Here is a 57671-nt window from a genome sequence, read left to right on the forward strand (position 1 = left end):
AAATTCCTACATTTTGATGTTGGAACTTTTATGCACTTTCATATTAACATTTACAAATTAATTTCAATCTTAAAAAATTGAGTTAGCTAATATATAGAGTGAAGCCAATTAACGGAAAGCCTAAACTAAATACGGAAAAATAAAAAAAACTAAATTGAAAATCGTAAAGTTCATTGATGCTAACACCACCACTCAAAGAGGATAAATTTTTAAATCACCCCCACGTCCTACTCATTTAAAATACATTTGAATCGTATGATGTTGGATAGTGTTAAACTGTTTATTAGAATTACACTCATAATAAATACCTTAAAGTAATGCAAATGTGTTTGTTTGAAATTGTTTTATCGATTAATAAATAAGTGTTTGTTAAGATTATAGATTTCAAACAAACAAAATGGTATACTGTATACATCAAGTAAGTTATACCAAAGGAGTTGTCATAGATATGAATATAGGATATGTAAGGGTAAGCACCGTTGAACAGAATGATGCTAGACAAGTTGAAGCATTGGCTAAACACAATATTGAAAAGTGGTTCAAGGAAAAGGTATCAGCTAAAGATACAAACAGACCTCAGTTACAAGCTATGTTAGACTTCGCTAGAGAAGGAGATACAATATACATACATGATTTTAGTAGACTTGCTAGAAGTACAAAAGACTTGTTAGAACTGATAGAGGTACTTCAAGCCAAGGGTATTAACCTAGTTAGCAACAAAGAGAACATTGACACCTCTACACCAACTGGTAAGTTGATGCTTACTATGATAGGTGCTATAAATGAATTTGAACGTACGAACCTTTTAGAACGACAAAGGGAAGGCATAGCATTAGCTAAGGCTGACGGTAAGTATAAGGGTAGAAAGGAAATAGGTTATCCTTCTAACTGGGAAGAGGTTTATAACCAAATGAAACAAAGAAAAATTACTGGTAACAAAGCTATGGAATTACTGGGACTTAAACGAAATACATTCTATAAATTGGTGAAGGACTATGAACAGTAGGTTTGTAGTTCTTTTATATTTTGTAGTTGTCCCATTCCGTTTAATCAGCTTGTTATCAAATCATAAGGGTTATATAAATCCCCTTAAAAGATGATAAAAAGGTGGAATGTAAAAATGAGTAAAGGTATTTTAGAAATGAACAATGGAAGCAACAACAATAATGGTGGGGAAAAGAAAGAAACTGCTTTAAGATTCTTAAAAGAGGGAGAAAGCCTTATAGTAGGAATCCCTTCAATAAAGGAGTTCTACTTAAAGCAAATCGTTAGTGTGTATGATTCAGTAATCAACTCCCCTGTAATACTTCCAACAGTTGTAGAAAAAGGTGAGAAAACACTTTATGATGCAGTGGTTAAAGAATTATGGAATGACTATGACAAAGAAAAAGGCAGTAAGGATGAAGAGAACAAGAAGGTTCTTAACAAAATCAATGCTTTAAAAAGACAAGACTATGTGTTCTTTGGAATGAAGGATATTAACACTGGTGAGGACATCATCCTATCAATGGGAATCAACTTAGAAGAGGGTAGAAGGAACAAAGCAGGGAACAACTTTTATCAAGCTATTACTAAGATGGAAAAGCATTTAAAGAAGTTCCCATTAGAGATAACTAAAGGTTCAATGGGGTCATGGACAATACTTCCGTACATGGAAGATTTAACGGATAAACAAGAAGTAAATTTTAAAGCTGCAACAGAGATCAGAGAAGAAGTTTATACATCAGTATTCTTCAAATCAAATGAAGAGAAACAAGCTTCCGATATAAGAAAGTTTGGAAAGAAATTTGGATTCAATGTTGAAAGAGTAGGTATTTCAGCAGACGAACTTTCTAGCGAGGAGATTAATACAAGTGTAGAGAAGTATTGCTTCTAATTAGGAAAAGGGGAGAATAGTCCAAATACCAAGTTAACGGAACACGAAGATCTACACACATTTTAATAATGTTTATGTCGAGGATCTAGTTCAATTGTTAGGATATATTAACATAAGGTTATAGCTGAGAATAGTGTTGAAATATATCCTACTCATATACAAAATTAACCCAATGTTATACAATTAAATTAGGTTGTAATTGTAAAATATGATTACTAATTAATTATAGATATTTGGAGTAATTTATGTTGGATGAAATTAAGTGGCTAGAACCTTGGGATTCACTTTGCACAAAATCAGACTCTTTTGAAAAGGAACTTTACCACGAAGTTGGAATACTTCATATATTGTATGGTAGAAAAGTTTCAGCAATAGGAAGAAGATATGACTGTGATGATTTTTTATTTAGAGTGTATGATTCGGAGTTTGAATATGTAGTAGTACACTTAACCTATTCTAATTCTGTAATGGAAAAGATTAATCCGAAATATCCTAGAACAACCGTATTTAAAGATTTGGATACTTGGATTAATGAATGTATGATACCAGCACATTCAGAGTATATGATTGATGAAGAAGAATAGTTAAAAATAATGGTCAATATTCTGATATTATTAATTTGGTGAGTAAATTTCTTTTGCTACGTCTCAACAGTAAAAAATATGAAATAAAGATAAGTGGTGGTTAATTGTGTTAGAGTTTATAGCTAAAATATATCTGTTTAAAGAAAATGGTGGTGTCATGATAGGAGACGGGTGGTCTGGTATGATGCCTTCATTTAATATGGATGGGGACTTAATAATGTCACGGATTATAGCATATGAACCTTTAACAATAGAACAATGGCATGAAGTTTTGATTCAGTTGCCATATGGTAATGAGTTTGAAGAAATAAAACAAAGACTTAAGAATAACTATGAGTTTAAACTTAATGTTGGTGGCAAGGTACTTGGAAAAGGTATAATAACGTATATTGATTAGTTAACAATATACGGAATTAAAAATAATTTAGTTATATTAAGAAGTCTATTGTATCTTATTCTTTATTTATGATAAAATTATTGTAGTTACAAGGTAATCAAAACCTACTATAGCAAATACATATAAACCACCTTACTGCTAACTTACTGCAAATTCAAGGGTTAAGGGCAGTGAGAGAGTTAGTATAAACTATTTATGATATAACTTCTAAACCACCAGCAACTATTGAGTGGGAATAGAAAAATCCTTTAGAAATCAATAAAAATGCTAATTATAAGTGTCTACGATATTTCTTAGTTTATAAGAATGTCGTAGACACTTTTTTGTAAGAAGGTTCTTGAAATGACTTTTTTTCGCTACCAAACATAAATTAAATAGTAATTAGCTCAAAGCTATTTATTAGTGGAATATTTTCATAGTAAATATTAATTTTGTACTATATAAAGAATTCTGATAATGATGTAAAATATTACGATAAATGTTATATGAATTGAATAACAATAACCTAATATATTCTCTCTTTTTACTCTTTATTTGAATAGCATTCGTAACGTTGTTGAGATTAAGATACATAAGACTTATAGAAAGTGAATGGCTAAATAAAGAGTAAAACTGTATGTTGGAACGTAGTGAGTTTGCAGTTTTAGCAGTGGAATATGACAAAATCATTTTAATTCTTTGTGCAAGCTCATCTAAGTATCGGATCACTGACTATTTAATTTCAGCACAGTGCTTTAACAGTGCAAAATATTAAGAAAAAGTTTAGTAGTAATATGCCTCAAGTTTCTTCTAATTGCTGGAAGGTTGAAGGACTTTTCCATAGCATATATAATAAGTAATATATATGAAAATTTACATAAGGTTTAATGTACAAAACGCTATACAAATATTGTTCAGAATGGCGGTTTGTAGTTCAGTAAAGTTCTCAAGTATGGTGTATATTGGGTAAGTAAAAGTATTGTGCATAAAAAAGGGGGAGACTTATGAAGAGGTTCAATGAAAAGGTTTTTATAGGTTTTATAGGGCTTGTATTGGCAGTTGCTTTTTTTGTGGTATGTAATACTGTTGGTAAAAAGACGGATAAAGTAATTAGCAAGGACTCAGATGGACAAGGGTGGAAAGCAGATACAACACCTATAACATTTGATTGGTATATTGACTTTTCGTGGTTTACAACTAAATGGGGAACTAACCCTGTATCAAAATATGTTACAAAGAAAACTGGGGTTAATTTAAATTTTATGATTCCAAGCGGGGATGAGACAGAAAAATTAAATGCTATGATTGACACTGGAAAGCTGCCAGACTTTATTACTTTAAGTGCTGGGGATGATGGATATAAGAGAGTTATACAGAGTGGATTAGCTTTACCCCTTGATAAATTGGCAGATAAATATGATATGTACTTTACAAAGGTGGCAGATAAAGAAAAGCTTGACTGGTATAAGCAAGATGACGGGCATGTATATTGTTATCCTAATTTTTCTAGTACTGTAACTGATGAAAGTTGGAGAGAGGAAAAGCCCTCTAATCAGACTTTTTTAGTTAGAAAAGATATTTACGAAGCTATTGGAAAACCTGATATGAGAACCCCTGAAGGTTTCTTAAATGCACTTGAAAAAGCTAAGAAACTATTTCCCATGGTAAATGGACAGGAATTAATTCCAATAGGCTTTCATGAGTTTACTGATTATGGCAACCTTTCACTAGGAACCATTTTGCTCAATTTTTTAGCAATACCTTGGGAGAAGGATGGAAAGATATATGATAGGGAGATGGATCCAGAATATATTAGATGGTTAAAAACTTTAAGAGAAGCTAATGAAAGAGGATTATTATCGAAAGATATATTTATAGATAAGAGAGCACAAATGGAAGAAAACGTTACGGAAGGAAGATATTTTGCTCTATTATATCAAAGCTCTGATATGGCTGCACAGCAGTTAAAACTATATTCTAAAAATAAAAATCAAATATATATGGCGGTGGATGGTCCTGCCAACTCTAAACTTGAACAACCTAAATTGTCTGGAGATAGTATTTCAGGTTGGACAGTTACATTGATTTCAAAGACCTGTAAGGATCCACAGAGAGCTATACGTTTTTTAAGTTACTTGATCAGTGAAGAAGGAAATAGGGACTTATACCTAGGTGTTAAAGGTCTTACATGGGATGAAGTGAATGGAAAGGAACAGTTTAAGCCTGAGGTTTTAGACTTACTAAATAAGGATAGAATAGCATTTGACAACAAGTATGGTGCAGCTAATACTTATTGGATGCTGGCGGATGATAACTTACAAGAAAAATGGACACCGCCTAATGCTGAGCCAATTAAGGAAATAAGTGATTGGGCAAGTGGAAAAACCTATAATTACTCCTTATTCGATGATATTAGTCCATATGGAAGTACTGAGGAAGGAATGAATTTATACAGAATTAATAGTAAGTGGCAAAGCACATTAAAGGACTTGCTTATTGCTGGGAGCGATAGTGAGTTTGATAGTATATTAAAGGAATTTAATACATATAGAAGTGAGAATGGATGGGACAAGATACAAGAATATAAGCAGAGAAGATATGAAGAAAACAAGAAAAAATTAAATTTAGTGAAATGATCGTAGCATTACTAACTTTAATTATTGGCTATGTTTAATAATATTGTTGAAATTAAGTGGTTATGAAGGAGATGCTATATTAATTCTTTGAGTAAGCTCATCTAAGCATCGGATGACTGACTGGGTAATTTCAAACAGTGCTTTAACAGAGCCTAATTATTATTTTATACATGCTGCAAATAGTCAAAAGCTTGGCTTTTAAAACAGATATAAATTAAATATACGTAGAAGAACTATATAAGTAGGAGCAAGATAAATGATAGATAAAGGGATAGTATTTTTGAAAAAAAAGGTTGTAAGCGTATTTACTAATAGTACTCTAATGAAGCGGTTAATCATAACATATATACTTATAATTGGAGTGCCTATAATAATTTTTTCTTTTTATACATTTGCCTCACTTTCTAAAAATGCTAAACAGGATACTATAAATAGAGCTAATTATGATCTCAATAATGAATATGATAGCGTTGAAAAAAATGTTTATATAATGAGAAACATAGTTAATTCTATGGAGGTAAATAGTGAAGTACTTGAATATCTGCAGTCTGATAATATGCAAAATGTGAGAAATTTAATAGATTTCAAGGATAGAACCTATAGACAGGTAATAAGCCTGCAAAATAGTAATCCTACAATAAAACAAATCAATATATTCACCGATAACTCAAAGACAAGTGAGTTGTGGCCTACGTTTTATAGAGTTGATAGGATTAGCCATAATGATTGGTATAGAAAGACTCTTGAAAAAAATGGCTCTGAATATTGGAATATCAATCATTATGATAATGATATAAAAATTAATTCTGCATATAATGATGAGTCAAAGGATCTTGTGGTATCTCTAAATAAGGATGTTGAGTATCAACATAATAAGTATTTAGGAATTAGCAGAGTAACAATGCGGTCTAAGGACTTTTTTCCAAAGATGTTTCAAGAAAATATCATGAAAAGTGGGCAGATATTTTTTATAAATAAAGATAATATGGACATAAAAACAGATGATAATAGTTTATTATTAAAAAACACTAGCTTTGATATGAAAAAGTTTAAGGAAGCTATAAAAGATAAGTTAGTATATGAAAAGGGACAAATAACCTATAGCCAAGGAAAAGAGGATTATATTGTATTGTACAAAGAGTCTCCAATACCAGATAATTACTTATTAAGCGTAATATCCACCAACAATATCTTACAGGGGGTGAAGGACTCTAGACTTGTACTGATTTGGGGATCTTCATTTTTGCTTATAATATTATCTGTTGTTATTCATTACTCAACCAAGAAAATTCTTAAGAGGCTGTACAAAATTATTAATGCAGTTAAGCAAGTGAGAAGTGGAGATTTGATGCCGAGTATTGAAGTATATGGTACTGATGAAGTAGGTGTGCTTGCCCATAACTTTAGACAAATGATGAAGACCATAGATTTGCTTATTAAAGAGAGTATAAATAAAGAGGTAATGACTAAGGAAGCAGAGTTAAAGGCATTAAAAACTCAAATAGACTCTCACTTTCTGTATAATACCCTTGAGAATATAAGAATGATGGCTTTAGTTGAAGAAAATTATATTGTATCTGATTGTTTGGCTTCTTTAGGAGATATGATGAGATATAACATGAAATGGAACAATGAATTTGTGCCCTTAAGTGAAGAAATAAAGCACATTAAGAATTACATAGCTTTAATGACTTTAAGATATGACTTTGAGATAGTTTTAGAGGTCGATATAGGTGAGGAATTTCTTAATAGGGAGATATTAAAGTTAACTATTCAGCCATTAGTGGAAAATGCAGTTAAACATGGTCTTGCTGAAAAACTAAGAGATGAGAATGGAATTATATATATATCTGTTCATACTGATGAAGACTATCTATATTTAAGTGTCATGGACGAAGGAAAAGGAATGGATACAAAACAAGTACAAGCACTACAAGAACATATAGATGGAACTGTGAATAAAAACTTTGGAGTTGGACTTAAGAATGTTAATGATAGAATAAAACTTTTTTATGGGAGTCAGTATGGTATTGTTATAGAAGCTCAAAAGTATAACTATACAAGAATGATCCTAAAGCTTCCTAATCAGCAAAAATAGGAGGCTAATTTATGAGAACTAGGGTATAAGATAAAATTTTAATATAGGATTTTAGGGGGGGATAAGCATTAAATAAAACTTTAGAAAACATTATGAAAGCATATACTATTATTACAATATATAGTGCAATAGTTTTAAGAGTTGATTCTTTTGAAGTACTATTCAATAAGTGAATTTGATAAAACTATTGGTAAAACAACTAAAGCATTTAGAAGCTGGGATAAAATAGGAACATTAAAACCTATTAGAGCATAGCAAAATGGATAAGATATTATTCACAAGAACAACTTAATCATTTTTTAGCGTCAAAGCAAGAAAATAACTTAAACAAAAAAATAATTGGATACTGTAGAGTTAGTTCCCACAAGCAAAAAGATGACCTTGAAAGACAAATTGAAAATGTTAAAACGTATATGTATGCCAAATGTCATCAACTTGAAGTTATTATTTATATAGTAATTGGAGTTAACTACAATAAAAAGGGATTGAATCAATTAATAGATATGATAACTAATTCAGAAGTTAAAAAGATAATGATTCTATATAAATATAGATTGTTGAGATTTGTATTTGAAGTTATAGAAAATCTATATAATAAATATGGAATAACTATTGAAATCATAGACAATACTGAAAAGACAGAGGAACAGGAATTAGTTGAAGATTTAATTCAAATTATTTCAGTTTTTAGTTGTAGATTGCAAGGTAAAAGAGCTAATAAAGCGAAGGAAATGATTAAGGAGTTGTTGGAGAATGATACTGGCCAAGAAAGTTAGAATTATTCCAAGTATAGAGCAGGAACAAAAGCTATGGCAATCTGTTGGAACTGCACGATTTATTTATAATTGGACACTTGCAAGACAAGAAGAAAATTATAAGAATGGTAGGAAATTTATATCTGATAATGAGTTAAGGAAAGAAATAACTCAATTAAAGATAACAGAAGAGTTCAGATGGCTTAATGAGGTATCTAACAATGTGGCAAAACAATCTGTAAAAGACGCTTGTGAAGCTTTTAAAAGATTTTTTAAAGGATTAGCAGATAGACCAAGGTTCAAAAGCAAAAAAAAGTCTAAACCATCATTCTATAATGACAATATAAAGTTGAAAATTAAATCTAATATGATTTTAATTGAAAAAGTAGGCTGGATTAAAACAGCGGAACAAATACCAATGGGTGTTAAATACACAAATCCAAGAGTAAGTTTTGATGGTAAGTATTGGTTTATAGCCGTAGGCATAGAAAAAGAAAAACCAGTGGTGGAGTTAACTGATGAATCAATCGGTATAGATGTTGGAGTGAAAGATTTAGCTACATGCTCCAATGGTATGACTTTCAAAAATATTAATAAAACCAAAAGAGTTAAAAAGTTGGAAAAGAAATTATGTAGGTTGCAACGTAAAGTATCTAGAAAATATGAATTAAATAAAGAAGGGAGGGAGTTTGCCAAAACCAGCAACATTATAAAGATCGAAAAGCAGATTAAATTACTTCATAGAAAATTAGCAAACATAAGAAGTAATCATAGTCACCAAGCAACGAGTAAGATAGTGAAAACCAAGCCGTCAAGAGTTGTTATGGAAACACTTAATATCAAGGGTATGATGAAGAATAGACACTTATCAAAAGCAATAGCAAAACAATGTTTGCATGAGTTTAAAAGACAACTTCAATATAAATGTGAGTTCAATGGAATTGAATTTGTTGAAGCTGATAAATGGTATCCATCGTCAAAGACCTGTAGTGAGTGTGGTCATGTAAAACCAAAGATTTCATTATCTGAAAGGACATATATCTGTGAAGAATGTGGCTGCGTTGTAGATAGAGATTATAATGCAAGTTTAAATTTATCACGATATAAATTAGTAGTTTAACCACTTAAAAGATACTACTAATATGTACCATGCGTTGTATGGGAATTTACGCCCTTGGAGTGTTATATCAAACGAAAGTAGTATATTCTTTTGAAATATAAAATCGGACACGTTGAACAGGGAATTAAACAAGCTTTATAAGGTTTTGGCAACGGGATAAATGTGTATTCAGTTATGATTGTAGACGATGAACCAATTATCCGAATGGGATTGAAAAAAATAATAGCTTGGGAGGAATATGGGTTTAAGATTGTTTGTGAGGCACGAGATGGGGAAGAGGCATTGAAACTACTTGATGAACATAGTATAGATTTCATTGTATCAGATATTAAGATGCACAAAATAAATGGAATCGAACTACTAAGGACTATAAGAGATAAGAAATTAGATACTTTCGTATTACTGTTAAGTGGATATGATGAATTTTCCTATGCACAGGAGGGTATAAGACTTGGAGCCTTTGATTATATATTAAAACCAATAGATTCGGAAAAACTTAAGAACATACTGATTAAAGTGTATGAAAAACTTAAAATGAAAGAAAAGAAGGAGCAGGAATACAGCATAAACAAAATTATGTCAGGAGAGAAAATACTCTACGATTTGTTAAGAGGAAAAAACTTGATTATGATTGATGATTATATTACACAGTATAATCTACCGTTAATCAAAGGTAAAATTCAGGTGGCAATATTTGAAATAAATGACATTGTTGTTGGCAAAGATGACATAGATGATGATGCTCAGTGGAATAACTTAGAAGATAGATTTAGGAATATAATAGAAGAAGAGCTTAAGAAAAGTGATATAGATCATTTTCATGTTTTAGACGAAGACTTAGGAAAAAAGATTATTATAGTACAGACTGAAAGAGATATTGAACTACAAGCGTTTAATGAAAAATTTATATTCTGTCTAAAAGATATATTTAGAAGAGTAAATGAGGAATTACAAACTAAGATAAATGTAGGTATTGGCAATTCCTATAATCAGATATACAGTATTTACAAAAGCTATTTAAATGCAAAAGAAGCACTAAGATATAAATATGTATTAGGTACAAATAGGATGATACATATAAGTGAGTTGCAGGAAAAAAGGCAGGAGAATTTTGTTTACCCAGTAGAAAAAGAAAAGGCACTTATTGACTCAATAATTTTAGGTAAAGAAGATTCGCTAAATATGCTTAGGGAGTTAACTGAAGAAATAGCTCAAATATTAAACTTTGATATGTTCAAGATTAATATTGCTTTCACGCAGGTCATATATGATATTTATAATACTGTACTGAAAAAATATAGTTTCTTAGAGGATGTTTATGATTTAAGTCAAATGATAAAGGTTGGATTTATGGGTGTTGACACCTTTGAGGATATTGAAAAGCAGCTCACAGATAATATTATGGGGCTTATAGGGGCTATAAAGGAATACAACCTAAATCAGAATGATAATATAGTTCAAAAGGCTTGTGAATATGTACTAAGTAATATAGATAAGGATATAAAATTAACATCAATGGCTTCTTACTTAAATATAAGCAAGAACTATCTATGTTCCATATTCAAACAGCAAACAGGAGAAAACTTTTTGGAGTATGTAACTAAGGCTAAGATGGAGAGAGCGAAGATATTATTAAAGAAGCATGACTATAAAGTCTATGAAGTCAGTGAGGTTTTAGGCTATAGGGAAACTGCTTATTTTAGTAAACTCTTTAAAAAGCATACGGGATACAATCCAGCGGAATATAAAAAGTGTATTTTGTGATGGAAAAAATAATATGCAGTTTAGTGAAATTAAGTGGTCAGTCATCCGATGCTTAGATGATCTTGCGCAAAGAATTAATATGATTTTTTTCATATTAATTCTAATAGCTCTCTCATATAGCATCTTCTTCATGACCAATTAATTTCAAAATATTATTATATATAGGGAACCCTTATGAAAACTTAAATTATACTTGTTATAAAATGCCGGTTTATTGGGATTATTGGGCATGTATAAATTATAATATATGAAGGTTATAGAAGAGCTAGTTAGCATAAAAAGTAAATAGTTAAAGTATATTGCCTGCCAGAGTTTCCTTATAAATATTAGCAAAGGCAGATGCTCAAAAAAATCACTGAAGAATTGCTTCAGTGATTTTTTTGTCTAGGAATAAATAAGTTTTTAGGTAATAAACTTGATAATTATTTTCATGTAAATGTTTAAATTCAGTAATTTTTTAGTACTCAATCGTAATTTCGTACCATTTTAGTAAAATGCCATTTAATATATCATAAATATTGTAAAAACAAATCAGGGGGGGAAATAAAATGAAAAAAAAATTGCTTTCAGCAGTACTAGTGGGGATGTTTTCTATAGGTTTAATAGGATGCGGATCTGGTTCTGCTGATACTTCAAAAACTGCTGATGCAGGAAGTGCATCAAAGGACAAGGTTAATTTAAACGTTTGGATAATGCCTAATAGTGGAACTCCAGATAAGGACTTCATGGAGATTATTAAGCCTTTCCTAGACAAGAATCCAAACATAAAGGTTACACCTACTGTATTAGACTGGGGTTCAGCTTGGACTAAAATCACTGCAGCATCAACTAGCGGACAAGCACCTGATATTACTCAGCTAGGTAATACATGGGTTTCAGCTGTAAGTGCAATGGGAGCATTAGAGGATTTAACTCCATATTATAAGGATTTTGGAGGGGACGATGCTTTTGTAAAGGCTACTCTAACTACAACTGGTATAGAAGGTAAGAAAGAAAGATATGCAATTCCATGGTTTATAGATACTAGAGCTATTTATTATAGAAAAGACGCTTGCGAAAAAGCAGGAGTAGATCCTAAAAAGGATTTTGATACATGGGACAGCTTTAAGGCTGCATTAAAGAAATTAAACGGAGTGGAAATCAACGGAAAGAAGATGGCTGCTCTTGGAATGCCAGGTAAAAACGACTGGAATGTTGTTCACAACTTCTCATGGTGGATATGGGGAGCAGGTGGAGAATACATTAAAGACGGTAAGGCAGTTATAAATTCTCCTGAAGCAGTAGAAGGAATTAATTACTATGCAAGTTTAGCTGCAGATGGTTTAATGCCTAAGGCAGCTTTAGAAAAGAATTCATCTGAAGTTGAAGCGTTGTTCAATAGTGGTGAATATGCAACTATTTTCTCAGGTGCTTACCTTGCACAAACAATAAAAAATGAATTTGCAAAGGATAGCACTAAATCTTTAGATCCTAGCAAAGTTGGAGTTGCTATAATTCCAAAAGGACCAAAAGATAGATATGCATTCTTCGGTGGAAGTGATTTGTCAATATTTAAATCTTCAAAGAATAAACCAGAAGCTGCTAAGCTTTTAGCTTATCTTGCATCAGCTGATGCACAGGTAGCATATGCTAAGAAACACGGTAACTTGCCAGCTAATGCTAAATCATTTGATGACAAATTTGTAACTGATGATCCTATGTTATCTGTATTCAAGCAACAATTACAATATGGTAAATCATATCCTTCAATCCCAGGTTGGGCTCCATCAGAGTCATTATTACAAAAAGGATTATCCAATGTATGGGACAATGTAATGGGTGTTAATGGAGCATATGATCCTGCTAAGAATAAGAAAGAGCTAGATGCAACAGTTAATGATGTTAATGCAGTTCTTAGTCAGCAACAATAATAGTTAAGTTAAATTATACAGGGGTTAACCCTGTATAATTTATATCGTATATATATAAGCGGTTATAGGAGGAAACATATGGAGATAGAAAAAAGTCCCAATACAGTGACAACAGCTAGACCCAGCATTATACAAAAAATACGAAAAAATAAATTTGCATATTTACTTATAACACCAGCAGTAATCGCTATGATAATAGTACAGCTTATACCTATGATGCAAGGGTTATATTTTTCAGTGCTTAAGCTTAACCAGTTTACATTGAAACAATTTTTAAACGCACCTTTTGCTGGCTTTGATAATTTTAATAAGGTTCTGTTTGATACCTCTAGTAACATGCGTTCAGGATTCTTAGAAGCCCTTAGAAATACAGGTATATATGGATTTTTTTGCAGTGTATTAGTTATAGTTTTAGGCTTGGCATCAGCCATGGTAGTTAATAGAGAATTTAAGTTTAGAGGAATAGCTAGAACTTTATTATTAACTCCTTGGGTTGTACCTTCTTATGTAGTTGGTATGTTATGGGGATTTATGTGGCAGCAAGACACAGGAATTATCAATAGAATACTAGTGGATTGGCTACATATTCTTCCAACTAAACCTTTTTGGCTTACTGGACACAATGTACTTGCAGCAATAATAATACCTACAATATGGAGAAATGTTCCGCTTGTAATGATAATGCTTTTAGCAGGGCTTCAAAATATATCTGATGACTTTTATGAGGCAGCAGAAATAGATGGAGCGAATGGAATACAAAAGTTTAGAAATATTACATTACCATTACTTAAACCGGTAATTGGTATTCAAATGTTATTTGGGCTAATTAATTATATATATTCTTATAATATTGTTTCAATGATGTTTGGACATGGTGCTGGATATCCAGGTAAGTGGGGAGATCTACTAATGACCAATATCCAGAGAAACTCGTTCCAGACTTGGAACTTTGGTACTGGTGCAGCAGCTACTATCGTTGTAATGATATGTGTTCTCTCACTTGTGGCAATATGGTATAGAGTATTTAGAGATAGTTTGGTGGTGGATGAATAATGGCTATTAGTTACGTACAAAGCGTTAGAAGAAAAAAGAAAGTAAAGCATATAGCAGCGAATATTATATTATTTATATTAATAGTATGTAGTATATTCCCAATACTTTGGATGGTCTTAAGTTCATTAATGACTCAAGGAGATCTAGCAACAGGTACTCTAGGAAAGCCAAATCATTGGCACAACTATGTTGAAATGTGGCAAAATATAAACTTCTTTGCATATCTTAAGAACAGTTTAATTATTTGTGGTGTAACTACTTTAATTACCTTAGGTTTAGCAATTTTTGCTGGATATGCAGTAGCAAAATATAAGTTTCCTGGCTCCGGTATATTCGGGGGGACAGTTCTTGCCACCCAGATGATACCAGGTATGATGTTTTTGCTACCTCTATATATAATGTTTATCAAGATTCAAGAAAACTTTGGCATAAAAATAGTAAATACTTATCCAGGAGTAATTATAACTTATTCCGCATTCTTTATTCCATTTAGTATTTGGATACTTAGAGGTTTTTTTGCAACTATACCAAAGGAGCTAGAAGAAGCAGCTCGTATAGATGGATGTTCAAGATTTGGAGCGTTAATAAGGATAATATTACCGATTTCTACTACAGGTATTATTGCAACAGGTATATATATCTTCTTAATGGCTTGGGATGAACTTCTTTTTGCTTGGGTACTGACTACAGATATTTCTACTCAGACAATTCCAGTTGGAATAAGACTTTATGTTGGTAACTATCAAAATAGATATGATTTAATGATGGCAGCAAGTGTTGTAACTACAATTCCAGTTCTAATAATATTCTTCTCACTTCAGAAGAAGTTTATTAGCGGTATGACAGCAGGAGCAGTTAAAGGATAAATATTTTATTTATATAAAAATAGGGGTTTAAGATAAAATCCCTATTTTTCTTAGAGTAGTTAATTAAAGTGTTATATCTGCTAAGAAGAATAGATATTCCTAGCTCAGTTATTAAGTTATAAGTGTCCGATAATCCCCAGAAGACGGGATTATCGGACAAGATAAGGAATACTATAATCTTATGTAGGTATATGTTTAAGATATAAGGAGTGTTAATTTGTGAAAAGTAAAAGGCTATATTTAAGTATAGGGATAATATTAACCGTAGCTTTAATAACCTTTATTGGAATAAATATTATTAAAAGTGAAAGAAAGGACTCAAATATGAAGCAAGCTGGAAAAACGAATAATGAGAAAATGAAGTTAGTATTTGAAGACGACTTCAATGAAAATGGAGCACCAAATAAAGATAAATGGAGATATGACCTTGGAGGATCTGGCTGGGGAAATGAAGAAAAGCAGTGCTATACTGATGAGCTTTCTAATGCTAAGGTTCAGGACGGAAAGCTGATAATTACTGCAAAAAAAGAAAAATATAACTTTAATGAATATACTTCTGCAAGGCTTTTAACTAAACAATCCTGGCTCTATGGAAGATTTGAAATAAAGGCAAAATTGCCAAAAGGCACAGGAACTTGGCCAGCAATATGGATGATGCCCGAGGATAGTGCTTATGGATCATGGCCACAAAGCGGAGAGTTAGACATAATGGAGCATGTTGGCTTTGATTATGGCACAATACATGCTACGGCACATTCACTAAAATATTATTGGAAGGCAAATACACAGAAAACTGCACAAGTAAAAGTTGATAATGTTGATACTGAATTTCATGTATATGCTATGGAGTGGAGACCTGATAGGATAGACTTTTTTGTAGATGATAATAAGTATTTTTCTGTAGAATATGATCCTAAAACTGATAAAGAGGAAAAATGGAAGTCATGGCCATATGACAAACCATTCCACTTAATATTGAATATTGCAGTTGGCGGCAGCTGGGGTGGACAAAAGGGCATTGATGACAGTATTTTCCCACAATCTATGGTAGTTGACTATGTGAGAGTTTATGACCTTGGAATAAAGAAATAATTATAATTTTTATTGGAGGGTATTATGGTAGAAAAAATAAAAAGTTCAGCATGGAATTTCATTGGAGAAAATGGTGAATTTGTGTTGGACAACCCACACAAAACTAATGGTTTATATTTTCCACTAGCAAATGAAAATGGAATGATGAGTTCAATAACCCCATTACTAGCAGGAGATATTAAGGTAAATCAGAATGCCTTTCTAATGGAACCAACATCAATAAGAAATTTAAATTTTTCATCAACCTCAAGAAACTTTTGGCTAAGTTTTAATGAAGGTACTTCCTGGTCAGCAGCAGGAAACTCTTCTGCTCAAATGAAGCTTAGCTTCCAGGAGGATAGTGAAGAAACTGTAAGATTACATGGTGGATTTCTATGGCAAAAGGTTGTAAGAGAAAATAAAACCCTTGGTGTAAACGCAGAGATAACAAGCTTTGTGCCTGTTAGGAAGCATAATGTTGAATTGATGAAAGTAACAATAAAAAATATTAAGGCAGAAAAAATAAGCTTTACTCCTACTGCTGCTATACCGATTTACGGACGCTCTGCGGATAATATAAGGGACCATAGACATGTCACCTCTTTGCTTCATAGAATATATACAAATGAATACGGAGTTGTTGTTACACCGACTCTAACTTTTGATGAAAGAGGACATAAAATTAATACACTGTCTTATTCTGTTCAGGCAGTGCAAGAAGATGGAAAGGAGCCCGTTGGATTCTTTCCAGTAGAAGAAGAATTTATAGGAGAAGGAGGCAGCCTTCAATGGCCCGAGGCTGTTGTAAGGAATCTGACAAGCTACTGTAAAAAAGGAGCTAATATAAACGGATACGAAGCAATAGGAGCAATAAGATTTGAGGAATGTGAACTTAAACCTGGAGAGAGCACTTCATATATAGTAATTATGGGTATTAGTGAAAAAGACTCTGACTTACAAAAATTTATAGATGCATATGGCAGCGTAACTAAGTTTGATAGTGAACTAGATAATAATAAAGCTTACTGGGATAGAAAGTTATCCAATCTTAAATTTGAATCTTCTAATGAAGCCTTTGATTCATGGATGAAATGGGTAGAGATACAACCTATTATGAGAAGAATATATGGATGTTCTTTTCTTCCTCATCATGACTATGGAAGAGGGGGAAGAGGTTGGAGAGATCTATGGCAGGATTGCTTAGCACTATTGGTTCTTGAACCAGAACCGGTAAGAGAGCTGCTTTACAATAATTATTGTGGAGTAAGAGTCGATGGTACCAATGCCACTATCATTGGAACAAAAGCAGGAGAATTTATTGCAGATAGAAACAATATATCTAGAACTTGGATGGACCATGGAGTATGGCCATTCATAACTACAAAGTTGTATCTAGATTTGAGTGGAGACTTAGAATTTTTACTTGAGGAACAAGAGTATTTCAAAGATAAGCAATGCTTCCGTTCAAAAGCTATAGATCATGAATGGGAAGAGAGCTATGGAAATAAGCAGAAAGATAATTCAGGTGAACTCTACAAAGGTAGTATCCTTGAACATATATTAATTCAGCACTTAACCGCTTTTTACAATGTGGGCGAGCATAATAATATAAGATTGGAAGGTGCTGATTGGAACGATGCTTTTGATATGGCAGAGGAAAAAGGAGAAAGTGTTACCTTCACTGCTTTATATGGAAGTAACCTTATGGACTTAAGTGAATTGTTATTAAGTCTAAAGGACAATCTGAAAATAAAATCCATAGTAATAGCTAAGGAAATGTCAATTTTAATAGATACTATTAATGAATTAATAAATTATAATTCGGTGACTGAGAAAAATAAGTTGTTAATGAAGTATCTAGAGCTTTGCTCCCATAATGTATCAGGAGAAAAAGTAAAGATTAGTATAGATGAACTATCCTTGGATATTAAAAGAAAAGCTATATGGATAATGGAGCATATCAAAAAGAATGAATTAGTAAGTAATTCTGAAGGTTTTCAATGGTTCAATGGTTATTATGATAATGACGGCAAAGCATTAGAAGGCGAATTTCAAACAGGAACAAGGATGACTTTAACTGGTCAAGTGTTCCCGATAATGAGTGGTGCTGCTGATAAAGAGCAGGTGGAAAAGGTTGTTGCAGCGGTAAATAGATATTTGAAGGATCCAAGTGTTGGTGGTATAAGATTAAACACTGACTTTAAAGAAGTTAAATTGAACATGGGGAGAGGCTTTGGTTTCGCCTATGGACATAAAGAAAATGGGGCTATGTTCAGTCATATGACAATAATGTATATAAATGCTCTTTACAAAAGAGGCTTTGTAAAGGAAGGCTTTGAAATAATAGACATGATATATAACCACTGTACTAACTTTGAAAAGAGTAGGATATTGCCAGGTATACCTGAGTACATCAATGAAAACGGAAGAGGAATGTATCATTATCTTACTGGTGCAGCAAGCTGGCTATTGCTTACAATGATTAATGAGGTATATGGTATAAAAGGTTTAATAGGAGATCTTATGCTGCAGCCTAAACTAGTTAAAGCTCAATTTGATAGTAGCTTTAGTGCATCAGCTTTTACAGTATTTAGTGGTAAGAAGATACACGTAAATTATAAGAACCAAGATGGGTTAGAGTATGGTGAGTATAGAATAGGTGGAGCTACATTAGATGGAAGTGCTTTAGAGCTTAAGCTAGTTGATGGATCACTTATTGTGGATAAAAAGATTGTAGATGAACTTCCTATAGATGAAGAACATGAATTAGTTGTACAACTAGTTGGAGTCTAATAGAATAAATCAAGTGTAATACTATAACGAAGCTTTCTATAAGTATAAAAAGTGATTTTGAAAACATGTTGACGGTTACAAAATAAAGAAATATAATCATATTGTAAGTGTATATGGAAAAAAGTGTAAAGTGATGGATTGTAACTGATTTTTTCAGGCTAGACCTTCATTAGTAAGAAATAGGGTAAAACCTAATAGCTTATTAATAAAGGTCTTTTTTACTGTTAAGGGAGATTAAATTTTCTTGCTAACTAAATCTAGTTATCTAGGAAAGTTTGAATAGATATTTTGAGCAAACAGTAAAAATACAGCTTGGTAACTGTTTGATATTTAGTTATTTAAGGTTATAGGAGGTTTGTTTATGAGATGCTATAACGAGGTTATAAACACAATTGGGGAAATGCCAGTGAGGATATGTATTGAAAGCATAGAAGAATTAAGTTATGGTTGTAATCCGAGTATTACTTTGATATTTGTTATAAAAGGGGAAATAACTCTAAAAAAGGGGGACAAGCTATATACATTAAAAGAAGAGGATATTATATTAATAAATCCTAATACAATGTATAGCATATTAGGTTTAAATTCTAATCAAGTTTATATTTTAAAATTAGATAATAAATACTTTGATACTTATTATAATAATTTTAGTAATTTAATATTTGAATTAAATTCAACTGAGATAAAAGAACAATATGTTGATGCCTATGATTATATAAAGAACTTAATGATTAAGCTTTTGCAAATATCTCTTAACAAGAAAAATGGATATTTATTAATAGCAAAGCATTTGACTATACAAATTGTAATAGTTCTATTAAATAATTTTACTGTACTGAATGAAGTGAGCTGCTGCTCTGAAAAAGAATATGACGAAAGAATAGACAATATAATAAAGTTTGTATTGGAACATTATAAAGAAAAAATAAGTTTAGAGGATATAGCAAAAAAATTTCATCTTAATAAACAATATATTTCAAGGTATTTTTCCAGGCAGATGGGCATTACTTTAAACAATTTTATAAGTAAGATAAGGCTGGAAGAATCTATAAATGATTTGAGAAATTATGATAAGAAAATTACCTATATAGCTTTAGAAAATGGATTTCCTAATCTTAAATCATACTTTAAAGCCTTTAAGGATGCTTACAATATGACACCTTCAAAGTATAGAAGTACTTATTTGAAGCAGGCTGATGCCAATATAATAGATCTTAAAGATTTAGAAGCTAACATGAAAGATATGATAAGTGCTGAAAATCTCCAGCTAAAACTTATGAATCAGGAAGATGGGTGCTATATAATAGACTGCAGTGTGGCAGAAAAAAGCTTAAATCAAAAATGGAGAAAGCTTTTAGCTTTTGGAAGAGCGGCAGAGGGAATGAGGGAGGAACTAAGAAATCAATTGAGATTAATTCAAAAAGAAATTCCTTTTCAGTATGTAAGGTTTCATGGAATACTATCCGATGAGATGATGGTTTATAGTGAAGATTGGGAAGGGAGAATAGAATATAATTTTACTTATGTTGATGAGTTAATAGATTTCTTGTTACAAATCAAGCTAAAGCCTTTTCTTGAGCTTGGCTACATGCCAGAGCAGCTTGCTTCAGAAAAGAAGTATATATTTGCGTGGAGAGCCAATATAAGTTATCCCAAGAGCATGAAGAAGTGGAGCGAATTGATAGAAAGCTTTGTACAGCACGTTATAGAGAGGTATGGAGTTAATGAAGTAAAAACTTGGTATTTTCAGATTTGTGACCAATGGGAATACTTTAATGAAAACCAACTAAAATATTTTGATTTCTTCAAAGAAACTTATAATAGTGTGAAAAAGGTGGAAGCAGGGTTACTTGTTGGAGGAACCTTTGACGAAAGCCTGCTAGAACAGTTTAGTATACTTAATGAAAAATATAATATTGTATTAGATTTTATTGCGTTTAGAGCTTATTCTATAATGCCTACAGGAAATTTAAGTGGTATAGAGAATATCAATAGGTTTAGCAAAAAGTCAGATAATAAGTTAATACTTCAGGATACAATAGACTATTGTACTTATACTAATGAGAACTTTATTAGTGAAACCATAGATGATTTTTTGGATAGAATAGGTAAGTATAGACTTGAAGTGAAAGAGGTGTTTATCTCTGAGTGGAATACAACTCCCAGTCAAAAGGATCTACTTCATGATACATGCTTTAAAGCTGCTTTCTTTGCAAAGAATGTAATAGCTAATTATGATAAAGTTCATGGAATGGCATACTGGTCTTTTAGTGATATATTTGAGGAAAGTAAAGCTAGTAACTATAGTTTTCACGGAGGTTTAGGCTTTATAACTAACAATACAATTAAAAAGCCTGTTTATCATGTATATGAATTGATGAATAGATTAGAAGGAAATATAGTGACGAAAGAGGAAGATTACATTGTTACCAAAAGTGAAAATGGTAAGGTTCAAATTTTAGCTTATAATTACTGTCATTTTATTGAGGAGACAAAGAAATGTCATTCAACTGATATAAGCATAAAGGAAAGATATCAGGTTTTTGATGAGCGAAGTAAAAGCATAAGTTTCATTATTAGAGGATTAGCTGGAAAAGCAGTTGAGAGGATATACAGAATAAATAAGAAAAATGGCTCTGCATATGATCAGTGGTTAACAATAGGTGCACCAAGGTATTTGTCTGGAGATGAGATTAACTATATTAAGGGGAAATCAATATTTGGATATGAAATGAAGGAAATAAGCATTGAGGGGGACTTTGTCATAAACGAGATAATGGAGCCCCATGAAGTTTTACTGATTGAAATTATTCCTAAATAACTGTAAATAAATATAATGATTAAGTAGTATACGAGTTGTTGTATACTATTTTTTTACTTCTAGGAAACTATAAAAGTTTTGCTAGCTAAAACTATCAAGATCAGAGGATTAGAATAGGTTAAGAGGATACGCAGATAATATAACTATTCCATTTTTTGACTTTGATTTATGAGTACTTTTTATAAAACGGTGTATAAGTTATAAATGAGTCAAAATATAATAATAAATTTATATGTAAAAAACTACAAATGGAAAGCTTTACAATTATTGAAAATGTATAATTAAATCACTGATTAGACAGAAGAAAATTAAATTCAGAAGATAATTTAAAAATCAAATCGGAGATTTATATGTTTAATATTAAAAGCAAAACTAATCATGAGAAGAGTAGAGATGAGGAACTAGCCGGGAATACTGTATTTTTAAAGTTCTTAAGAAGAATAATGCTAGCAATATGTGCAGGTGTTTTCTTATATAGTGGGTATAGCCTGTATGTTATTGGAAGCGAATATAAGACAGGTACAGAAGAATATAAGGACTTACAAAGATATATTAAAAAGTCTCAAAATGAAAATATATTGGACAACAATGCAAAAATAGGCTTTAACAAGCTTAAAGTAATAAATAGCGATGTTGTGGGGTGGATATGTTTTGACAATATAGCAATTAACTATCCTATTGTGAAAGGCACAAATAATGATTTTTATTTGAAGCATACCTTCAAAAAGGAGGAAAACAAAGCAGGAAGTATTTTTATGGATTATGAAAACAATAGCCAGTTTAAGGATGTACATACCATAATATATGGTCATAATCTGAAGAATTCATCCATGTTTAGTGCTTTAATGAAGTATAAAAATAGAGATTTTTTTGTGTCCAACCCATGCTTTCGAATTTATACTCCTAATGAAACTTTAAAATGTGATATCTTCTCTTGTTATATTACAGAAGGTAGTAGCGATAGCTACGATAGAACTTTTAGTTCGAGAGATAAATATGAAAATTTCTTAAAAGAGTTAAGGAAAAAGTCTCTTTATGATACTGGAGTAGGAGTAACCGCAGATGATACTATATTGAGTTTGTCTACATGCACCAATACAAATAAAGATAGCAGAATAATTGTACATGCTAAGGTTTTGAAAGAGAAGTTCAGTGATTATACCAAATATTAAATTAGTACTTTATTGTCATCAATATAGATTTTAAAGTAAAAAATGGCTAGAAAGCCTGTGATATGGGGGGTAAAAATGGCAAGTATATTTAGAAGAGGTGGAAAGCTAGTGTTAGCAGTTGTATTAGCTAGTACTATGGCATTTTCTACAACGAAAAATGTTTATGCTCAAGAAATAGAACAATCAACATCTTATCGTACAGTTACAGAAGTATTTGACTGGGGACCAGCAACAACTAAGGTAATAGTTGACTTAGGTAAAAAAGTGGACAAAGGTTCAGTGAATACAGATACTTTTAGAGTACATGTGGCTAGAGCTGAAAATAGAACCAATACTACTATATTAGGGGATAAGGAAGGAGATCGTAAGATTACAAAAGTTTATGTCTCTGATAAAGATGGCAATGCAGTAGCCAGTGGAGATTATGTAGTTATAGAGATGGAGGTTGGGCCAGATGTATCTATAGCTTCACCAATTAACTACAGTTTAACTACTAGCTTTAATGGATGGGTTAAATGTGATTATACCATAGCTCAGCAAAAAGATATTTCATCAGAATCAGGAACAATATCAGGATTAGTTATCAACACATATGCTGGAGATATTAAACCAATTGTGGATAATTTTAAGCTTGCACAAGCAACCTATGACAATGTTACCTTGAAGTATTCAAATTATGCACCAACAAAGGATAACGCCAAACATCCTTTAGTTGTATGGCTTCATGGTGCTGGAGAAGGTGGAACAGATGGTTTACTTCCAATTATGGGAAACAAGGCAGATAACTTTGCATCTAAGGAAGTGCAAGCTTATTTTGGAGGAGCTTATGTTTTAGCGCCACAAACTCCAACTTTCTGGATGGATGGTGTTAATGGATTTGGAGATGGAACTTCAAAATATGAAAATGCACTTATGTCTCTCATTAAAGATTATGTTGCAAATAACAGAGATATTGATACAAGCAGAATTTACATCGGAGGAGATTCAAATGGTGGATATATGACAATGCTTATGGCAAGAGATTATACAGATTATTTTGCAGCGGCATTTCCAACATGTGAAGCTTTAAAGGATACCTTAATAAAGGATTCTGATATTGAAAAGATGAAGAATATACCAATATGGTTTACTGCAGCTAAAACTGATACAACAGTACCAGTAAATGATTATGTAGTCCCAACCTATAATCGTTTAGTAAAGGCAGGAGCTAAAAATGTTCATTTATCATTATTTGATAATGTAGTTGATACAACAGGCATATATAAAAAAGCAGATGGATCACCATATGAATATATGGGGCACTGGTCATGGATATATGTTTACAATAATCAATGCATGGATACAATAAACGGAAAAAGGACAACGATAATGGAGTGGTTAGCTGCCCAAGCTAAGGTACAGCCAACAAATTATACTACAGTTACAGAAGTAGAGGATTGGAGACCAGCTATTACTAAAGTAATCGTTAACTTAGGCCAAAAGGTAGATCAAGGGTTGATAGCTACGGACACTTTTAAGGTTCATGTTCTAAGAACTGAGAATAGACCCAATACTCAGATATCAGGAGTTAGTGAGGGAGAGCGTAAGGTTGTAAGAGCATATGTATCTGATAAGGATGGAAATTCAGTACCTAGTGGAAACTATGCGGTTCTTGAGATGGAAATAGGACCTGATATATCATTAGGTTCACCAATAAACTATAGTGTGACCTCTGGATTAAATGGGTGGATAACTTCCAATTACACAATAACTCAACAAAGAGATATTACTACCAATAATCAAATAATAAGGGGGTTAGTTGGAAATGTATTTGCTGGAGGAACCAATGGCCTTCTAGACAAGTTCACAACTTCTCAAGCAACCTATACTAATGTTACTCTTCACTATTCAAGCTTCGCACCATCAAAAGACAATAAAAAGCACCCCTTGATAATATGGTTACATGGTGGCGGAGAGGGTGGAACTGACGGTATTATGCCTATAGCTGGTAATAAAGCAGTGAACTTTGCTTCTAATGATCTTCAAGCTTATTTTAATGGAGCATATGTTTTAGCACCTCAGGCTCCAACTTACTGGATGGATGGTATTAACGGAAAAGCGGATGGAACTTCTAAGTATGAAGCAGCGCTTATGTCATTAATTAAGGAATATGTTGCAAACAATCCAGATATAGATACTAGCAAAATATATATCGGAGGAGACTCCAACGGTGGATACATGACACTACTTATGGCAAGAGATTACACAGATTATTTCGCTGCGGCATTCCCAACCTGTGAGGGGCTTAAAGATACCTTAATATCTGATTCGGATATACAAAAGTTAAAGAATCTACCAATATGGTTTACTGCTGCTAAGACTGATAATGTACTTCCTCCAGCTATTTATGCTGTACCAACTTATGATCGTTTGATAAAGGCCGGAGCAAAAGATATTCATTTTTCTTTCTTTGATAAGGTTTTAGACACTACAGGTTTGTATAAGAAAGTTGATGGAACACCTTACGAGTATAATGGGCACTGGTCTTGGATATATGTATATAATAACCAGTGTATAGATACAATCAGTGGAAAGAGTACAACAATAATGGAATGGTTGGCTTCTAAAGCAATAAGCAAGGCTACACCTATAATTCCAACGAATACAACAAATACAACAACTCAAAGTCCAACAACAAGTGTGCCAACACAGACACCAACAACCAAAACAACTCCGTCTTCAGCATCACAGAGTTCAGCAGCATTAAGCAGTACTGCATCACCACAAACTGGTGATACAGCGCCAATAGTTTTGTTATCAATATTAATGCTAGCTTCATTGGTAGGTGGAGGAGTATTGCTTAGAAAAAAGCAATAAAGCAGAAATAAGAAACAATAGCTAAAAGAAAAATGGGACTTAGTATCAGCTATTAAAAAACTGATACTAAGTCCATATTTAATTGTTTAATAAAGTACATTCTTAGAAAAAGCTGTGGATAGATTATCTTTATAAAACTATGTGAGAAGTTTTAGCACAAATAGTTGCTAATAAGCCGTTTCAATCATAAGTTTTGAAATATAATTGTCAGGATCTTTTTCAGCTATGTCTGAAATTAGATATTCTTCGTAGGAGTATTCACCTAAAGTAATTTTGTTTTCATCAGCATAAGCTAACATTTTAGTATATAGCTTATAGAACTCTTCATACTTTCCTTTAAAATAACCACATAAATATGTACCTTTTCTTCTTACAATAGTTTGGTCGTCTATAGGATAATCTGCTTTAACATATAGATAAGAAAGATTTAAAAAGTTGCTTTTCCTAAGGTTATTTACTGATATTATACTTCCGACATATTCATTAATGGTTATGCCAAGACTTTTACAGAACTTCACGTATTCCTGCATGAAGCTAGCAAAGTCATTGATAGATTCATTTTCTATATTATGAGAAGGGACAATAATCGCTTCTGGAAGTTCCTCTAGGTGTATATCATAATTGCTGTGCATTCCAGCTGTAGTTAACTGCTTTAAGTTCTCAATACTTTTCTGGACCTCCTGAAGCCATTTTATCTTTTCGGATATTTCTAAGGTTTTTTCATCTAATAAATTAAGCAGCATTTCAGGATTACGCTGCTCTAGATAGTTCTTTATATCCATCAAGGACATACCTAGATTTTTTAAGTTTAATATAACGTATAAGGTGAAATATTGGTCGTAAGAGTAGTAGCGATAGCCTTTTTCGTTTATTACTTCTGGTTTAAATAAGCCTATTTCATCATAGTGAAATAAAACATGCTTATCTATATTGCACAGTCTAGCGAACTTTCCTGTAGTAAAATATTTTTTATACATAACTTTTCTCCTATTGACTATAAGGTAACCTTATAGTTTATCATAGTACGTATTGATGGGCTAATCAAGTGTTAGTTTAAGAAGAATACAGATAGGAGAGGTGTTTTACGATGAGGCTGATTCTACAGCATTTAAAAAAATATAAGATATATGTATTCTTAAATATCTTAGCGGTACTAGCTTTTGCAGTGGCGGAAATTGGTATACCTACAATCGTTTCTAGGTTGATAGATAGAGGAATTATACTTAATGATAAGCACTATATATACAAGTTAGGTTTTGTAATCTTTATAGTTGCTATTATTGGAGGAATAGGAAATATACTTTTGGCTTATTGCAGTTCAAAAGTTAGTACTTCTATTACAAGAGATATAAGAAATGATATTTTTAGAAAGGCTCAGGATTTTTCTCATACTGAGTACAACAAATTTGGAGTATCTAGTATGATAACTAGAACTACAAATGATGCTTTTATTTTGATGCAGTTTATTAATGTTCTACTTAGGACAGCACTATTGACTCCAGTGATGATAATAGTCAGCGTGTTCATGGTGATAAGGACGAATATTACTTTGTCCATGGTAATAGGGGCATTCATTCCTATTATATGTTTAGGCGTATTCATTATAGCTAAGTTAAGCGAACCTATTAGTACAGAGCAGCAAAAGGGTATGGATAATATAAATAAAATAATTAGAGAGAACTTAACTGGTGTTAGGGTAATTCGTGCCTTTAGAAAAGATAAATATGAAGCTAAAAGATTTTCCGAGGCCAACGAAGATTACTCACATAATTCTAAGAGGCTCTTTAAGCTTATGGCAGTTCCTCAACCAGCATTTTTCTTTCTTCTAAATGTGGGGCTTGTTATTGTATTTATTCTTTCAAGCAAAATGATAGATAAGGGAGTGCTTCAGGTTGGAAACTTAGTGGCTTTCCAAGAGTATATGTTTCATGCCATGTTCTCTATAATGCTATTTTGCTTGGTATTTGTTATGTATCCTCGAGCTTCTATTAGTGCTAAGCGTATCGAAGAAATATTAAATGAAGAGCCTGCTATTAAAAACCCAGAGAATCCCGTAATAGATGGGGATGGAAGCGGGACTTTGAAGTTTGAAGAGGTTACTTTCAAGTATCCGGATAGTGAAGCTCCTGTGCTTAAAAACATAAGTTTTAAAGCTAAAAAAGGTGATATAGTTGCTTTCATTGGCAGTACAGGTAGTGGAAAGAGTACATTAATTAATCTTATTCCGAGATCATATGATGTTAGCTCTGGAAGTATAAAAATAGATGGAGTAGATGTTAGAAATTATGATTTACGTGCCTTAAGAGAAAAGATTGGGCTTATACCTCAAAAGTCTATGCTTTTTTCAGGAAGTATAAGTGACAATATAAAATATGGAAAGCATAATGCCAGTAAGGTAGAAATAGAAGAAAGTACTAAAATTGCTCAGGCCTATGATTTTATTATAGACAAACCAGATCAATTTGAAGATAGGGTGGAAGAAGGCGGCAGTAATTTATCTGGTGGACAAAAGCAAAGATTAAGCATTTCTAGAGCAGTTATAAGAAAACCAGAGATTTATATATTTGATGACTCTTTTTCTGCATTAGATTTTAAGACTGATGCTAATTTAAGAAAGAGGCTGAAGGTTGAAATAAAGGAAGCAATTACATTGATTGTAGCGCAGAGAGTTTCTTCCATTATGGATGCCACTCGAATTGTAGTATTAAATGAAGGAGAAATAGTTGGGATAGGCACTCATGAGCAATTATTAAAAACTTGTCCTATTTACTATGAGATTGCGGTTAGTCAAATGTCAAAGGAGGAGTTAGCACTATGATAAAGAAAAATGCTAGTATTAAGGGTTTAATGCCATATTTTAAAAAATATAAATTTAAACTAATAATAGCAATATTATTAATTGTTGTAGCTGCTTATCTGGCAGCGCTTAGCCCAACCTTTGAAGGTATGATTACCACACAGTTATTTAGAGATATAACAGCAGGGAAGTCTGTTAATTTTGCGAAGATAACACAAATCATAATAAGCTTGATTTTTATCTATATAGCAGGAAACTTAAGCAGCTATATATATCAGTTTTTCCTTACTGATGCAATTCAAAATGCAATGAAGGATTTGAGAAGAGATGTTCAAGGAAAAATATCAAGACTTCCAGTTTCGTATTTTGATAAGAATTCCTTGGGTGATACTTTAAGCAGAGTTTCTAATGATGTTGATACTATATCAAATGCGCTTCAGCAGAGTTTTGCTCAAGTTTTAAATGCTATATTAGGTTTAGGGTTAGCTCTGTATATGATGTTTAGAATTCATAGTGGCATGGCTATGATTTCCCTGGCAATAATCGTTTTATCAATTGTATTTTCTAGGATGATTACAAAAAAAACTCAGCCTATTTTTGAAAAGCAGCAGAATGCCTTAGGAAGGTTAAATGCCGTTGTTCAAGAAAAGTTTACTGGCTTTAATGAGATTAAATTGTTTGGAAAGCAGGAAGACTCCGTAGAAGAGTTTAGTGATGCAAATGAACAGTTATGTAAAGAAGGTTTTAGAGCTCAGTTTATAAGTGGCTTAATGACTCCGCTGGTAAGCTTTATAACTTATATAGGAATTGGAACAGTGGCTATTTTAGGTTCCTTATATGTAATCTCTGGAGCAATTGCTGTTGGTCAATTGCAAGCTTTTATTCGTTATATATGGCAGGTTAATCAACCTATGTCCCAGATAACTCAGTTGGCTGGAGCTATTCAATCTTCAATAGCAGCAGTTCATAGAGTGTTTGAATTCTTGAATGAAGAGGAAGAGATAGATAAGCTTCAGATAGAACAGAAAAATGAGAGCAACCAAGGCAATGTATGTTTTGAAAATGTGACCTTCTCTTATTCAAAGGACAAAGCTTTGCTTAATAATGTAAGCTTCAATGTGAAAAGTGGACAGATGGTTGCTATAGTTGGACCAACTGGGGTAGGAAAGACCACGCTAATTAATTTGTTGATGAGATTTTATGACATAGATGGTGGTTCCATAAAGATTGATGGCATAGATATAAGAAATATGAACAGAGACACCTTAAGAGAAAAATTTGGGATGGTTCTCCAAGACACTTGGCTATTTAACGGAAGTATAAAAGATAATATTGCATATGGCAAAGAAGGCGCTAGTGAAGATGATATAGTTAGTGCTGCGAAGGTAGCAAATGTTCATCATTTCATAACTACACTACCTGATGGTTATGATATGGTTCTAAACGAAGAAGCAAATAATATTTCTCAAGGAGAGAAACAGCTTATGACAATAGCACGTACTGTGCTTTGTGACCCAACTATTCTAATATTAGATGAGGCTACAAGCTCAGTTGACACAAGGTTGGAGCAAAAACTTCAAACTGCTATGAAAAATATAATGAAGGATAGAACCTCCTTTGTTATAGCCCATAGACTTTCAACAATTAAAAATGCAGACTTAATATTGGTTATGAGCAATGGTGGGATAGTAGAGCAAGGAACCCACGAAGAACTTTTAGAACAAAAAGGCTATTATGAACATCTTTATCATGCTCAATTTGCAGACTTTGATGAAGCTCAGTAATATAAAAAACCATTTTTTTAAAAGGTCTATTGTTTAAATCTAAAGTTATGTCGCTTACCAGAATTTCTTAACATACGTTCAGAAAAGGCAGATGTGAAAGGAAGCTCACTGAAGTAGAACACTTCAGTGACTTTTTTTATAAAAAAGATAAAAAATAGTTGAAATCTCAGTTAATTTTATGTATATTTAAATCAATTGAATCATATATAAAATATATATAGTTCTGAATTTGTAGGGATTGGCTTTATTAGTTATGTAGATATATATATTATTATGATTTGGTTATAACTAATTATTTAGATTTATATATAATTAATCCTATAAGATGCTTTAGAATTATAGCACAGTATTAAAGAAAAAACATACAAGTAAAATATTCTACCATACATAGTAAACGATTTCTGTAGGCTAGATATATTTGTTTTTTTAAGTCTATGATTAAACCTTAACTTGTTAGGAACTTTAAAAAGCTCATATATCTATGACTGGAGCATTGATTTAAGTGATTATATAACCTGTATAGAGCAGTACAAAATGGTGAATCAGTTTATTTTAATAAACTTGATTTGAGATGTTAACTTCATATGGGAAGCATTAAAAGTTTTTGGGCCCAAGATGTAAGAGCTTTATCATTTTTATTTGAAAAAGCAGATGCGTAAAAAATTGCTAAACAAGGCCAATTTAGCACTTTTTTAGTCAATGAAGTTGAATATCTTATATATTATCAAATTTTGGAGGTTATACAATGTCAACAAAAAGAAAGCTAACAATGTTCCTAACATCTCTTTTTATGGCTGCATTTGTTCTGATAAGTTCTTCGGATGTAAGTAAGAAAGCATTAGCTGCAACAGGAGTAGTTTATCCTACAGCACCACCAGCTTATAAGTACAATGATGTATCTGCTATTAACAATCCTTCAGCTTGGAAGACAATGAATGCCCATGATCCTTTTATTTATTATGAAAATGGATGGTATTATTGCTTTTCCACCGATTTCGCAACAGCAACAACGCCACCTCAGGCTGTACAAATAAGAAAGTCTCAGGATATGGTTGATTGGCAATGGGTAGGAACAGCATTTTCTTCAACACCTGCTTCTGCTAAAAGTTGGACAGGTGAGACTTTGGTATGGGCACCAGATATCGAGAAAATAGGTAGTACTTATTATATGTATTATTGCAATTCTGTATTTGGCAAAAATAAGTCATTTATAGGTGTTGCTACTAGCAGTTCTATAACTGGACCATGGACAGATCAAGGTTTAGTTTATAAAACTGATATAGGTGCTGAAGATAACGCTATAGATCCTAATATAGTTACTGATGCTAGTGGTAAGATGTGGATGGTTTATGGTTCTTTCTTTGGAGGAATATATGTATCTCAGATAAATCCATCTACAGGAAAGCTTATGAATTATGGAAAAGGAACTTTAATAGCTAAAAGACCTGCTAGCGTTAATAACGCTGTAGAAGGCGGATATATAACTTATAATGCATCAACAGGTTACTATTATTTATTCTGTTCATATGATTATTTGGGTTCCTCGCCTTACTATACAGTAAGAGTAGCTAGATCTAAGAGCGTAACTGGTCCTTATGTAGATTATAATAATAATAGTATGATAAATACTACCACAACTACTCCTAACGAGGTTGGAACAAAGATACTAGGAAGCTATGCTTTTGGAACTGACAGTGGCTGGCTTGCTCCAGGTCATAATTCTGTATTTAAACAAGGAAATAATTATTATATAGTACATCATGCACGTACTGGTTCTGATGTGAATTGGGCATATTTGCATGTAAGAAAACTAGTTTGGACCGATGATGGCTGGCCAGTAGCTTCACCTGAAAGATATGATAAAGAGTACGAGCAGACTATACCTGCTGCATCAATAGCAGGTACTTACCAAAGCATAGTATTGGATAGAGGTAATTCAGGAAAGATAGGCTCTACAAACACAGTATTGCTTGCTAGCGGGAAAATAGGAAGTGAATCAAGTAACAATCATTGGACACTTACAGGAACTAATACCCTTAAGCTTTATTGGTATGCTCCAGGTGTAGCACCAGGAGATTATTGGGTAGATACCTGCAAGGTATTACCTTCATGGGATTGGGAAAATAACAAGCAAACTCTGGTTTATACAGGCTTAAATCAATCTGGAACTGCAGTTTGGGGAAAGAAAGTTAACTAGAACTTAATTTTAGAAATCTTTTTAATTAGATGTTGTTCAAAGTATGGTGTTTAAATTATTTTAAACATTATTTAGAGTAAAATTCTATTATTAAAGGTCATGCTTAAAGGAATAAACCTTAATCCTTTTATGCATGACCTTTATCATTAATTTTTTCTATATTAATGTAGCTGGAGTTAGGTGTTTATTATGGAGATGATATATGAGATAGCTATTACAATTACATGATTTTCTGCGCAACCTCATTAAAGCGTGGTGTGTCTGAGTAGTTAACTTTAACACAGCGCTTATATACTTATCCTATATTGGCACTGCCTTTTTAGTAGATTATCTGTGCTGCTAGGAGTAAACCAGTTACCAGTGGCAATTATCATAGCCATGAGTTTAAGGGTGTTCTCATAGAAAGTACAATTTTCTATAGGCTTTTCCATAAGCGTGTTCCAAAGATTTATTGTCCAGTCTCCATTACCATCCTCTATGAGAGAGCTTACAAGGAAAGGCGCAATAAAAGCTAAGTTATTAGAATCACCGAAACTACTTCCTGGTGTGCCATTTGCGATATAATAGCCGGATTTTATATTTTTAGCATTTAGATTAGTAGTTTTCTTTATCCATCTATTTAATATAGACATCTGAGGAGGTATATCCACATTGTTAAAAAGAATGTCCATGGAGTAACGCCAAGGCGTTCTGCAACTATTGGTAAAGTAGTCTCCGTCGTGTGGGCTTTCTAAAACCTTAGTTTTAGGAGCAATATATATTCCTTGTGACTTTATAAAAAAGTCAGGCATAAGACCAGTATCTTTACTTTCTCTTTTCATTTGATCATCTATAATTGAATATATCCTTCCTAAAACTCTTTTCCAATTTGCTGAGTTTTTAGTATCTACTTTGCTAAACTCGATTAGGTGGTGCTTCATGAAGTCAGAACTTCTAGTGACATTCTTAAAGGTAGGACTTGGAATACCTTTAACCCAGTCTCCTAAGGTTAGGATATAATCTGTTTTATCAACACAGCTATCCATAAGCGCGTTGATTCTTTTTATAGCTTCTTGTTTGTAGTTTATCTTGTCGGTAACTCCCCATAGCTTGTTAGCTAAAAGGAGACCGTAGCTGATGTCCATATCTCCATCTGTAGCTGAGTCAGTCTTTGGTTCTGCATTAACTATTTTTCCATCAGAGGTTTTAACTTGCTGCCAAGCCATTAAATCTTTGTTATATACGCTGGGATAGTTCTTGATATAGTTGTAAATATTGGTGAAGTGATCTTTAGCCACAGCATCAAATCTACTCATAAGTGGAAATATAACCATAGCATATCCCATGTCTTCAGAAACGGTAACAGCATTGTTCTTGGTAGGTTGATCAAGGGAGTAAAATAAGTATTCCATTTTAGTAGGCACATTCTCCACTGTTCTTAGATATCGCTTTTTCCATAAACTATAAAAGTAAATTAAGGTATCATTGAGTTTTTCTTGAGAGTATAGCTTAATTAAAGCTTTATTATAAATCATCAATAACTCCTTTATAAAATAGGTACATTTACATTATATGAATAAAGTGAAAAAATCGCTAAAGTGATCTTTAGTAATTTTCTTGTGTATCTGCCTTTTCTGAACCTATGTGAAGAAGTTCTGATAAACTGCATAAAAATTTGCACTAATATTTATTATTATAGATTTCAATATGAGGTAATACATCTATAGATTATCAATTAAATAAAAATTGCTTGAATATAAATTGAATTTGATAATTGATATATAAGGTAGAAGCTGAGTTATGATTTTAGGGATAATATTAATTTGGTTATAGTAATTAATTTTTTGTGAATTTATAAGACAATATACGCGTGAATGTAAGAAAAATACATAAATTCTAGTTATTTTTTTAACTATAAAAAATAATTTTGATAAAAATAAATGAAATATGTTGTCATTAACTATTCAAAAGTTAAAACTTACAAGTAATATTTCACAAAAATAGATTTTTGAAAAATAATTATTAATTTATTATGTTTTCTTTGCTAACTTATGAAAAAATTAATAACTTATCAATAAAATATATGTATTTACAAATTATTTAGTAAGTAATATAATAATTAATAATAATCTGTGATATGAAATATTTGCTAAATTTTATTTTATAAAGAAAAAAGATTATTCCATATTTTCTTTTCAATGAAAGTTAGTAGTGTTTTTCTTTCACTTATTAATAAAGAATATAAAAATTCCGTTTTCTACAATAGCCTTTAAAAACATAGATATAAGGCTTTATTCAGTTAAGAGGGATCATAACGAACTATTTAAAAGTAGTATTCTTGAACTTCTCAGACGTATTCATAATCCTTGAATAGTTATTGATCTCAGATACAGTCTTTAATAATTAATCCGATTAAAACAAACTCTACTGCATAACTTATAGTATAAATTTGATATATGACAGCGCTTCCATAATAAGCTATTTATTATTAGTTCGAGGATGAATTAATATCTTAAATAGCTAATATTATGCATTTTATACAAAAAAAGTGACGAGTTTTGAAGTTTTATACAATTTAATTGGATTTTTAACAAATTCTATTTTGTACATGCTATATTTTATCTAACAGCCAGTTACAATTAAATTTGTTAGCTAAACATACACATATTTTTTAACATAGTGGCAGTTTAATATTAATTGTTGTTAAAAAGTGTTAAACTTAAAGTTTTAATCTAATTATGTTATATATTTTTAAATTATTTCATAATCAAAGCTTTTGTTGCATAGTTTTTAATACTATTTTACTAAAGCTATAGAATATAACCTTTAAAATTTTATATAACATAATATATTTAAGCCTTTGAGGTTAGCAAAACATAAAAGTCATAGCCTAAATAAATTTGGGCAAATTTTAAAGTTTAGGGGGGGTACGATGAGACAGTACATTGTAAGAAGACTACTACAAATGATACCTACAATAGTTGGTGTATCGATAATTATTTTCTTTATCTTTGCTCTAGCTCCAGGTGATCCTATTTCAGCTAATATGGATCCTCATATAAGCATGGAAAGAAAAGCAGAACTAAGAGCTATGTATCACTTAGATCAATCAAAACCTACTCAATATTACTATTGGGTAAAGGAACTAGTAACTAAGGGAAGCCTTGGTGAAAGTATGTATTACAAAATGCCAGTATCAAAGGTAATGCAAGCATTTATACCTAACTCATTCTACTTGGCATTGGCTTCACTTGTTTTAGGAGTTTTAATAGCAGTTCCAATTGGAGTTGTTTCGGCTACTAAACAGTATTCAATATTCGATAAGGCTTTTACTATTTTCGCACTCATAGGAATTTCTATTCCTTCGTTCTTCTTTGGTTTACTACTTATAAAATGGTTTGGGGTTGATTTGAAATTGTTACCATTTTCAGGTAAGTCAACACCAGGTGCAAATTATACTGGCTTCAAAGCATTCATTGATGTTGTAAAGCACATGGCTTTACCACTTACTGTTTTAACATTAAGTTCAGTAGCAGGCTGGATGAGATATACTCGTTCAAGTATGCTTGAAGTTATAAGACAAGACTTTATTAGAACTGCAAGAGCTAAAGGTTTAAAGGAAAAGGTTGTTATCTATAAGCATGCTTTAAGAAATGCACTTATTCCGGTTATTACACTTTTAGGATTCTCAATCCCAGGATTATTTTCTGGAGCAACTTTGACAGAATATATCTTTAACTGGCCAGGTATAGGACCAGTTCAGCTTGCAGCAGTTAATACAAGAGATTACTACCTTCTAATGGGTACAAACTTAATGCTTGCTATATTAACTCTACTTGGTAATCTACTTGCAGATATAGCATATGCTTTAGTTGATCCAAGAATAAGATTGAAGTAGGAGGTGGAATAGATGCTTAAAAAGGAAGCTAAAGTAAAAGATACAGCAAATAAAAAAGAAAAAATCGAAAGCCCTTGGAGTTTAGCTTGGAAAAATCTAAGGAAAAATAAACTCGCAATGGTTGGTTTATATATATTAATAGCTTTGATTATTTTCTCCGTTATAGGTCCATGGATAGATGAACTTATAAGAGGAGGAGACAAAGTAGCTTTATGGGAAAAGTCAGACCTTCTTAACGTTCAGGCAGATCCTTCAATGCAACATCCTTTAGGAACAGATACACTTGGAAGAGACGTTTTAGCAAGACTTATGTATGGTGGAAGAATATCTCTAGCAGTTGGTATAGTTGCAGTTACAATTGAAGTTATGATAGGTGCTTCACTTGGTATAATAGCTGGTTACTATGGTGGAATAGTCGACACAATAATAATGAGAATTGTAGATATATTAATGTGTTTCCCATTCTTACCTCTTCTAATACTACTTGGAGCAGTAATGATGGATATGGGAATAGATCCTAAGTACAAGATATACGTCGTTATGCTAGTAATAGGTGTATTGAGTTGGCCAAGTCTTGCCCGTCTTGTAAGAGGACAAATATTGTCTCTGAGAGAACAAGAATTTATGCAAGCTGCCGAAGCTTTAGGATTAAGAGATAGAAGAAAGATGTTTGTACACTTACTTCCAAACACACTAGCTTCTATAATTGTTACAGCAACACTAGGAATTGGTAGTGCTATATTAACAGAGTCTGCACTAAGCTTTTTAGGTCTTGGAGTAACACCACCAACACCTACATGGGGAAATATGATACAAGCAGCACAAGATTCTTATGCACTTCAATATCAACCATGGCTTTGGATGCCACCTGGAATAGCAATATTCTTAACAGTTATGGCGATTAACTTATTAGGTGACGGTCTAAGAGATGCTTTAGATCCTAAGCTTAAGGTGTAGGAGGACAGGAAGATGGCTAAAAATTTAGTTGAATTTAAAAATTTAAAAACTTATTTCTACACTGGTGGTGGTATAGTTAAGGCTGTTAATGATGTTAGCTTTAACATAAGAGAAGGGCAAACTGTATGCGTAGTTGGTGAATCTGGTTGTGGTAAGTCTGTTACTGCCATGTCACTTATGAAGCTTATACCAAACCCTCCAGGAAAAATAGTTGGTGGAGAAATATTATTTAATGGTAAGGATATATTAAAGTTCTCTGATGAAGAGCTAAGACATATGAGAGGAAATGAGGTTTCTGTAATATTCCAGGAACCTATGACATCTCTTAATCCAGTTTTTAAGATTGGTGATCAGTTATGTGAGGCGATAATACTTCACCAGAAACTATCAAAACAAGAGGCTGCAGAAAAAGCTATAGAAGTTCTAAAGATAACTGGAATTCCTAGAGCAGAAGAAATAATGAAATCATATCCTCATGAATTATCTGGTGGTATGAGACAAAGAGTTATGATAGCTATGGCTGTAAGTTGTAATCCTAAGCTTCTTATAGCTGACGAACCTACTACAGCACTTGATGTTACAATACAAGCACAGATTCTTGATCTTATGAGAGATATAAAGAAAAAATTGAATACATCAATAATGCTTATAACTCATGACCTTGGTGTAGTTGCTGAAATGGCAGACTATGTTGTAGTTATGTATGCTGGGAAGGTTATAGAAGAAGCTCCGGTAGAAGAGTTATTTAAGAATCCACTTCACCCATATACTCAAGGATTACTTAAGTCTAAACCAATTTTAACTGAAGAAACTGGAGACAGACTTTACTCAATACCAGGACAGGTTCCTAACCCTATCGGAATGCCTGACAACTGCTATTTTAGTTCAAGATGTGATAGATGTATGAATAAATGTAAGGATGCTCAACCAACGTTGATAAATGTAAATCCTACACATAAGGTTTCATGCTGGCTTTACGAGGAGGGAAAATAATATGGAAGATAATACAATATTAAAAGTAGAAAATCTTAAGAAGTATTTCCCTATTAAAGCTGGAGTATTTCAAAAAACAGTTGGTAATGTAAAAGCTGTTGATGATGTTTCTTTTGAACTTAAAAAGGGAGAAACTTTAGGACTAGTTGGTGAGTCAGGTTGTGGTAAATCAACTACTGGTAGAACTATATTAAGACTTTTGGAGAGATCTGAAGGTAAAGTAATATTTGAAGGTCAAGATATATTTGAATTAAGCAAAAAGGAATTAAGATCTATAAGACCAAAGATGCAGATGATATTCCAAGATCCTTATAGTTCTCTTAATCCAAGACTATCTGTAGGAGAATTAGTTGGTGAATCTTTATTAGATCATGGTATAGCTAAAAAGGAAGAGATTGCAGATTTAGTTGCTGAGACTCTTGAAAGAAGTGGTCTTGCAGCATACCATATGAAGAGATATCCACATGAATTCTCTGGTGGACAAAGACAAAGAATAGGTATAGCTAGAGCACTTATATTAAATCCAAGTTTTATCGTTGCAGATGAACCAGTTTCTGCACTTGACGTTTCTATACAGTCACAGATAATAAATCTTATGACAGATTTACAACAAGAGAGAGGCTTCTCTTATTTGTTTATATCTCATGATTTAAGTGTAGTTAAGCATATATCACATAGAGTTGGAGTTATGTATCTAGGAAGCATGGTGGAATTAGCTCCTAAGAAGGAACTATATGATAATCCATTACATCCGTATACAAAGGCTCTTTTATCAGCAGTTCCTGTTCCAGATCCAACTTTAAAGAGAGATAGAATATTATTAAAAGGTGATATTCCATCTCCAGCAAACCCACCATCAGGATGTAAGTTCCATACAAGATGTCCATACGCTATGGAAAAGTGTTCGAAACAAGCTCCAATATATAAAAATGTTGGAAATGAACACTGGGTTGCATGTCACTTAGTAGATTAGAAGTTACTAAAAGTCTAGGCGAAAGCTTAGACTTTTACTGTTTAAAGAATACACTAGCTAAAAATGTTATAGAAAAGATTTCTTGTACTACTTTATTGTGGTATAATACAAAATGATAAATTAATAAGAGGTGAAGTTATTGTTCAAGTTTGGAAAAAGAGAAGAACAAGAGTTAAGTGAAGAAGAGAAATTCTTAAAAGAGATGAAAGAGCAAGAAAAACCTACTTTTAAAGATCTTCTAGCAATAATTATTGCCCAATACATAATAATATTACCAATGCTAATAATAGCAATAATTTTATTTACCCTTATAATGTTATTTATTACGAGAGTTTGGCTTAGATAAGCCTTACAATAATATTTCACAATTTGCTTATAATATATAAATATATAATATACTATTAGTCTTAAAATTTTGGAGGTAGTAATATGAAAAAGGGATTAACTTTAGATTTATCAAAGGTTGCACCTTACCTAAATGAGCACGAAGTTGGCTATATGGAAGATATGGTTGTTTCAGCTCATAACAAGTTACACAACAAAACTGGAGCAGGTTCAGATTTCTTAGGATGGGTTGATCTTCCTGTAAACTATGATAAAGACGAATTTGCAAGAATAAAGAAGGCAGCTGAAAAGATTCAATCAGATTCAGATGCACTTATAGTTATAGGTATTGGTGGTTCTTACCTTGGAGCAAGAGCTGCTATAGAAATGTTAACTAACAATTTCTATAATGCATTGCCAAAGGGTAAGAGAAAGACTCCAGCTATATTTTATGTAGGAAATAATATAAGTTCAACATATATGGCAGATTTACTTGAAGCTATTGAAGGCTTAGATATAAGCGTAAATGTTATATCAAAATCAGGTACTACTACAGAGCCTGCAATTGCATTCAGAATCTTCAAGGATTACATGGAAAAGAAGTATGGCAAAGATGAAGCAAAGAACAGAATATTTGCAACTACTGACAAGAGCAGAGGTGCATTAAAGTCATTAGCTGATGCTGAAGGCTACCAAACATTTGTTATTCCAGACGATGTTGGTGGTAGATTCTCAGTATTAACAGCAGTTGGTCTTCTTCCAATAGCAGCAGCTGGTATTAGTATAGATGAAATGATGCAAGGAGCAGCTGATGCAAGAGAAACTTACGCTAAGGCTTCACTAGCAGAAAATGATGCTTATAAGTATGCAGCTGTAAGAAATGCTCTTTACAATAAAGGAAAGACTACAGAAATACTAGTAAACTATGAGCCTTCAGTTCATTATTTTAATGAATGGTGGAAGCAATTATATGGGGAATCAGAAGGAAAAGATAACAAGGGAATATTCCCAGCAGCAGTTGATTTCTCTACTGATCTTCACTCAATGGGGCAATATATCCAAGATGGAAGAAGAAACATATTTGAAACAGTTATAAGCATAGAAAAAGCTAAAAAAGAAATAACGATAGAAGCAACTGAAGACAATTTAGATGGATTAAACTTCGTGGCAGGAAAGACTATGGATTTTGTTAATAAGAAAGCTTTCCAAGGAACTGTTTTAGCGCACAATGATGGTGGAGTTCCAAATGTTGTTGTCAATGTTCCAGAAGTTACACCATACTACTTTGGACAAATGGTATACTTCTTTGAAAAGGCTTGCGCAATAAGTGGATACTTATTAGGAATAAATCCATTTGATCAACCAGGAGTTGAAGCATATAAGAAAAATATGTTTGCTTTACTTGGTAAACCTGGATTTGAAAGCTTAAAGGAAGAACTAGAAGGTAGATTATAATATTTACTTAAATAAAAACTCAGCATGATTATGCTGGGTTTTTTACTATCTAATAATCCAACATGAAGTCTTTAGAAGAGTTTCTTAGGATATATAGGAAAAAAGAAATCGTATCTGGCTAACAGGTTTTGTTTTTATATATTTTAAGAGCTAGACAAATATAACTTCTTATAGGTTTATAAATTTATATTTATAAGAATAAAAAAACATAACAATATAACAATATAAAAAGATAAGAATATAAGAATTTATAGGAATAATGCGGGTTTCATCGTTGTTTTATAATAAAATCTTATAACTTTCAGTTATAGGTATGTTAAAGTACTGTGTTGCAATTAATTAATCAGCCAATGCTTACAGAAAACAATAATTTCAACAAAGTTTTTGAATATATGCTAAGAGGCATACTTATATTGATATTAAGGAGGATTTCTATGAAGATAATAGTTGATGGTGATGGATGTCCAGGAAAAGCTTATATAGAAAAAGCAGCAAAAGAACATGATATAGAGGTCGTTATATATTGTGATATGCATCATTATATAACTTCGGATTATAGTAAGGTTGTAATAGTGGAGAGTGGTTTTCAAAGTGTTGATATGTACATAATAAACAACGCTGTGAAAGGCGATATAATTATAACTCAAGACTATGGAGTTGCAGCAATGGTACTAGGTAGAGGCTGCTACGCACTTAATCCAAAGGGAAGCGTTTATGATGATAAAAATATAGATAGATTGCTCTTTGAAAGACATATATCTCAAAAAGTAAGAAGAAGTGGTGGAAGAACTGGTACCCACAAAAAAAGAACAGAAGAGGACGATTTAAAACTATATAACTCATTAAAAAGGTTAATAGGAAAAGGCTTGGAAAGATTTGAATAAATCTTACAAGCCTTTTTCTATTATAAACTAAAATTTCAGAATCTTTAACTTGTTATTTTATACCATATGTCTTATCATAAAAAGTAAGAGTTTTTTTTATGTAACAAAGATTACTTCAATAATTTTTAGTCTCCTGGAGTATATTTTTTAGGAGTATTAATGTCAGAGTGGGAATTTGGTTTTAGACTGTTTAAATTAGAATCAGAATCGATTATACCTAGTCCTATACCATTGGCACTATTAATAATACTGCCATAAGTATTGTTAAAGGTATTGTTTGAGTCTGGATCTATTTCTTTTTTTATAGAATCCTTCATAATTTTTTGTTCCCCTTTCGTCAGTGGAGATATAATCTAGATAAAGCTATTATGTACTCTTATATGAAAAATATATACTAAGTTATAAAGTTCTTAAGCTTTGTCTAAGAAATATAAATAAAGGGAGATACAATATTAAGTTTTAATTATTTTCATAATTATGAAAAGGATAAATTTTATCGAATATTTTACATTTAATGGAAAGTATAATATAATTATCTATATTAGGGTAGATTAATAAATAGTTTCTATAGGGATTCTTTATGAAAACTTAATTTATGCTTGTTTGAAAGTATTGGGTTTTATGACATGGATAAATTAATAGTTGAGTTAGAAACTTTATAACAATATTTTTATACCAAAGTGTGAAAATAATGAACAAGAGGTGCTGAGAGTATATGGAAGAGTTAGTTCTATTGTTTGACAAGAATAGTCCTCAAGAGAAAGAAACTGAAATAAACATAAGGGTAGGAAATTATTCTGGAAATGATTGTAGTTTTAAATTTTTGGTAGGTATAGATGGAATATGGGAGGACATAAAGGATTTTTCCAAAGAAAGTAGTTGTACATGGAAGCCAGAGAAAGATGGAAAGTACTTTATAATGGTTCAAGTAAAGAGGGATAACTCAAATAAACCTTATGATTTTATCATAAGAGGAGATTATTTCATTGGTGAAAAAGAAGAAAACTTGATTAAAGATGTGTATATAGAAAACCAAGAAATTGAAATAGGGAAGAAGATAACCATTCAAGTTGAAACTAGTAGGATACCATCTATGTATAAGTACTGGATTAGTGGTAAAGATGGTTGGGAGCTTATAAAAGACTATTCTACGGAAAATGTATTATCCTTTACAGCTACTGAGGTAGGTAAACACGATATATTAGTAGAGTGTAAGACACCGGAATCTAAAGATAATTTCGATGATTTTAAGACAATAACCTTTACGGTGAAGGATATAGAGAGACCAGAAATAATAGACTTTAAGTGCTTGACTAAGGATTTACTTGTAGATGAGGAACTTATATTTCAAGTATATACAAGGCAGGATGATACTAGAACTACTTTATATAAATTTTTGAAGATAAATCCTGATGGTAAAACTATTTGCATACAAGATTATTCCTCTAGAAGAATGGTTGGGTTTAATGAAAAAGAACCTGGAAGTTACAAAATACTGTGTTTAGCCAGAGATATGTATTCAGAAAGAGAATATGATGATAGAGCAATAATGGTTTATGAGGTTAAGCCTTACTATCCTATTAATATAAAGACTTTTACCACAGATCTTAATTCACCTCAGGCAGAGGGAACGAAAATACTTTTAAGAGGAGTTGTAGAAGGTGGTAAGGAACTTTTATATAGATTTAAGATAGATGGAAACTATGGTGAGGATTCTGGATATATAAGGACAAGCAGTTTTCTATGGGAACCAAAATATGAGGGGCAATACTCAATCACTATGTTTGTAAGAGATGAATCCTTTCAAGGTGAATATGAGGAGAAGAAAAGCATAGAATTCCTTATAGAGAAAAAAAGACAAAAGGCTGTAAAAATAACAGATGTACTGTTAGGTAAAAATAGTCATTATTTAATAAATGATCCTATAAACATAAAAGTTATAGCAGAAGGCGGAATAGATCTGAAATATAGCTTTGTAGTATATAAGGATAAGAAGGAAAAAGAAAGAGTAAGCTATGGTAATGTAAATTGGGTTAACTTTATACCAGAAACTCCAGGAGAATATGAAGTTGAGTTAAAGGTTAAGGATAAGTACTCTGAAAAAGACTATGATAGTCACCAGTTTGTTTATTTCAACGTTAAGGAATATATCGAAGGTACAATAGACTATGTATTGCTACCATCAAAAGAATACTACTTAGTAGAAGATGAGGTAGAGCTTGAAGTTATTAGTCAGAATACAAAGGATGTACTTATAAAATATGTGATACTCATAGATGGTCATATTGTTGAAGAAACGGATTATATAGGCAGTAAGAAGTTTACCTTCAAGCCTAAAAGGGCAGGAAAATATGTTGTTGAAATGTATTCTAAAAACAAAAAATGCAAAGAAGGTTTCGATTGCAAAAAATCTATTAGTATTTTTGTAAATGAAGCACCTCCGGTTACTGGAACAAAGATATTGTGCAATAAAACTTCCTTTAAGATCAGTGATGATATAACCTTCAATGTGGAAAGCTGTGGTGGCAAGGAAGTGTGCTACGAGTTCTATATAATGGAAAAGGGAAACTGGATGCTTGTTCAAAAATACTCAAGAAAAAGCTATTATACATTAATGCCTTTTGTACAAGGAACTTATAGAATGCTTGTACTGGCAAAAAGCTATTATAGAAAATGTGCTTATGAAGATTATGATATATTTGAATTTAAAGTAGAATAATAATTTTAGAAAGCTTCTCCTATTATAAGATAATAGTGTGAAGCTTTTGCTTTATTATACTAAAAAATAGGCTCTATTTTAGCGATTTACAAGGTTATAACCAGCAGTTTTTATCTTTAGAATAAGTATATATAGAAAGTTAATAATAAATAATATAGTAAATATACAAAAATAGCTATAAAGTGATAAAATAATTATGGCGATAATTAACATAGGTTACGTACTTTAACAGCTTCTTACAATAGTGTTGGTGGAATTAAACGGTGATGAAGTAGATCTATATTAATTATTTGCATAATCTCATATGAGCATCGGATGATTTACAACTTAATTTCACAATGGACTTTAAAATAGCCTAATAGGAAGTATTATAATATTGCACAATAAAGCTTTAGGATGTGAGTTTATGAAAATCGATAAGACTGAACAGATGTTAGGAGTACAAATGCTTTCTTCTTATATGAAGCAAGCTATGGGGGATTCTCAAGCCTTTGATTTAGTTATGGAAAGTTTAATGAAGAATATAACAGAAGATAATAGTAGTAGCAATATACTAAGTGCATTAACTGGAGGCACCTCTGATAGTAGTGGAGCTTCTGTGGATCAAAATGTTTCGGCAGGCACTGATTTAAGTAAACTTGGGATGAATATACCTGCTGGCTATGATGATTCAAACACAGTGGATTTGAATAAGATCAATCCTTATTCAAATGCAGTTATAAAGTTTACTTCCAAGGGAGCTAACGTAAGTGGCAGTAACATGGAGAGAATCAATAATGCTGTAACTGCTGCATCTCAAAGATATGGGATAAATGAAGATTTAATAAGAGCTATAATTAAACAAGAGTCTGGTTTCAATCCCTATTCAGTTTCAGGTGCTGGGGCTTCAGGAATAATGCAAATAATGCCTGAAAACTTTAGAAATTTAGGTATTACAGATCCGTTTAATATAGAACAAAATATTAATGGTGGGGCAAAACTTCTAAAAGGATATTTGGATAAATACAATGGGAATACTGAAATGGCATTAGCAGCCTACAATGGTGGCCCTGGAACTATGCAAAGAAGAGGCGTAAGCTCACCTAACCAAATCTATAAGATGCCTAGTGAAACTGTAAGTTATGTTAATAAAGTAATGAATTATTTTAGAAATGGTGTATAATAAAAGGACTGTACTTTTTGTGCAGTCCTTTTAAGTAGTTAATAAGTGTAGATAAAATATCAAATTAATTCTAATGAAATAAAAAGTAGAGGAGTGTTATTTTGGAGAGACTTGATAAAATTCTTTCAAATTTAGGATATGGTTCTAGAAAAGAAATAAAAGCTTTAGTTAAGGCTGGAGCAGTTATAGTAGATGAAAAGGTTGTTAAGGATAATGGGATGCAGTTAGATCCAGAAAAATCAAAGATAGTGGTTAATGGTGAAGAATTAACTTACAGAAAGTACATATATTTAATGATGAATAAACCTGATGGAGTTATATCTGCTACCTTTGATAATAAAGACGAAACTGTTATAGATCTTCTGTATCCAGAACATCAGGTGTTTAATCCGTTTCCTGTGGGAAGATTGGATAAGGATACAGTAGGATTGCTTCTTATAACTAATGACGGTGAACTAAACCACAAGTTAATCTCGCCTAAATGGCATGTTGATAAAGTCTATTATGCAGAAATAGACAAGAAAGTAAATGAAGATGATATAGAGAGATTTAAAGAAGGTATAGAACTTGATGATGGTTATAAGTGTATGAGTGCTAAGCTTGAAATAGAGGAAGCTACAGAAGAAGGTTCCAAGGTATTGGTAACAGTGCAGGAAGGAAAGTATCATCAAGTAAAAAGGATGTTTGAAGCAGTAGGAAAAAAAGTAGTATACTTAAGAAGAATAAAGTTTGGCAATCTTCCACTAGATGAAGATTTAGAGGAAGGTGAATACAGAGAGCTCACAGAAGAAGAATTAAATGTTTTAATAAATAACTAAAATATGAAATTTTTTCATTCATAGTAATATATTATTTACAATATTTTTTTCAAAATAGACTTGCATTTTAAAATACAATTATATATAATTATTCTGCAAGGATAAATAAAAGGAATAAATAGCCCCCTTTTTATTTATTGCTTATTGCTGAAGCGCAACCTAGCCCCAAGGGTTGCGTTTTTTTATTTTCAAATAATTTTATCAATTAACATATTGAAAATTATGCAATAGGAATTGAGATATATATGGGTGTCAAATATGAAAAAGTAAAAAGAAAACGTATTAAATTTGAAAATTATTCATACATTATTTTGAGGTAAATTTTGTAATAAATTTATTAATTTGTGTGAAGTTCATATATGTCTATTAGATAATTCTATTTAATGAATGAAAAAAATCTTTTATATATAAAAATGAAGGTTTTTATTCGTTACCTTATTCAAGTCTACGCATTATGTCTATGTAAAATTCTCTTGTTAAAATCTCATGCTGAGTAATGATTAAAAATAAATATTCTCGAATTTTCACTGAGAAATCATGGTAGATTTGAAAGTGAACATATTGGATCTTATTGAAGATATGCATCTTTATATATCTACAGCTATAATAATTATGATATAATATATACATACTTGACTATAATAAAAAAGAGGAATAACATTCCTCTTTTTACTCTTTAGAAAAAGATATTTTGCTATAGCAAGCAAGGTAATATACTATAAGTTAAAGAGTAAAAACATAGATAGCCTAATAGAATTTCTTTGAACATATTCAGAGAATATAAAAGCAGTTTTTCATATTTAAGGAGTGATTATATGGATTTAAAAAGTCTTTTGAATAAGGAGCAGTATGAGGCTGCTACTACTGTAGATGGTCAGCTTTTAATACTTGCAGGAGCTGGATCAGGAAAAACAAGAGTATTAACTTATAGAATAGCGTATATGTTGCAAGAGAGGGCTATACAGCCATACAATATTTTAGCCATAACTTTTACAAACAAGGCAGCTCAGGAGATGAGAGACAGAGTTAGAGCTTTAATAGGTGATAAAGCTGATAGTATGTGGATTTCAACCTTCCATTCCTCTTGTGTTAAGATATTGAGAAGAGAAATTGAGAGACTAGGATACAAGAAGGATTTTACTATATATGACAGCTATGATCAGAAGGCTTTGGTAAAAGAGTGCATTAAGCAACTTAACATAAATGACAAGGATATAACTGAACAAGAAGTTATATCAAAGATAGGAAAAGCAAAAGATAATCTAATCACTCCAGTACAATATAAAAGACAATATGAGAGTGATTTCCGAGGAAATAAAATTGCGGATTTATATGTAATGTACCAAAAAAGACTGAAAGAGAATAATGCCTTAGATTTTGATGATTTAATATTTAAAACCGTTGAGTTGTTTCAAAACAATCCAGAGGTGCTTGATTTTTATCAAAACAAATTTAAATACATAATGATAGATGAGTATCAGGATACTAATAGATGTCAGTACGAATTTGTGAAATTATTGGCTCTAAAGCATAAGAATATCTGCGTTGTTGGAGATGACGATCAGTGTATATATGCCTGGAGAGGTGCGGATATAAGAAACATATTAGACTTTGAAAAAGACTATCCAGGTGCTAAAGTGGTAAAGCTTGAGCAAAACTATAGATCTAAAGCTAATATACTAGACGCAGCAAATAATGTAATTAAATTTAACAGTAATAGAAAGTCTAAGGTACTTAGGACTGAAGCAGAGCATGGTGAAAAGATAAGAATATATAGAGCTTTTTCTGACAATGATGAAGCGCAGTTTATAGCTTCAGAAATAAAGAAGTTTATGGAAGAGAAGGATTTATCTTATAAAGATTTCGCTATTCTTTATAGAACAAATGCTCAATCTCGTATATTTGAAGATTGCTTTATAAAGAGAGATATTCCATATAGGATAATCGGTGGACTTAAGTTCTATGATAGAAAAGAAATAAAGGATATAATGGCATATCTTAAGCTTATAAATAACCCAGCGGATTCTATAAGTCTTAGAAGAATAATAAATGTGCCTAAGAGAAATATAGGTGACGCTACTGTAGCTAAGGTCATGGAATTTGCCAATGAATTTGATGATACTCTTTATAGTTGCTTATTAGACTGTGAAAATATAACAAGTCTATCCGCTAGAAATATATCTTCCATAAAGAGATTTACTGAACTATCAGAAGATTTTATGGATATGGCAGAGCAAATGCCAGTTTCTACACTTATAGAGTATATATTAGACAAAAGCGGATATATGAAGGAACTAAAAGATTCCAAGGAACCTGAGGATCAAAGTAGAGTGGAAAACTTGAAGGAATTAGTTTCTGCAGCAGTTGACTTTGAAAAGAGTAATGAGGAAGATAAGTCCTTAGGAGCTTTCTTGGAAAAGGTAGCTTTGGTTCAAGATGTAGATAACATGGATGAAGAAGCTGATACCTTGGTTATGATGACTGTACATTCAGCAAAGGGGTTAGAGTTCCCAGTAGTATTTATGGTAGGTATGGAAAATGGTATATTCCCAGGAACAGCTTCCTTTGACTCTGAGAGTGAGATGGAAGAGTCAAGAAGACTATGCTATGTTGGTATAACTAGAGCTAGAAATGTTCTATACATGACATCAGCGGAGGTAAGAAAGGTCTTTGGAAGGACTGTTGCGTACCCTCAATCAGACTTTATAGCTGAAATACCTAAGGAATTGAAGGATTTTGTAAAGGGAAATACAAGTTCTGGACTTTCTACAAGAAGTTCTATGTTTGCAAGCCAAGGATATGGAAATGCAGAAGGTAATAGAAATCCTCATAGCCTAAGAAGTGGGTATGGTTCAGGCTATGCTTCCAATCAAAAGACTCAGAAAGAAACAATGCTTGATGCTGCAAAAAAATTAAAGGAGACTTTAGATAGCACTTCTGGAGGAATTCTTACAAAGAATGAAGCCACTATGGGAAGAAAGATAAAGCATCCGAAGTTCGGAATTGGTACTATAATAAAGACCGTTACTGAAGGTGATGATCTTAAGCTTACTATTGCTTTTGACAGCCAAGGCTTAAAAACCTTACTTTTAAGCTTTGCTCCTTTAGAGCTAATTTAAAGATGTAGCACTTCAGTCTGAAATCATTTTTCAAATCTCCTCTTGGTACTGAGATGAGATTTGAAAATGTAAATTTTACTATGAAGGTGTATATCTAAAGGCGTAGAACTTCTTTTTGAGAAAATTAAACTATAGATTAAGTACTTTTATCATAATAATTTATGCTTGTACATAAAATTATAAGCAGGATGAACGTAAGGCTCAATGTGTAGCTTTACTGTATGAATAAGCCAAGATATATTTTTATTATGGTTCCATAAATTAAGTTTAAGTAATGGAAACCTATATAATACTATAATATAAAGCTCAAGTAGATTGAGAGGTGTTTAGATGGATAAGATTAAAAGAATAGAGGAGCTAGTAGAAGAGCTAAATAAATATGCATATGAATACTATACCTTAAGTAATCCCTCTGTATCGGATAAGGATTATGATAGGAGGTATGACGAGTTAGTAACATTAGAAAGAGAAACTTCTTATGTATTGCCTTATTCTCCTACTCAAAGAGTTGGAGATACTGCTCTTGCAGAGTTTTCAAAATACACTCATAAAGCCAGATTGTGGAGCTTGGACAAGGCACAGACTTTAGAGGAGCTTAAAGAATGGCATAATAGAAATGTGAAGTTCGTTGAGGACTATAATAGAAGTCATGAAGATAAACTTCCTGTATTAAGATATATAGTTACTAAGAAGTTTGATGGATTGACTATAAATTGTACTTATGACGTTAATGGTGTTCTTATAAAGGCAGCAACTAGAGGTACTGGTGAAATAGGTGAAGATGTCACTGCACAGGCTAAAACCATAAAATCATTACCGCTTAAGATAAACAGCAGTGATGTTTTGGAAATCCATGGTGAAGCAATAATGACTAAGGAAGCCTTTGATAGATACAATGAAGTTTCAGAGGTACCATTAAAAAACCTTAGAAATGGTGCAGCAGGAGCACTTAGAAATCTTAATATAAAAGAAACCGCAAAAAGAAATCTATCTGCTTTCTTTTATGATGTAGGATATAAAGAAGGAACACCTTTTAGATCTTATGAAGAAATGATGAATTTCATAAAGGAGAAAGGGTTTCCAATTGATGACTATATGAAGATATGTCATACTATGGAAGATATAGAGAGAGAAATAGAGTATATTAAAGATATAAGATTTGATCTAAATTATGATATAGATGGAGCCGTTGTTGCTATTGATGATATGAGAACTAGAGAGCTACTTGGATATACAATTAAGTTTCCTAAGTGGGCAATAGCTTTCAAGTTTGAAGCTCAAGAAGCTACAACAAAACTTTTAGATGTGGAATGGAACGTTGGAAGAAGTGGAAGAGTGAGCCCTACAGCATTACTAGAACCTGTAGAACTAGCAGGTGTAACTGTGAAGAGAGCAACCTTAAATAATATGGACGATGTAAGAAGAAAAGGCGTACTGATTGGAGCGGAGGTTTTCGTTAGAAGATCAAATGATGTTATTCCTGAGATAATGGGGGTAGCAGGAGAACCTGGTGAAGATACTAGAGAAATTGTTCCTCCAGAAACATGTCCAGCTTGCGGAAGTCATATTATTTTGAATGGTGCACATTATTTCTGCGAAAATACTCTTTCTTGTAAGCCTCAGATGGTTAAGACCATAGTACATTATGCATCTAGAGAGGCTATGAATATAGAAGGCTTTTCGGAAAAAACTGCTGAACAATTATTTGAAAAGCTGGATATTAAGTCAATAACAGACCTATATAAACTAGAGAAAGAAAGCCTATTGACCTTAGAAAAGTTTGGTGAGAAAAAGGCACAAAATTTATTAAATGCCATTGAGAGCAGTAAGGACTGTCAACTACATTCCTTTATATATGCATTGGGAATACCTAATGTAGGAGTAAAGACAGCTAAGGATTTGGTTAAGAGATTTAAGAATATATATAATCTAGAGAAGGCTACCTATGATGAGCTAATAAGTGTCAGTGATATAGGTGGTATTGTGGCAAAGAGTATAATAGACTTTTTCTCGGAAGAAAAGGTTATAGCTACAATAAATGAACTTTTAGAGCTTGGTGTGACTCCTAAATATGAGGAAAATGAAGTTAAGGAAAATCCTTTTGAAGGGAAGACTGTTGTTGTTACAGGCTCTTTAGCTTCTTATAGCAGAACTGAAATAAAGGAAAAACTTGAATCTCTAGGGGCAAAAGTCTCAGGTAGTGTAAGCAAAAAAACTGACTATGTTATAGTTGGTGAGGATGCTGGCTCCAAGTACACTAAAGCCTTAGAGCTCGGGTTAAAGATATTATCAGAAGAAGACTTTAATAGTCTTATAGGAGGTTAGAATGAGAAGGCTTATAAGTATTTTTAGCTTACTTTCAGCAATGATAACAAGCGTAGCTATAATACTTACCCTCCTTACCACCTATCAATTTATATATATCAATGAAGTCTTTAATTCATATTATCCAATCCAAATAGGGTTGAGCATAACGATGATATTTTGGGGGATAAGATTTTTTCTACTTGAAAAAGGAAGTAAGAAGTTAACATATCCATTGATATGTTTTATTATCGCAACAATTTCTATAGTATTTATGGGGCTGTATGTGAAATAATTTAGAAATAGAAATAAGAACCTAGATGGTTATATTTGTCCATCTAGGTTCTTATTTTCATTTGAATCATATTCAGCAACATCATTATTAGTGTTTAAAGTGGCTCTATCAATGATGCCATCAGTTTTTGTTACTAACAAATAAATATTTTGAGTAAGCTTTTCCAATAGATAGTTTTGATATTTTATCTGACTGTAAGCGAATCTAGCTATTATGAATCCCCAGATAGCAACAAACATTATAGTCAACATACATAACAAACCAATTATCTCTATAACAAGTAACATTACCAAAACCTCCAGCAATATAGCAATATATAATATATGTAATAGAATACATAATTTATATTACTATAATAATCTGTTTAAGTTTTTTTATCAAGGTTAGTAATATTTTTTATCTAGAAAATTATTAAATTTCACAAGCTATTTTGAAATACTATAAGTATATGCTGCATATTCATATATTGTGGTTTAGATGTACATACTCATTAATAAGATTGAATTACTAACTTTTAGTTTTGGTTAAATTATTGAGTTAATACATCTTGAAGTAAGGATTTGGAGGCAGCTTTGGGGTAATCAGTTCATTATATTATAAGTTATACAAAAATTCTTTAGATAAAGCCATATTAAAGTTTAAAAGGATACCTGTAGAAGTGATATTCAAGAATTTGACGAAGAATTGCTGGATGTATGGAATACAATACGAAGTAATAATTAAAAGTAAGTTAACCCTTCAAATAAAGCTTATAGGAAAAAGAGAAAAAGTATTTTTAATGTTTGATAAAACTCTAGTGGTTTTTAAAGAAGATTACTACAGGTTTTTAAACCTAGCAGAATCCATTGAAGCTGATAAAGCTTATTTTATTACTACTGGAGTTTTTGAAAGTGAGATATATAAAATGAATAGCTGGAAGTTATCAACACCAAAAATCATTTTGGAAGATAGTAAAAAGTTTCTTAAAAGGCAGATATGGTTTAAGAGAAAATATAATGAACATCTAAAATATGATAAACTGGATTTTAATAGATATTTACCAGTATGATTAATATTAATATTGTTTGGACATAATTCAGATATATATTTTATAAAGGAGAGTATATAGATGAAATTTAAGCTTTCCAAACTATTAATATTAATTATGATAATTGTTTCTTTACAGGGATGCTCATACACAATTCCTGAAAGAACCATGGATAATAATAATTCTATAACATATGCTGTTGAAAGTTTTCCTGAAAGCATAGATATAAAAAGTGATTTTAGTATTAGAGATAAAGAAATCTTTTACTCGATCTTTGATGGATTAGTTGATAAAAATGAAAAAGGTGATATGGTGCCAGAACTTGCTGAATCTTATTCAGTAAGTAAAGATGGACTTGAGTATGTTTTTAAGCTTAGAGATGATATCTATTGGAGCGATGGAAGTAGGATTACAGCTGATGATTTTTTAAAGTTCTTTAAAGCTATAATATCGCCTAAAAACAAAGAAGCTTATGTTAGTGAATTATACAATGTATATGGTGTGAAGGATTATCATGAGGGGCGAGGAACCTTTGAAAATAATGTTGCGATATCTAAAAGTGATAAAGATTCTATTAAGTTTAGGATGAATGTAAAAGATAATGATTTTGTAAAAAAGTTGTCTGAAGGATGTTTTAAACTTAGAGACATATCTAGCAAATTGGATAATTATAAGACAGAGTTTTCTTCCATAAAGTATTCGGGGCAGTATTCAATTAAAAATATAAAAGATAACAAGGAAATTGAGCTTCAACAAAATGATAAGTATTGGTCTAAAAAAGGTAGGGAGCCAAAGGAAATAATATTAAAGATATACAGTGGAGCTGAATTAGCCTTAGCTGATTTTGAATCGAAAAAGAATGTAGACATAATACTAGATGTGCCAAATAGCGAAATTTCAAGGTTAACATCAAAAAATTTAGTAGAGATATTTCCTGCTGATAAGATGAAGATAATTGAGTTTAATCCAGATAGCAAAGATGATAAAACTAATTTAAGTATGAGAAGAGCGCTGGAAAAGACTATATTAAGTTCTATTACTGGAAATTCATTAGTTAAAGAAGATAAATTTCAATTAGCCTTAGGTGAGCTAGAAAGAAAAGCGCTGAAATCTAATGAAAGTATTGTAAGTTCCAATGTTACTGATGCTTCTAAAAACTTTGATGTTATAAAAGACCAAGTAGATAGCTTGCTAGAAAAATCCAATTATAAAGGCGGTACTTTAAGATTAGTATGTCTTAACGATGATGAAAACAAGAATATATGTGATTTCATCTCTAAAAATCTTAAAGATTTATATGGGATAACTGTAAAGTATAACTTGCTAGAACAAGATCAGTTGGATAAGACTGTTAAAGGTGGAGAATATGAGTTATTGCTTGAGGATATAGGTTCTAGTTCTGACGTCTATGGGGAGTTAGTTGCCAAGTGGGTTAGCAATAATAAAAATAAATCTATAAGCAACAATGACATAACTAATATATTAAGTAGTATTGATAAAAAAGAGGATGTAGACAATAGAAATAAAGGTCTAGTGAAGCTATTGAGAGATAATACGTATATAGTACCTTTACTTTTTGATAACTTAATCTGTGTCAAATCAGATAAGATAAAAAGCTTAACCTTTGATAAGGATGGTGCGTTGGAACTGAAGAGGATTGAATTGAGTTCAAGTAGTGAAGGACCTAAGGATAAGGATGCTGATTAATAATATTAATTCTTTACGTAACCTCATCTGAGTATAGGATGACTAATCGCTTAACTTTAAAGTTAAAAATCGCTAATGCAATTCTCATTAGCGATTTTCTTCGTTTAATATGATATTTTAATGATATGTTTTTACTCTGTTGAAGGTTCGGGGTCTTTAGTTATTTCAGCTTCTGCTATTAGTTTTTCATCTTTTAGAGGATCGTCTGGAGTGAAAAATGAATTCATAATTTTATCCTTAAACAATAATATAATTAGATAGAAGTTGCTTAGGTTCTTTAAACTATCAAAAGAAAGTTTAGAAGCCATAAAGCTTTCTTTTTTCTTGGAATAAGAAATCTTCTTCAAAAATATTGGTGCAGTACCAGTAGTATCAGGGGAAGTGGCGGTGCTAACTCTAAACATAGACTCATCAATAAGATCTGAGGAGTTCAAGGTTAGATCTCTATATCTTTCCTCGTTATCTAAGGATGGTGCTTCAGGCCAAGAGGTAACTAGGCCAGAGCTTATATAAAACTGCCTGAATACTGTAGAGATCATGGCCTTAAAGTCTCTAGAAGAATCAAATTCTTCATAGATAAGCATGTTTAGCATATAATTATTTATTTCATTGCAGCTATATTTTATATCCTTTTTCTCCATAGGTTTTAAGAATATGCCTGAATCATCATCAAACAATCGTCTATGCCTTTCGCTGATTTGGATAAAGTTATCTTTAAAAGAATCCAATCCAGTATTTTTATAAGATAAGTATAGATTGATTGCTAAAAGACAGGAATAATCAAGGTTATCCAATACGTAATTTTTCTCTCCATACTTATCAATTAGATAATCAGAAATATCAATTAAAAATAGCTTTGCATCATCATTGTTAGAATAACTGTAAAGTGCATTAAAGGCTAAGCAAATCTTGCAGCATTCTTGAAATGATAGATCGTAAACTTCATCTTTATAATTTAAAAACATATTTAATATATCTAAGGAAAAGTTTTTGTACATTTCTCTATCTTCATCTAATGTACATATGTTCCAATAAAGATAATATGCTACCATCATCATTGCTTGATCAGAAAACTTGAATTTTTTATCTTTATCAACTAAATTAAATTCACTATTGCCTTCTGATAAGTTTTTCTTATCTACAAAAACTCCATCTGCATTTCTCAATTGGCTGGAGTAAAAGTCTAGTTGTTGCTTAGCTAGAGCTTTATATATTTTTGAGATTGAGTAGTTTATGCTATTGGATTTTTGAAATTTTTCATAGAATGTAGAAAGTTCCAATATGCTAAGAGTCATTAATGCATTGGCTGAGCCGTTAATTTCCTTCTTTATACCGTCTTCAGACCAGCCGTGAAAATGCTTGGTTGAAGCAAATTTAGGGGAACCTTTTTTATAAATACATAAAAGTGGAGAAAAATCTTTTATTATGTTAATATCATTGTTAGAAAGATACTTTTTGGAAGTTTTGTTAGAGGCTATGAGACCGCAACGAGATTGCAGTACAATATGCTTAATTGCTTCCCGTGAAAGAAAAAATAGCTGCCCTTCTATCTCCAAGGAGGTAAGGCTATTTATTCTAAAAAAAGGACCTATATACTTCAATGTATCCACCTCATAAAATTAATACTTATATTAATAATATGTTAGTTGTAATAAAAAATTGCATGAGTACATATATAAAGCATTATTTATTCTTTTTAAGGAATAAATTTATTATAAGGAGTTAGGCAATGAAATCAGGTAAGTTAAATTGGGATGATCTTAAAGGATTGATAAACAATAATAAATCTGTAAAAAGAGATGAAGTAAGAGTAAGGAATGGTGTAGGGGAGGACTGTTCGGTCATAGATTTTGGAGAATACGAATGTGTTATATCTACTGACCCTATCACTGGAGCAGCTGAAAATATAGGAAGGCTTGCAGTTCATGTAAACTGTAATGATGTAGCCTCTTGTGGAGTAGAACCTTTAGCGATTTTAGTTACTATATTAGCGCCAGAGGATACAACATACGAAGAAATAAATGAAATAATGAGGCAAATAGATGAAGAGACTTCTAAGATAAACGTTGAGATTATAGGAGGCCATACAGAGATAACAACAGCTGTAAATAGGATAGTTGTATCATGTACAGTACTTGGAAAATGCATAAGTGGAAGAGCTGTATCAACGGCAGGAGCTCAGGTTGGTGACGATATAATTGTTACTAAGAACTTAGCTTTAGAAGGCACTAATATAATTGTGAATGATAAATATGAAAGAATAAAAAAGGTATTAACAGAAGAAGAAATTGATGAAGCTAGAGAATATATTAATAAAATTAGTGTTATAATGGAAGGGAAAATAAGTGGTGAGTTTGGTGTAAACTGCATGCATGATATTACTGAAGGCGGTGTTCTAGGTGCTCTATGGGAGCTTGCAGATGCAGCTAATTTAGGATTTAAAGTTTATGAAGATAGGATGCCTATTTCAGTAGTTACTAGAAAAGTATGCAAAGAGTTTAATATAGACCCACTTAGATTAATATCAT

At 31.9% G+C, this 57671-nt stretch carries 40 protein-coding genes and 1 pseudogene (1 of these 41 running past the window's edge); 36 read left to right on the plus strand and 5 right to left on the minus strand.

Annotated elements, in window-relative coordinates; all coding sequences use genetic code 11:
- Positions 1-448: 448 nt before the first annotated feature.
- From GXK57_RS21950 to GXK57_RS22035, 17 genes and pseudogenes are all read left to right on the plus strand, one after another.
- Complete coding sequence (locus tag GXK57_RS21950; RefSeq protein WP_160680159.1) at positions 449-1006, plus strand: recombinase family protein; 558 nt, start codon at positions 449-451, stop codon at positions 1004-1006.
- 114 nt (positions 1007-1120) lie between these two features.
- On the plus strand, positions 1121-1876 hold the full coding sequence (locus tag GXK57_RS21955) for a hypothetical protein (protein ID WP_160680160.1): 756 nt from the start codon (positions 1121-1123) through the stop codon (positions 1874-1876).
- A 245-nt stretch (positions 1877-2121) separates the two neighbouring features.
- Positions 2122-2460, plus strand: coding sequence for a hypothetical protein (locus GXK57_RS21960; RefSeq protein WP_160680161.1), 339 nt, complete (start codon positions 2122-2124; stop codon positions 2458-2460).
- Between the two features lie 106 nt (positions 2461-2566).
- Positions 2567-2857, plus strand: a complete 291-nt coding sequence (locus GXK57_RS21965) for a hypothetical protein (protein ID WP_160680162.1) — start codon at positions 2567-2569, stop codon at positions 2855-2857.
- Positions 2858-3840: 983 nt separating this feature from the next.
- Positions 3841-5472, plus strand: a complete 1632-nt coding sequence (locus GXK57_RS21975) for an extracellular solute-binding protein (RefSeq protein WP_160680163.1) — start codon at positions 3841-3843, stop codon at positions 5470-5472.
- Positions 5473-5728: 256 nt separating this feature from the next.
- Entirely contained in the window at positions 5729-7570 is a 1842-nt protein-coding gene (locus GXK57_RS21980; RefSeq protein ID WP_160680164.1) for a sensor histidine kinase, read from the plus strand.
- A 150-nt stretch (positions 7571-7720) separates the two neighbouring features.
- A pseudogene (locus tag GXK57_RS21985) lies at positions 7721-8346 on the plus strand (IS607 family transposase).
- Positions 8324-9445, plus strand: coding sequence for an RNA-guided endonuclease TnpB family protein (locus GXK57_RS21990; protein ID WP_160680165.1), 1122 nt, complete (start codon positions 8324-8326; stop codon positions 9443-9445). The pseudogene GXK57_RS21985 and the gene GXK57_RS21990 overlap by 23 nt, the downstream one beginning before the upstream one ends.
- A 174-nt stretch (positions 9446-9619) precedes the next feature.
- Positions 9620-11209 carry a response regulator gene (locus GXK57_RS21995; protein ID WP_243156489.1) on the plus strand — a complete coding sequence of 530 codons (1590 nt, stop codon included), beginning with the start codon at positions 9620-9622 and terminating at the stop codon, positions 11207-11209.
- Between the two features lie 548 nt (positions 11210-11757).
- Positions 11758-13119, plus strand: a complete 1362-nt coding sequence (locus GXK57_RS22000) for a sugar ABC transporter substrate-binding protein (RefSeq protein ID WP_160680167.1) — start codon at positions 11758-11760, stop codon at positions 13117-13119.
- 78 nt (positions 13120-13197) lie between these two features.
- Positions 13198-14172 (plus strand): sugar ABC transporter permease, encoded by a 975-nt coding sequence (locus GXK57_RS22005; RefSeq protein ID WP_160680168.1) that lies wholly within the window; start codon positions 13198-13200, stop codon positions 14170-14172.
- On the plus strand, positions 14172-15038 hold the full coding sequence (locus GXK57_RS22010; protein ID WP_160680169.1) for a carbohydrate ABC transporter permease: 867 nt from the start codon (positions 14172-14174) through the stop codon (positions 15036-15038). Before GXK57_RS22005 ends, GXK57_RS22010 begins: the two co-directional genes overlap by 1 nt.
- A gap of 219 nt (positions 15039-15257) precedes the next feature.
- Positions 15258-16130 carry a glycoside hydrolase family 16 protein gene (locus GXK57_RS22015; RefSeq protein WP_243156490.1) on the plus strand — a complete coding sequence of 291 codons (873 nt, stop codon included), beginning with the start codon at positions 15258-15260 and terminating at the stop codon, positions 16128-16130.
- Between the two features lie 24 nt (positions 16131-16154).
- Positions 16155-18902, plus strand: a complete 2748-nt coding sequence (locus GXK57_RS22020; protein WP_160680170.1) for a cellobiose phosphorylase — start codon at positions 16155-16157, stop codon at positions 18900-18902.
- A gap of 361 nt (positions 18903-19263) precedes the next feature.
- Positions 19264-21723, plus strand: a complete 2460-nt coding sequence (locus tag GXK57_RS22025; RefSeq protein WP_160680171.1) for a helix-turn-helix domain-containing protein — start codon at positions 19264-19266, stop codon at positions 21721-21723.
- A gap of 350 nt (positions 21724-22073) precedes the next feature.
- The gene (gene srtB, locus GXK57_RS22030; RefSeq protein ID WP_160680172.1) at positions 22074-22895 is read left to right on the plus strand and encodes a class B sortase; all 822 of its coding nucleotides are present in this window, start codon (positions 22074-22076) and stop codon (positions 22893-22895) included.
- 75 nt (positions 22896-22970) lie between these two features.
- Positions 22971-25751 (plus strand): prolyl oligopeptidase family serine peptidase, encoded by a 2781-nt coding sequence (locus GXK57_RS22035; RefSeq protein WP_160680173.1) that lies wholly within the window; start codon positions 22971-22973, stop codon positions 25749-25751.
- A 167-nt stretch (positions 25752-25918) separates the two neighbouring features.
- Here the strand turns inward: GXK57_RS22035 and GXK57_RS22040 are convergent, their stop codons facing one another.
- Complete coding sequence (locus tag GXK57_RS22040; protein ID WP_160680174.1) at positions 25919-26728, minus strand: MerR family transcriptional regulator; 810 nt, start codon at positions 26726-26728, stop codon at positions 25919-25921.
- A gap of 110 nt (positions 26729-26838) precedes the next feature.
- On the opposite strand from GXK57_RS22040, the gene GXK57_RS22045 reads away from it, so the two are divergent.
- The 3 genes from GXK57_RS22045 (at position 26839) to GXK57_RS22055 (ending at position 32529) form a co-directional block, all read left to right on the plus strand.
- A complete protein-coding gene (locus GXK57_RS22045; RefSeq protein WP_160680175.1) occupies positions 26839-28569 on the plus strand; it encodes an ABC transporter ATP-binding protein in 1731 nt (576 codons plus the stop codon).
- On the plus strand, positions 28566-30332 hold the full coding sequence (locus GXK57_RS22050; protein WP_160680176.1) for an ABC transporter ATP-binding protein: 1767 nt from the start codon (positions 28566-28568) through the stop codon (positions 30330-30332). The genes GXK57_RS22045 and GXK57_RS22050 overlap by 4 nt, the downstream gene beginning before the upstream one ends.
- A 745-nt stretch (positions 30333-31077) precedes the next feature.
- Positions 31078-32529, plus strand: a complete 1452-nt coding sequence (locus GXK57_RS22055; RefSeq protein ID WP_160680177.1) for an arabinan endo-1,5-alpha-L-arabinosidase — start codon at positions 31078-31080, stop codon at positions 32527-32529.
- A 287-nt stretch (positions 32530-32816) separates the two neighbouring features.
- Here the strand turns inward: GXK57_RS22055 and GXK57_RS22060 are convergent, their stop codons facing one another.
- A complete protein-coding gene (locus tag GXK57_RS22060) occupies positions 32817-34043 on the minus strand; it encodes a glycosyl hydrolase family 8 (RefSeq protein WP_160680178.1) in 1227 nt (408 codons plus the stop codon).
- A gap of 1397 nt (positions 34044-35440) precedes the next feature.
- Here GXK57_RS22060 and GXK57_RS22065 point away from each other — a divergent pair.
- From GXK57_RS22065 to GXK57_RS22095, 7 genes are all read left to right on the plus strand, one after another.
- Positions 35441-36406, plus strand: coding sequence for an ABC transporter permease (locus tag GXK57_RS22065; RefSeq protein WP_160680179.1), 966 nt, complete (start codon positions 35441-35443; stop codon positions 36404-36406).
- Between the two features lie 12 nt (positions 36407-36418).
- Complete coding sequence (gene opp4C, locus GXK57_RS22070) at positions 36419-37363, plus strand: oligopeptide ABC transporter permease (protein WP_160680180.1); 945 nt, start codon at positions 36419-36421, stop codon at positions 37361-37363.
- A gap of 12 nt (positions 37364-37375) precedes the next feature.
- Positions 37376-38356 carry an ABC transporter ATP-binding protein gene (locus GXK57_RS22075; protein WP_160680181.1) on the plus strand — a complete coding sequence of 327 codons (981 nt, stop codon included), beginning with the start codon at positions 37376-37378 and terminating at the stop codon, positions 38354-38356.
- A gap of 1 nt (position 38357) precedes the next feature.
- Complete coding sequence (locus GXK57_RS22080; RefSeq protein ID WP_160680182.1) at positions 38358-39329, plus strand: dipeptide ABC transporter ATP-binding protein; 972 nt, start codon at positions 38358-38360, stop codon at positions 39327-39329.
- A 139-nt stretch (positions 39330-39468) separates the two neighbouring features.
- Positions 39469-39675: a hypothetical protein gene (locus tag GXK57_RS22085; RefSeq protein WP_128211937.1), complete on the plus strand. Its 207-nt coding sequence runs from the start codon at positions 39469-39471 to the stop codon at positions 39673-39675.
- Between the two features lie 83 nt (positions 39676-39758).
- Positions 39759-41108 (plus strand): glucose-6-phosphate isomerase, encoded by a 1350-nt coding sequence (locus GXK57_RS22090; protein WP_160680183.1) that lies wholly within the window; start codon positions 39759-39761, stop codon positions 41106-41108.
- A 434-nt stretch (positions 41109-41542) separates the two neighbouring features.
- Positions 41543-41992 (plus strand): YaiI/YqxD family protein, encoded by a 450-nt coding sequence (locus tag GXK57_RS22095; RefSeq protein WP_160680184.1) that lies wholly within the window; start codon positions 41543-41545, stop codon positions 41990-41992.
- Positions 41993-42117: 125 nt separating this feature from the next.
- On the opposite strand, the gene GXK57_RS22100 is transcribed toward GXK57_RS22095, so the two are convergent.
- Positions 42118-42309 carry a hypothetical protein gene (locus GXK57_RS22100; RefSeq protein ID WP_160680185.1) on the minus strand — a complete coding sequence of 64 codons (192 nt, stop codon included), beginning with the start codon at positions 42307-42309 and terminating at the stop codon, positions 42118-42120.
- A 398-nt stretch (positions 42310-42707) separates the two neighbouring features.
- Here GXK57_RS22100 and GXK57_RS22105 point away from each other — a divergent pair, with 398 nt between their 5' ends.
- The 6 genes from GXK57_RS22105 (at position 42708) to GXK57_RS22130 (ending at position 52409) form a co-directional block, all read left to right on the plus strand.
- Entirely contained in the window at positions 42708-44711 is a 2004-nt protein-coding gene (locus GXK57_RS22105; RefSeq protein ID WP_160680186.1) for a triple tyrosine motif-containing protein, read from the plus strand.
- 406 nt (positions 44712-45117) lie between these two features.
- Positions 45118-45873 (plus strand): lytic transglycosylase domain-containing protein, encoded by a 756-nt coding sequence (locus GXK57_RS22110; protein ID WP_160680187.1) that lies wholly within the window; start codon positions 45118-45120, stop codon positions 45871-45873.
- A gap of 101 nt (positions 45874-45974) precedes the next feature.
- Positions 45975-46691 carry a pseudouridine synthase gene (locus tag GXK57_RS22115; RefSeq protein WP_160680188.1) on the plus strand — a complete coding sequence of 239 codons (717 nt, stop codon included), beginning with the start codon at positions 45975-45977 and terminating at the stop codon, positions 46689-46691.
- 815 nt (positions 46692-47506) lie between these two features.
- A complete protein-coding gene (gene pcrA / locus GXK57_RS22120; RefSeq protein ID WP_160680189.1) occupies positions 47507-49810 on the plus strand; it encodes a DNA helicase PcrA in 2304 nt (767 codons plus the stop codon).
- A gap of 330 nt (positions 49811-50140) precedes the next feature.
- A complete protein-coding gene (gene ligA, locus GXK57_RS22125) occupies positions 50141-52135 on the plus strand; it encodes an NAD-dependent DNA ligase LigA (RefSeq protein ID WP_160680190.1) in 1995 nt (664 codons plus the stop codon).
- A gap of 1 nt (position 52136) precedes the next feature.
- Entirely contained in the window at positions 52137-52409 is a 273-nt protein-coding gene (locus GXK57_RS22130) for a hypothetical protein (protein WP_128211955.1), read from the plus strand.
- Between the two features lie 29 nt (positions 52410-52438).
- Here GXK57_RS22130 and GXK57_RS22135 read toward each other — a convergent pair whose 3' ends face one another.
- Positions 52439-52696, minus strand: coding sequence for a hypothetical protein (locus tag GXK57_RS22135; protein WP_202127768.1), 258 nt, complete (start codon positions 52694-52696; stop codon positions 52439-52441).
- 371 nt (positions 52697-53067) lie between these two features.
- Here GXK57_RS22135 and GXK57_RS22140 point away from each other — a divergent pair, with 371 nt between their 5' ends.
- Both GXK57_RS22140 and GXK57_RS22145 read left to right on the plus strand, forming a co-directional pair.
- A complete protein-coding gene (locus tag GXK57_RS22140; protein WP_160680191.1) occupies positions 53068-53457 on the plus strand; it encodes a hypothetical protein in 390 nt (129 codons plus the stop codon).
- A 60-nt stretch (positions 53458-53517) separates the two neighbouring features.
- Positions 53518-55143, plus strand: a complete 1626-nt coding sequence (locus GXK57_RS22145; protein WP_160680192.1) for an ABC transporter substrate-binding protein — start codon at positions 53518-53520, stop codon at positions 55141-55143.
- A 131-nt stretch (positions 55144-55274) separates the two neighbouring features.
- Here the strand turns inward: GXK57_RS22145 and GXK57_RS22150 are convergent, their stop codons facing one another.
- Positions 55275-56744 (minus strand): hypothetical protein, encoded by a 1470-nt coding sequence (locus GXK57_RS22150; protein ID WP_160680193.1) that lies wholly within the window; start codon positions 56742-56744, stop codon positions 55275-55277.
- A 128-nt stretch (positions 56745-56872) separates the two neighbouring features.
- Between GXK57_RS22150 and GXK57_RS22155 the strand changes: the two genes are divergently transcribed.
- Positions 56873-57671, plus strand: the 5' portion of a protein-coding gene (locus GXK57_RS22155; RefSeq protein WP_160680194.1) for an AIR synthase family protein. It continues 182 nt past the right edge of the window; 799 of the gene's 981 nt are visible here — the first part of the coding sequence; its start codon is at positions 56873-56875; the stop codon falls past the right edge of the window.

Origin of the sequence: Clostridium sp. C8-1-8 (assembly GCF_009928445.1) — a bacterium.
GTDB lineage: Bacteria > Bacillota > Clostridia > Clostridiales > Clostridiaceae > Clostridium_AR.

Coding starts and splice junctions, on each gene's coding strand:
- opp4C (WP_160680180.1), top strand. CDS start 36,419: ATGCTTAAAAAGGAAGCTAAAGTAAAAGATACAGCAAATAAAAAAGAA.
- GXK57_RS22105 (WP_160680186.1), top strand. CDS start 42,708: ATGGAAGAGTTAGTTCTATTGTTTGACAAGAATAGTCCTCAAGAGAAA.
- pcrA (WP_160680189.1), top strand. CDS start 47,507: ATGGATTTAAAAAGTCTTTTGAATAAGGAGCAGTATGAGGCTGCTACT.
- GXK57_RS21995 (WP_243156489.1), top strand. CDS start 9,620: ATGATTGTAGACGATGAACCAATTATCCGAATGGGATTGAAAAAAATA.
- GXK57_RS22040 (WP_160680174.1), bottom strand. CDS start 26,728: ATGTATAAAAAATATTTTACTACAGGAAAGTTCGCTAGACTGTGCAAT.
- GXK57_RS22050 (WP_160680176.1), top strand. CDS start 28,566: ATGATAAAGAAAAATGCTAGTATTAAGGGTTTAATGCCATATTTTAAA.
- GXK57_RS22035 (WP_160680173.1), top strand. CDS start 22,971: ATGGCAAGTATATTTAGAAGAGGTGGAAAGCTAGTGTTAGCAGTTGTA.
- GXK57_RS22090 (WP_160680183.1), top strand. CDS start 39,759: ATGAAAAAGGGATTAACTTTAGATTTATCAAAGGTTGCACCTTACCTA.
- srtB (WP_160680172.1), top strand. CDS start 22,074: ATGTTTAATATTAAAAGCAAAACTAATCATGAGAAGAGTAGAGATGAG.
- GXK57_RS22145 (WP_160680192.1), top strand. CDS start 53,518: ATGAAATTTAAGCTTTCCAAACTATTAATATTAATTATGATAATTGTT.
- GXK57_RS21960 (WP_160680161.1), top strand. CDS start 2,122: ATGTTGGATGAAATTAAGTGGCTAGAACCTTGGGATTCACTTTGCACA.
- GXK57_RS22100 (WP_160680185.1), bottom strand. CDS start 42,309: ATGAAGGATTCTATAAAAAAAGAAATAGATCCAGACTCAAACAATACC.
- GXK57_RS22045 (WP_160680175.1), top strand. CDS start 26,839: ATGAGGCTGATTCTACAGCATTTAAAAAAATATAAGATATATGTATTC.
- GXK57_RS21980 (WP_160680164.1), top strand. CDS start 5,729: ATGATAGATAAAGGGATAGTATTTTTGAAAAAAAAGGTTGTAAGCGTA.
- GXK57_RS22095 (WP_160680184.1), top strand. CDS start 41,543: ATGAAGATAATAGTTGATGGTGATGGATGTCCAGGAAAAGCTTATATA.
- GXK57_RS22130 (WP_128211955.1), top strand. CDS start 52,137: ATGAGAAGGCTTATAAGTATTTTTAGCTTACTTTCAGCAATGATAACA.
- ligA (WP_160680190.1), top strand. CDS start 50,141: ATGGATAAGATTAAAAGAATAGAGGAGCTAGTAGAAGAGCTAAATAAA.
- GXK57_RS22005 (WP_160680168.1), top strand. CDS start 13,198: ATGGAGATAGAAAAAAGTCCCAATACAGTGACAACAGCTAGACCCAGC.
- GXK57_RS22025 (WP_160680171.1), top strand. CDS start 19,264: ATGAGATGCTATAACGAGGTTATAAACACAATTGGGGAAATGCCAGTG.
- GXK57_RS21990 (WP_160680165.1), top strand. CDS start 8,324: ATGATACTGGCCAAGAAAGTTAGAATTATTCCAAGTATAGAGCAGGAA.
- GXK57_RS21950 (WP_160680159.1), top strand. CDS start 449: ATGAATATAGGATATGTAAGGGTAAGCACCGTTGAACAGAATGATGCT.
- GXK57_RS22075 (WP_160680181.1), top strand. CDS start 37,376: ATGGCTAAAAATTTAGTTGAATTTAAAAATTTAAAAACTTATTTCTAC.
- GXK57_RS22055 (WP_160680177.1), top strand. CDS start 31,078: ATGTCAACAAAAAGAAAGCTAACAATGTTCCTAACATCTCTTTTTATG.
- GXK57_RS22080 (WP_160680182.1), top strand. CDS start 38,358: ATGGAAGATAATACAATATTAAAAGTAGAAAATCTTAAGAAGTATTTC.
- GXK57_RS22065 (WP_160680179.1), top strand. CDS start 35,441: ATGAGACAGTACATTGTAAGAAGACTACTACAAATGATACCTACAATA.
- GXK57_RS22020 (WP_160680170.1), top strand. CDS start 16,155: ATGGTAGAAAAAATAAAAAGTTCAGCATGGAATTTCATTGGAGAAAAT.
- GXK57_RS22135 (WP_202127768.1), bottom strand. CDS start 52,696: ATGTTACTTGTTATAGAGATAATTGGTTTGTTATGTATGTTGACTATA.
- GXK57_RS21975 (WP_160680163.1), top strand. CDS start 3,841: ATGAAGAGGTTCAATGAAAAGGTTTTTATAGGTTTTATAGGGCTTGTA.
- GXK57_RS22060 (WP_160680178.1), bottom strand. CDS start 34,043: ATGATTTATAATAAAGCTTTAATTAAGCTATACTCTCAAGAAAAACTC.
- GXK57_RS22010 (WP_160680169.1), top strand. CDS start 14,172: ATGGCTATTAGTTACGTACAAAGCGTTAGAAGAAAAAAGAAAGTAAAG.
- GXK57_RS22000 (WP_160680167.1), top strand. CDS start 11,758: ATGAAAAAAAAATTGCTTTCAGCAGTACTAGTGGGGATGTTTTCTATA.
- GXK57_RS21955 (WP_160680160.1), top strand. CDS start 1,121: ATGAGTAAAGGTATTTTAGAAATGAACAATGGAAGCAACAACAATAAT.
- GXK57_RS22110 (WP_160680187.1), top strand. CDS start 45,118: ATGAAAATCGATAAGACTGAACAGATGTTAGGAGTACAAATGCTTTCT.